Annotated in this window: 43 protein-coding genes and 2 pseudogenes (1 of these 45 running past the window's edge); 22 read left to right on the top strand and 23 right to left on the bottom strand. The window is 68.0% G+C overall.

Annotated features, from left to right (window positions below; translation table 11 throughout):
- The 5 genes from AC6H42_RS03390 to pelA form a co-directional block, all read right to left on the bottom strand.
- A protein-coding gene (locus AC6H42_RS03390; protein WP_497547415.1) for a cupin domain-containing protein crosses the window boundary here: on the bottom strand, positions 1-45 show its beginning. 318 nt of this gene lie to the left of the window's left edge; the window shows 45 of its 363 coding nt (coding positions 1-45); its start codon is at positions 43-45; its stop codon lies off the left edge, out of view.
- A gap of 149 nt (positions 46-194) precedes the next feature.
- The gene (locus AC6H42_RS03385) at positions 195-3,203 is read right to left on the bottom strand and encodes a TonB-dependent receptor (protein ID WP_497547414.1); all 3,009 of its coding nucleotides are present in this window, start codon (positions 3,201-3,203) and stop codon (positions 195-197) included.
- A gap of 25 nt (positions 3,204-3,228) precedes the next feature.
- On the bottom strand, positions 3,229-4,608 hold the full coding sequence (locus AC6H42_RS03380) for an oligogalacturonate lyase family protein (protein ID WP_497547412.1): 1,380 nt from the start codon (positions 4,606-4,608) through the stop codon (positions 3,229-3,231).
- The gene (locus AC6H42_RS03375) at positions 4,605-6,035 is read right to left on the bottom strand and encodes a glycoside hydrolase family 88/105 protein (protein ID WP_497547411.1); all 1,431 of its coding nucleotides are present in this window, start codon (positions 6,033-6,035) and stop codon (positions 4,605-4,607) included. Before AC6H42_RS03375 ends, AC6H42_RS03380 begins: the two co-directional genes overlap by 4 nt.
- Complete coding sequence (pelA, locus tag AC6H42_RS03370) at positions 6,032-8,671, bottom strand: pectate lyase (RefSeq protein WP_497547410.1); 2,640 nt, start codon at positions 8,669-8,671, stop codon at positions 6,032-6,034. The genes AC6H42_RS03375 and pelA overlap by 4 nt, the downstream gene beginning before the upstream one ends.
- A 193-nt stretch (positions 8,672-8,864) precedes the next feature.
- Here pelA and AC6H42_RS03365 point away from each other — a divergent pair, with 193 nt between their 5' ends.
- Positions 8,865-11,213, top strand: a complete 2,349-nt coding sequence (locus AC6H42_RS03365; protein WP_497547409.1) for a hypothetical protein — start codon at positions 8,865-8,867, stop codon at positions 11,211-11,213.
- On the opposite strand, the gene AC6H42_RS03360 is transcribed toward AC6H42_RS03365, so the two are convergent.
- The 5 genes from AC6H42_RS03360 to AC6H42_RS03340 form a co-directional block, all read right to left on the bottom strand.
- Complete coding sequence (locus tag AC6H42_RS03360) at positions 11,205-12,998, bottom strand: glycoside hydrolase family 28 protein (protein ID WP_497547408.1); 1,794 nt, start codon at positions 12,996-12,998, stop codon at positions 11,205-11,207. The two genes, AC6H42_RS03365 and AC6H42_RS03360, sit on opposite strands and share 9 nt — an antisense overlap.
- 6 nt (positions 12,999-13,004) lie before the next feature.
- The gene (locus AC6H42_RS03355) at positions 13,005-16,952 is read right to left on the bottom strand and encodes a TonB-dependent receptor (RefSeq protein ID WP_229418244.1); all 3,948 of its coding nucleotides are present in this window, start codon (positions 16,950-16,952) and stop codon (positions 13,005-13,007) included.
- 123 nt (positions 16,953-17,075) lie between these two features.
- Complete coding sequence (locus AC6H42_RS03350; RefSeq protein WP_057156277.1) at positions 17,076-18,023, bottom strand: FecR family protein; 948 nt, start codon at positions 18,021-18,023, stop codon at positions 17,076-17,078.
- Positions 18,010-18,606 (bottom strand): sigma-70 family RNA polymerase sigma factor, encoded by a 597-nt coding sequence (locus tag AC6H42_RS03345; protein WP_082551913.1) that lies wholly within the window; start codon positions 18,604-18,606, stop codon positions 18,010-18,012. Before AC6H42_RS03345 ends, AC6H42_RS03350 begins: the two co-directional genes overlap by 14 nt.
- 188 nt (positions 18,607-18,794) lie before the next feature.
- On the bottom strand, positions 18,795-20,399 hold the full coding sequence (locus AC6H42_RS03340) for an FAD-dependent oxidoreductase (protein WP_057156278.1): 1,605 nt from the start codon (positions 20,397-20,399) through the stop codon (positions 18,795-18,797).
- A gap of 275 nt (positions 20,400-20,674) precedes the next feature.
- On the opposite strand from AC6H42_RS03340, the gene AC6H42_RS03335 reads away from it, so the two are divergent.
- From AC6H42_RS03335 to AC6H42_RS03270, 14 genes are all read left to right on the top strand, one after another.
- Positions 20,675-22,498 carry a DUF1302 domain-containing protein gene (locus tag AC6H42_RS03335; protein WP_057156279.1) on the top strand — a complete coding sequence of 608 codons (1,824 nt, stop codon included), beginning with the start codon at positions 20,675-20,677 and terminating at the stop codon, positions 22,496-22,498.
- A 20-nt stretch (positions 22,499-22,518) separates the two neighbouring features.
- The gene (locus AC6H42_RS03330) at positions 22,519-23,883 is read left to right on the top strand and encodes a DUF1329 domain-containing protein (protein WP_057156280.1); all 1,365 of its coding nucleotides are present in this window, start codon (positions 22,519-22,521) and stop codon (positions 23,881-23,883) included.
- A gap of 76 nt (positions 23,884-23,959) precedes the next feature.
- Positions 23,960-24,940 carry a WD40/YVTN/BNR-like repeat-containing protein gene (locus AC6H42_RS03325; protein ID WP_057156281.1) on the top strand — a complete coding sequence of 327 codons (981 nt, stop codon included), beginning with the start codon at positions 23,960-23,962 and terminating at the stop codon, positions 24,938-24,940.
- 57 nt (positions 24,941-24,997) lie between these two features.
- Complete coding sequence (locus AC6H42_RS03320; protein ID WP_497547402.1) at positions 24,998-27,385, top strand: efflux RND transporter permease subunit; 2,388 nt, start codon at positions 24,998-25,000, stop codon at positions 27,383-27,385.
- Positions 27,385-27,603, top strand: coding sequence for a recombinase family protein (locus AC6H42_RS03315; RefSeq protein ID WP_057156282.1), 219 nt, complete (start codon positions 27,385-27,387; stop codon positions 27,601-27,603). The genes AC6H42_RS03320 and AC6H42_RS03315 overlap by 1 nt, the downstream gene beginning before the upstream one ends.
- A 21-nt stretch (positions 27,604-27,624) precedes the next feature.
- A complete protein-coding gene (locus AC6H42_RS03310; RefSeq protein WP_497547401.1) occupies positions 27,625-29,259 on the top strand; it encodes a 3-(methylthio)propionyl-CoA ligase in 1,635 nt (544 codons plus the stop codon).
- A 10-nt stretch (positions 29,260-29,269) separates the two neighbouring features.
- Positions 29,270-29,836 carry an RBBP9/YdeN family alpha/beta hydrolase gene (locus AC6H42_RS03305; RefSeq protein WP_497547400.1) on the top strand — a complete coding sequence of 189 codons (567 nt, stop codon included), beginning with the start codon at positions 29,270-29,272 and terminating at the stop codon, positions 29,834-29,836.
- 103 nt (positions 29,837-29,939) lie between these two features.
- Positions 29,940-30,920, top strand: a complete 981-nt coding sequence (locus AC6H42_RS03300) for a quinone oxidoreductase family protein (protein ID WP_497547399.1) — start codon at positions 29,940-29,942, stop codon at positions 30,918-30,920.
- A gap of 9 nt (positions 30,921-30,929) precedes the next feature.
- Complete coding sequence (locus AC6H42_RS03295; RefSeq protein WP_497547398.1) at positions 30,930-31,778, top strand: TauD/TfdA dioxygenase family protein; 849 nt, start codon at positions 30,930-30,932, stop codon at positions 31,776-31,778.
- A 27-nt stretch (positions 31,779-31,805) separates the two neighbouring features.
- Positions 31,806-32,858, top strand: coding sequence for a beta-keto acid cleavage family enzyme (locus AC6H42_RS03290; RefSeq protein WP_057156286.1), 1,053 nt, complete (start codon positions 31,806-31,808; stop codon positions 32,856-32,858).
- Positions 32,859-32,869: 11 nt separating this feature from the next.
- Positions 32,870-34,144 (top strand): MFS transporter, encoded by a 1,275-nt coding sequence (locus AC6H42_RS03285; protein WP_497547397.1) that lies wholly within the window; start codon positions 32,870-32,872, stop codon positions 34,142-34,144.
- Complete coding sequence (locus AC6H42_RS03280; RefSeq protein WP_497547396.1) at positions 34,141-34,800, top strand: DsbA family protein; 660 nt, start codon at positions 34,141-34,143, stop codon at positions 34,798-34,800. Before AC6H42_RS03285 ends, AC6H42_RS03280 begins: the two co-directional genes overlap by 4 nt.
- Positions 34,797-35,120: a Rieske (2Fe-2S) protein gene (locus AC6H42_RS03275; protein ID WP_057156289.1), complete on the top strand. Its 324-nt coding sequence runs from the start codon at positions 34,797-34,799 to the stop codon at positions 35,118-35,120. The genes AC6H42_RS03280 and AC6H42_RS03275 overlap by 4 nt, the downstream gene beginning before the upstream one ends.
- Positions 35,121-35,159: 39 nt before the next feature.
- Positions 35,160-36,191, top strand: a complete 1,032-nt coding sequence (locus tag AC6H42_RS03270; RefSeq protein ID WP_497547395.1) for a YeiH family protein — start codon at positions 35,160-35,162, stop codon at positions 36,189-36,191.
- A gap of 27 nt (positions 36,192-36,218) precedes the next feature.
- Here AC6H42_RS03270 and AC6H42_RS03265 read toward each other — a convergent pair whose 3' ends face one another.
- Together AC6H42_RS03265 and AC6H42_RS03260 are read right to left on the bottom strand one after the other, a co-directional pair.
- Complete coding sequence (locus tag AC6H42_RS03265) at positions 36,219-36,461, bottom strand: helix-turn-helix transcriptional regulator (RefSeq protein ID WP_497547435.1); 243 nt, start codon at positions 36,459-36,461, stop codon at positions 36,219-36,221.
- Positions 36,462-36,635: 174 nt separating this feature from the next.
- A pseudogene (locus AC6H42_RS03260) lies at positions 36,636-37,232 on the bottom strand (AraC family transcriptional regulator); the annotation flags it as partial.
- A 176-nt stretch (positions 37,233-37,408) separates the two neighbouring features.
- On the opposite strand from AC6H42_RS03260, the gene AC6H42_RS03255 reads away from it, so the two are divergent.
- The 5 genes from AC6H42_RS03255 (at position 37,409) to lnt (ending at position 44,913) form a co-directional block, all read left to right on the top strand.
- Entirely contained in the window at positions 37,409-38,179 is a 771-nt protein-coding gene (locus AC6H42_RS03255; RefSeq protein ID WP_057156291.1) for a ThuA domain-containing protein, read from the top strand.
- Between the two features lie 257 nt (positions 38,180-38,436).
- On the top strand, positions 38,437-40,530 hold the full coding sequence (locus tag AC6H42_RS03250; protein ID WP_497547394.1) for a putative bifunctional diguanylate cyclase/phosphodiesterase: 2,094 nt from the start codon (positions 38,437-38,439) through the stop codon (positions 40,528-40,530).
- A gap of 209 nt (positions 40,531-40,739) precedes the next feature.
- A complete protein-coding gene (locus AC6H42_RS03245) occupies positions 40,740-41,816 on the top strand; it encodes a hypothetical protein (protein ID WP_057156293.1) in 1,077 nt (358 codons plus the stop codon).
- Between the two features lie 8 nt (positions 41,817-41,824).
- On the top strand, positions 41,825-42,445 hold the full coding sequence (locus AC6H42_RS03240; protein ID WP_057156294.1) for a hypothetical protein: 621 nt from the start codon (positions 41,825-41,827) through the stop codon (positions 42,443-42,445).
- A 5-nt stretch (positions 42,446-42,450) separates the two neighbouring features.
- A complete protein-coding gene (gene lnt / locus AC6H42_RS03235; protein ID WP_497547393.1) occupies positions 42,451-44,913 on the top strand; it encodes an apolipoprotein N-acyltransferase in 2,463 nt (820 codons plus the stop codon).
- On the opposite strand, the gene AC6H42_RS03230 is transcribed toward lnt, so the two are convergent.
- From AC6H42_RS03230 to AC6H42_RS03210, 5 genes are all read right to left on the bottom strand, one after another.
- The gene (locus AC6H42_RS03230; RefSeq protein ID WP_057156296.1) at positions 44,901-45,521 is read right to left on the bottom strand and encodes an NF038129 family PEP-CTERM protein; all 621 of its coding nucleotides are present in this window, start codon (positions 45,519-45,521) and stop codon (positions 44,901-44,903) included. The two genes, lnt and AC6H42_RS03230, sit on opposite strands and share 13 nt — an antisense overlap.
- Before the next feature lie 10 nt (positions 45,522-45,531).
- Positions 45,532-48,612 (bottom strand): putative Ig domain-containing protein, encoded by a 3,081-nt coding sequence (locus AC6H42_RS03225; RefSeq protein ID WP_497547392.1) that lies wholly within the window; start codon positions 48,610-48,612, stop codon positions 45,532-45,534.
- Between the two features lie 232 nt (positions 48,613-48,844).
- Positions 48,845-49,318 (bottom strand): response regulator, encoded by a 474-nt coding sequence (locus tag AC6H42_RS03220; protein ID WP_057156298.1) that lies wholly within the window; start codon positions 49,316-49,318, stop codon positions 48,845-48,847.
- Between the two features lie 3 nt (positions 49,319-49,321).
- Positions 49,322-51,214, bottom strand: coding sequence for a hybrid sensor histidine kinase/response regulator (locus tag AC6H42_RS03215; protein WP_497547434.1), 1,893 nt, complete (start codon positions 51,212-51,214; stop codon positions 49,322-49,324).
- Positions 51,214-51,999, bottom strand: coding sequence for a helix-turn-helix transcriptional regulator (locus tag AC6H42_RS03210; protein ID WP_497547391.1), 786 nt, complete (start codon positions 51,997-51,999; stop codon positions 51,214-51,216). The genes AC6H42_RS03215 and AC6H42_RS03210 overlap by 1 nt, the downstream gene beginning before the upstream one ends.
- Positions 52,000-52,129: 130 nt before the next feature.
- On the opposite strand from AC6H42_RS03210, the gene AC6H42_RS03205 reads away from it, so the two are divergent.
- Positions 52,130-52,585, top strand: coding sequence for an SgcJ/EcaC family oxidoreductase (locus AC6H42_RS03205; protein ID WP_057156300.1), 456 nt, complete (start codon positions 52,130-52,132; stop codon positions 52,583-52,585).
- Here AC6H42_RS03205 and AC6H42_RS03200 read toward each other — a convergent pair.
- Entirely contained in the window at positions 52,582-52,728 is a 147-nt protein-coding gene (locus AC6H42_RS03200) for a hypothetical protein (RefSeq protein WP_497547390.1), read from the bottom strand. The two genes, AC6H42_RS03205 and AC6H42_RS03200, sit on opposite strands and share 4 nt — an antisense overlap.
- Positions 52,725-53,303: pseudogene (locus AC6H42_RS03195) on the bottom strand (hypothetical protein); the annotation flags it as partial. The pseudogene AC6H42_RS03195 and the gene AC6H42_RS03200, both read right to left, overlap by 4 nt.
- A gap of 182 nt (positions 53,304-53,485) precedes the next feature.
- On the opposite strand from AC6H42_RS03195, the gene AC6H42_RS03190 reads away from it, so the two are divergent.
- Positions 53,486-53,923: a universal stress protein gene (locus AC6H42_RS03190; RefSeq protein WP_057156302.1), complete on the top strand. Its 438-nt coding sequence runs from the start codon at positions 53,486-53,488 to the stop codon at positions 53,921-53,923.
- 16 nt (positions 53,924-53,939) lie between these two features.
- Here the strand turns inward: AC6H42_RS03190 and AC6H42_RS03185 are convergent, their stop codons facing one another.
- From AC6H42_RS03185 to AC6H42_RS03170, 4 genes are all read right to left on the bottom strand, one after another.
- Positions 53,940-55,541 (bottom strand): L,D-transpeptidase family protein, encoded by a 1,602-nt coding sequence (locus AC6H42_RS03185; RefSeq protein WP_497547389.1) that lies wholly within the window; start codon positions 55,539-55,541, stop codon positions 53,940-53,942.
- Between the two features lie 71 nt (positions 55,542-55,612).
- A complete protein-coding gene (locus AC6H42_RS03180; protein WP_157200998.1) occupies positions 55,613-56,026 on the bottom strand; it encodes a universal stress protein in 414 nt (137 codons plus the stop codon).
- Positions 56,027-56,193: 167 nt separating this feature from the next.
- A complete protein-coding gene (locus AC6H42_RS03175) occupies positions 56,194-56,976 on the bottom strand; it encodes a Crp/Fnr family transcriptional regulator (RefSeq protein ID WP_497547388.1) in 783 nt (260 codons plus the stop codon).
- An 80-nt stretch (positions 56,977-57,056) separates the two neighbouring features.
- The coding region (locus tag AC6H42_RS03170; protein ID WP_497547387.1) for a Crp/Fnr family transcriptional regulator at positions 57,057-57,671 on the bottom strand (615 nt) is incomplete at its 5' end.

Here is a 57,671-nt window from a genome sequence, read left to right as displayed (position 1 = left end):
TTCGGGCAGCGGCGCCTGGGCCCTGAAATCGGTAATGGCTGGCATGTCGGACAGGCGGGAAAGTAAGGACCCCGCGATTGTACATGCGCCGCCAATCGATCGACATAAAAAAGGACGCGGCAACAGGCCCGCGTCCAAGAACGCCGGGGCACGCCCGGCGCGGAGGGAAGGGTGCAGCCGGCGGGCGGCGCGCGTCAGAACTTGTAGTTCGCCCCCAGCACGTAGGAGCGGCCGGATTTGCCGTAAAGCAGGGTGTCGTCGCGCTCGGTGTCCTTGCCGTAGCGCAGCGGCTCGTCGGTCAGGTTCTGCGCTTCGAACGACACGCGCAGCTGCGGCGTGACGTTGTACGACATCGACAGCCCGACCTTGGTGGACGGGTCGGCGAACGAATGGTCGCTGCCGTTGGCGTTGCGCAGCACGTCGCGGATGAAGCTGGAGCGGTGCGTGGCCGACACGCGGGCGCTGAACTTCTTGTCCTCGTAGTACACCGTCAGGTTGTAGGCGTTGGGCGACAGGCCGATGAAGTTCGCTTCCTCGGTCAGCTGCTCGTTGGCCGGCGTGCGCGGATTGTCCACCCGGGTGATGTAGGTGATCTTCGACTTGACCTTGGTGTAGTTGGCCAGCGCGCCGAAATTGCTCCAGGCCCCGGGCAGGAAAGTGAACGGCAGCTGCCAGTTCACTTCCAGGCCGTCCAGCGGACCGCCCTTGGTGTTGACCATCTGGCTCACGCTGACCTGGGTATTGGGCTGGATCTGGCAGGCGGGCGTGCCGCCTGTGATGGAGCAACCGGTGGCGGTCAGGTAGGAGTTCGACAGGCCCGTCTCGGCATACGTCATCAGCTCATTGGTACGCTGGATGAAGGTCTTGATGTTCTTGTGGAACACGCCCACCGAGAACATCGCGTTCTTCGCGTAGTACCACTCGGCCTGCAGGTCGAAGGTGTTGGCGCGGATCGGGTCGAGCGTTGGATTGCCGATCGAGACCGACTGGCCGGTCAGGTTGATGGAAGCCGACGGCGCCAGGTCCACGTATTCAGCGCGCGACAGGGTCTTGCCGGCCGAGAAGCGCACCAGCAGGTCTTTCGGCAGCGTGGCCGTCACGTTGAAGGCCGGCAGCCAGTCGCGGTAGGTGTGTTCCACCACGCGCGGCACCAGCTGGCCGGCAGGATCCTTGATCAGCTGCATGGCGGTGGTGGTGGTCTCGGCGCCGCGCACGCCCAGGTTGCCGCGCAGCGGCAGGCCCCATGCGTTGACCTTGAAGTCGCCCGACAGGAACAGTGCGTCGATTTTCTCGTCCACCTGGCGCTTGACCTGGTTGGCCAGCACGTATTCCGACAGCGGCACCGCGCTGCAATGGCATTCGGTGTTGTATACGGACTGGAACTTGTCCATGTCCACCGCCGCCCAGGAGGACGGCACGCCGGCACCCAGGCCGCTGCCAAAGCCGGACAGCTGGCGCGTGAGGCTGGCCAGCGAAACCCCGGCCGGCAGGCCCTGGATCGGAATGCCGCCGGACGCGACCTCGTAGTTGAACCAGCTGTTCCTGCGCGCGGACAGGCCGCTGCGCAGGGTGAGATTGTCGGTCAGCTCGTAGCTGGCGTTCACGGAGTTGGTTTTCAGGCGGTTCGAGGTGCGCAGGTAGCGTCCGACGAAGTTGCCGTGCACGGTGCCGTTGGCTTCCTGCGGACCGAACGAGAAGTTGTTCGGGTTGGCCACATCCATGCCGAAGTCCAGCGCCGGCACGCCGCCTTTCGAGAAGTCCCAGGTGAAGCCGTTGACGTTGGGTGCGTCGATCTGCACGGTGGCGCGGTGCGGATTGTTCAGGCGCGAGTCGGACACGCCCAGCATCAGGTCGACCACCAGGCGGTCGGTGATGTCGCGCTTGGCCGACAGCACGCCCTGCTTGAACAGGGTGGTGTATTCGTCCACCAGGCCTTCGCTGCGGATGTCGACCCCGTTGAATTTGCCATAGGTCCAGCTGCCCTTGTCGTCGAACTTGGCGTCCACGATCGAGGTTTGTCCCTTGCCGTTTTCAACCATGTCGCGGCCGAAGGAGATGGCCTGGATGTAGTTGTCGTAGCGCTTGTTGCTGTAGCGCCCGCCCATCAGGTCCAGATTCAGCTCGGTGGCGCGGTCGGGGCGCCATTGCAGGGTGCCGGTCAGGCCGGTGCGGTCGTATTCGGTCTGCGAGCGGCGGTAGCGCGGAATGCGCGGGTGGAAGGCGCCCGAGCTGCCCGGCGGCGCTGCCACGGTGCCGCCGAAGTCGTCCTTGCGGCCCATGATCTCGTTGTACAGCGCCAGATTGCCGGAGCGCGGCACGCCGAAGCCGCAGTTCTGCGCGTCGATGCCCTTGGCTGCATTGTTGAGCGGGTACTGCGTGGCGGCGCCGATCGGCGAGCAGAAGCCGCCGTTGACGGAGCCGGCTACGATGTCAACCGCCTCGTATCCTTCCTCGATGGCGCTGCGCTTGGAATAGGCCAGCGCCACCAGGGCGCCGACCTTGCCGACCGGCGTGTCCCAGCGGTTCGAATACAGGGCGGTGAGGCGGGGCTGGGTTTTCTTCGAGACCGTGTTATACAGGCCTTGCGCGCCGATGCTGGCGGTTTCGCCCTTGAAATCGAAGGGGCGCGCGGTGCGCAGGTCGACCGTGGCGCCCAGCGAGCCTTCTTCAACCCCTGCCTCGGAAGTCTTGCGCACGGCCAGGCTGTTAAACAGCTCCGCCGCGAACACGCTGAAGTCGAACGCGCGGCCGCGGTTGGTGCTGCCATTGATGTCGGATGCGCCGGTGGCCGTGGTGCCCTCGATGCCGTTGATGCGCACGCGCGTAAAGCCCGCGTTCAGGCCGCGCACGGTGATCTGCTTGCCTTCGCCGCCGTCGCCCTGCGCCACCGATACGCCCGGCACGCGCTGCATGGATTCGGCCAGGTTTGCGTCCGGAAACTTTGAAATGTCCTCGGCCTTGATGATGTCGATGATGCCGTCCGAATTCTTCTTGATGTTCAGCGCGTTGTTCAGGCTTTCGCGGAAGCCGGTCACCACCACGGTGTTTTCCGCAGCCGCTTGCGTGGCGGCTCGGGGGCCCTGAGCCTGCGCTTGTGCCTGCGCGTGCGCCTGCGTTGCTCCCACCAGGGCGATGACGCCCATCGCTATTTGCCGCAGCCGCGCGTGTGGAATGCCCGCCCGGTACTGAATTGCTCTTGTCATGCTGTCTCCTCTTTGTTTTAGTAAATCAGATGCCGGTTTCCACCGCGTAGACGTGGTTGGCGCCATGCATATTCGAGACGAACACCAGCCATTTGCCGTCCGGCGTGAAGCGCAGGTTGGGTTCCAGGCGGTAGTCGTGGGCCGACATGTCCACCAGCCGCGCCGACTTGAACTTCTCGATGGTGGTGAGCTTGTCGTCGTAGGACTCCAGGTCGGCGTCCACGATGGGTTCCGCTTGCAGCAGCGAGATCCACTTGCCGTCCGGAGCGTGGGCCACCATGTCGAAGTCGCCGCCGTCGCTGGCGAAGGTCTTGTTGTCCGGCGCGATATTGAAGTGCACGCCCCAGTCGTTCTGCTCCACGCGCTTCCACACCCGCTTGCCGGTAGCCAGTTCCAGTCCTGCCACCCAGAACACCTGGCCGCGCGGAGTCTGCAGGTCGTACCACAGCCATTTGCCGTCATGGCTGAAGAACTCGTGGCCCCATATCTCCATGTTCATGGTGCGGGTGTGCGCGCTGCGCAAGCCGCTGCCATCCGCGTTGATCAGCTTGATGCGGTCCACCCGGTGCCAAGGGCCTTCCATGCAGAAGCGGATCAGCTTTGGATCGGTGGGCGAGAACTGGGCGTGGCCGATCCAGTCCTCTGTCTTGTACAGCACCTTGCGCGCACCGGTTCTCAGGTCGATGGTGAACAGTTCGGCCGGCACCCGCGCGGTGAAGCGTTCCATCATGCGCACGCCCTTGGCCTTGGCGAAGTTGAGCGGCTTGCCGTCCGGCCCCAGGGCCGCGTATTCGGCCTGGCCGAACTGCTGTACGCTGGCCGCGTCCTTCGGCTGCAGCGGCTTGGCGCCGTAGGACACGGCGCCAAGCAGCAGGGTGTCGTCGGCGTTTGCACCGTTGATACTGCCCGCCTCGATGCGCGCCAGCTTGCGCACCTTCCGGCTATCGACGTGGATGGCGTAGATGGTCTTGGGTCGCTGTGCGGCTTCGCCTTCGCCCGCATCGGTAACGGCGTACACCGCCTCGCGGGTGGTGCGCAGCATGAACAGCAGCTCGTTCTCCTTGCCCTTGATCAGCAGGGAGGTCTTCCAGTCCTTGAGCCTCACCGCCACGATGCCGGACGGCGACTTGATCACCATGACGTCGCCTTCGGGCGTGTAGGCGTGGCGGTAGAAATAGAGCACGCCGGACGCGTCCTGGTCGGAAATACGGATGATGCGGCGGCCGGTCTTCGCGTCCTTCCAGTCCCTGGGAATGGGCGCCCCGTGCGGCGCGGCAGGGGCCGGGGGCGGAACGGGCTGCGCTTGCGTCTGCGCCCGGCTATGCGCGGATGGCGCCAATAGCGGCAGCAGGGTGGAGGCGGCCACGAGGTTCTTCAATACGGTACGGCGGCTTGCTTGCGTCATTGCTGCGTCCTTGCTGGGTCGTAGGAGAGGGCGCGGGTGGCCCGCATTTCCTGATCGCGGCGGGCTTTTTCCGCTTCGCCGATCACGGTTTTGGGGGCGATGGGCTGCGGTGTGGTGGCCAGGATGGTGGCCTCGTCGTCGCGCGCCAGGGCCGGTTCCGGCAGTGCTTGCGCCGGGCCGTGCAGGCCGATGACTTCCAGGCCCGCCAACAGGTAGGCGCCGGTGGCATAGGGACCGACATCGTCCGCGCTGGTTGGCACGGGCCGGTCGCCGGTCTTCTGCGCCGCGCCAACCAGGCCATTCGGCAGCACGTGCCGGTTGAGCGCCGCCCAGCCCCTCGTGACGGCCGGCTGGTAGGTCCTGCGGTCCAGCAGGCCGTGGTTGATGCCCCAGGCCAGCGCGTACACGAAGAAGGCCGAACCGGAGGTTTCCGCTTCGGGGAAGTTCTTCGGGTCGTTCAGGTCGCTGCGCCACAAGCCGTCGGCCTGCTGCAGCTCGGCGACGCGGCTGGCCATCTTCTTGAAGATGCCGGTATAGAAATCGCGTCCCTCGAAATCGGCCGGCATGGCTTCCAGCGTGCGCGCCAGGCCGCCCATCACCCAGCCATTGCCGCGCGCCCAGTAGATGGACTTGCCGCCGGTGCCCAGGTGGTCCTTGTCCTTGAAGCGTTCGTCGCGCAGGAACAGGCGGTCCTGCTCCATCCACAGCCGGGCGGCGGTGCGCCGCCACTCCCTGTCCATGGCGCGGAGGTATTGCGGGTCGCCGGTCAAGGCCGAGTGGCGCGCCAGCACCGGCGGGGCCATGAACAGCGCGTCGCACCACCACCAGATCAGGGCTCCGGTCTCCTGCGCGCGGTTCAGATGCGGCAGCATGAAGTCGAGCCGCTGGCGCAGCGGCATGATGACGCCCTGCTGGCCACGGCGGGCATACAGTTCCTGGTACAGGTCGCCGATCGCCAGTTCGTCGGCGTTGAGCAGCAGGCGGTCGGCACGGGCGCCGCGCAAGGCGTAGTTGTAGTGCTCGGCGGTGGCGGTGAGGAAGCGCAGCGTGTCCTTGTTGCCGGACACGCGCGCCAGCCGCGCCGCGCCGACGTAGAAGGTGGCGGCCACCCAATTGGAGGATATCTCGGCCAGGTTGGAGCCGGTCGAGAGCTGGATCGGGTGCCGGCTCATGTCGGCGATTTGCGCGGCCGACACGTAGTCCAGCGCCGCCAGCACGGCCGCGCGCGTTGGCAGCTTGTCAGGCGCAAAGGCCATGTCGGGCCGGGCCGGCGGGGTGAGCCAGCTGGCTTCGATACCGGCCACCGGGGCCGGGCTGTTCCTGGCTGTGTCGGCAGCGAACGACGGCAGTGACGGCAGCGCGGACGCGAGCAGGCCGAGCATGGCGAAGGACAGGGTGTTTTTTCGTACGGCATCGGCTCGTTTCATGGTGCCGCCGCAATCTGGATGTTCTCCGCGTTTTCCAGCGCGATGGGCTGGCCATTGCTGCCGGCGATGCGGCTGCGCCTGATCTGCACGTTGCGGGCGTGGCGGATGGAGCCGGCTGCTTCCGCTTCCAGGTCGACATCCTCCATGTGGATATTCTGCAGCGGCGCATCGGCGTAGGCTTCCAGCTCCACCGCCGTCTTCAGGCCTTTGGCAGTAACGCGGCTGATGCGGATGTCGCGCACCTGCGGCAGGCCCTTGTCGCGCGGGACTTGCTCAGTCAGAGTCTTCCAGTAGGCCGGGGCGTGCTTCACCTGGTCCGGAATCTTGGCGTAGCTGTAGGCCGGGAACCAGTTGAGGTTGATGCGGATGCCGGTTTCGGCCTGCTCCACGTCGATGTCGTGGATATCGATGTCCGACGCACCGCCGCCGCGCGTGGCGGCCGACTTGAACAGGATGCCGTAGCGCACCGGCCCCACGACTTTCAGGTTGTGGACCCGCACCTTGCGGATGCCGCCGGAGGTTTCGGAACCGAAGGTGACGCCGGCATATGCCGAGCGCACGGTGGAGTTGCGGATGACGACGTTCTCGGTGGGCCGGTTCACGCGCAGGCCGTCGGCGTCGCGCCCGGCCTTCAGGCACAGCGCGTCGTCATTGGCGTCGATGTCGGCGTTCTCCACCAGCACCGTGTGCGAGGAGTCGATGTCCACGCCGTCGGTGGACGGGCCCTTGCCGTCAATATTGTTGCGCACGGTGATGCCGGAGACTTTCACGTCGTGCGAGTACACTACCTGCACGGTCCAGAAGCCCGAACGCATCAGCTGCAGGGGCGCGCCCTGGGGGCCGTTGCCCAGTTCAACGCGGCTGGAATTGTAGATCTGGATCAGGCGCGGACGCTGCGCATCGTAATCGGCGGCCCAGCGCAGGCCGCGCGCCTCGTAGTCGTAGCGGATCGACTGGAAGCGGTCCCAGAACACCTTGCCGTTGCCGTCGATCGCGCCTTCGCCATAGATCTTCACGTCGGTTTGCTGGTAGACGTTGAGCAGCGCCGATGGCCATGCCAGCTCGATGCCGGCGATGCGGGTCGGCATCACCGGATAGGCCTTGATGCCCTGCGCGCCGGCCAGCTTGACGCCCTTGTCCAGCCGCAGCGCCATGCCGGATTTCAGGAACAGCGAGCCGGTCAGGTAGGTGCCCGGCTTGAGCACCAGCGTGGCCTTGCGCGCCGCCGCGGCGTCGATGGCCTTTTGCAGGGCCGCCGTGTCGTTGCTCACGCCGTCGCCCCTGGCGCCAAAGGTTTCGGCGCGTACGATCGCGCCGGACAGGCCGCGCGGCGCGGCGATGGCGATATCGGAGGCCGCCTTCGCGTGGACGTCGATGGCCTTCTGCGGCGCCGAGTTGTACCAGGAATAGCCGTTGCGCCGGCCCTTGGAGATATTGTTTACGTCATCCTGGATCGATTTGTCCCAGTCGCCGAAGATCGGCTTGCCGGTCCGGATGTCGTAGTTGCGCGACCAGATCGGGCCCGCGCCCGGCTTGTCCACCAGTTTGCGGCCTTCCTCGTCGCTCACCTTGGTAAAGGCCTTGCCGTAGATGGCGTGCGCCTTCAGCCAGGCGATGCCGGCATCGACCGCAGCCTTGATCTCCGGGGTCTGCTGCGGCTGGCGCATCAGGAACAGCAGCACTTCGCTGCTTTCCGCGCTGGCCAGCGAGCGCATTTCGTAATTGCGGGCCGAAATCGGCCGCAACGTAATGGCGTCCACCTGCTGTGGCCAGACGGTCTTCTTGCCGTCGACTACAACTTGCGCGTCGAGTATGGGCCTGATTGCGCGGGCGCTGGCGGCGCCGGCCTGTTCGCGCAGATCCTTGGCCACGAAGGCAAAATCGGCATGGCCCTCGGCGATATCCTCCAGGATCATGGCCGCTTCGGCCACCGCGTTGTCGTTGAAGGTGATGCCGTCGTGGAAGCCGCCTTCCAGCGGGAAGTTCTGCGGCCAGCCGCCGTTGGGATACTGCGCCATCAGCAGGTAGTTGATGGCCTTGGCGATGCTGGCGCGGTAGGCGTCGCCGTCCTTGCCGGGCAACTGCGCCTGGACCCGGCCCAGGAAGCGCATCTCGGTGGTGGTGGCGCCGTTGTCCAGCGTACCCACGAAGGTCCAGAAGCGGTCGCGCGGTGCGTCGAAACTGCCGGTGTCGAGCTGCATGGTTTCCGCGTCGTTGGCGAAACGCTGGCCGCGCAGGCGCGGCGGGTTGGTGCGGTCCTGGTTCTTGCTCCAGCCGCCGGAAGGCGTCTGGAAGCTGACGATGGTGTCGGCAATGGCGCGGGCTTCGGTGGACCCGTACCAGGCGGCTTCCTTGGTCAGCGGCATCTTGCCGCTGCCTGCCACCGGCGGCGGCGGCGGGGTCTGGCCCGGCTGGAGTTCGGCGGCCAGGCTGTCGCGGTCGAACCGTTCCTGCTTTTGCGAGCGGGCGATGTAGTCGGCCCATACGGCGCGCTGCGCGGCGGGCAGCTCGGCTAGCCGCGCCAGGCCCACTTCGGGGGCCGGGGTGTTGGCGCCGACCACCGCGCTGAACGCCGGTGCGGCGAGCGCAAGGCACATGGCGCCAATGACGCCTGCCCTGTTGTCAAATCTCATCATGTCTCCTTCTTGTTTTGCCGGGCGCATGCTGCCCCGTTACTACTTAAGACTAGCGAACGCGAAGCTTCCTCAAGCAAAACCGCAAACACGCAAAAACATGATTAATTGCGCCGGGCGGGCCTATACAACTTCACTTTCGGTGGTGCCGTATGGTTGAATGACCAGCCCCGAATCGATCATCAAGGCTAGCCACATGCGTCCGATTTCCCTCTCCCGCCGCCGTCTCATGCTCACCGCCGCAGCGGCAGGCGCAGCGCTGGCCCTGCCGGCCGGCGCCGGCGCTGCGGGCCGCCGCGATGATCGGGGGGAGGGCACCGGGCGCATGGGGCGAGTCGATCCCATTGATCGCCAAGCGCTGGTCGGCAGGCACAACCCGGTTCTGACCGGCGTTGACCCGTCCGCGCCGCTCATGCTGGGCAACGGCAGTATCGGTTTCACGGCGGACATCACCGGCCTGCAGACCTTCACCGAGCCATACAGCAAGATCGCGCCGCTGCTGACGCAGGCGCAGTGGGCCTGGCACAGCTTCCCCAACCCGGAGGGCTACACCGTCCGCGACACGCAGGTCGAGATCGAGGTGCGCGGCCGTACGCGCCGCTATGGCTACATCAAGGACTGGGCCGACGCCGCCAAGAACCCGGCGGTGGCATGGATCAGGGAGAATCCGCACCGTTTCTCGCTGGGCCGCGTGGCGCTGGACCTGCGCGCGAAGGACGGTTCGCCGGCGCGCTTCGCCGATATCCGCGATGCGCGCCAGGAGCTGGACATGTGGCGGGGAACGCTGACCAGCCGCTTCGTCTACGACGGTGAAGCGGTCACCGTCGTCACCCGCGTGCTGCCCGGGCAGGACACCGTGATGGCCGATGTGCGTTCCGCGCTGATAGGGCAGGGCCGCCTGGGCGTCGCCGTGCGCTTTCCGGGCGTGTCCAGGAATCTCAATCCGGATCCTTCGGACTGGGCGAATCCGGCCTCCCACACCACAACCGAGCTGCCGCGCGTGGCCGGCGAGGTGCGCCTGCGGCGCCGCATCGACGGCACCGCCTACCACGTCGCCATCGCCGCACCGGGTTCCGGCATCGAAAAGACGGACATCCATGCTTACCGGGTCGGCGCGAAAGGGAACACGCTGGCGGTCATGGTGCAGTTCTCGCCGGAGGCCGGCGCCGCCATGCCCAGCCCAAGGGCGGCGGCGGGGTGGACCACGCGCCACTGGATCAACTACTGGGTTCAAGGCGGCATGGTCGATTTCTCCGGCTCGGCCGATCCGCGCGCGGTGGAGCTGGAGCGCCGCGTAATCCTGTCGCAATACCTGATGAAGGTGAACGCCGCCGGCAGTTTCGCGCCGCAGGAAGAGGGCTTGTTCTCCAACAGCTGGAACGGCAAGTCGCACCTGGAGATGCATCCCTGGCATGCGGCGCACTTTGCACTGTGGGGCAGGCCGCAGCTGCTGGAGAAGAGCCTGGGCTGGTACGTCGGTTTCCTGCCGAAGGCGAAGGCGCGCGCCACGGAACAAGGCCTGCAGGGCGCCTGGTGGCCCAAGATGATAGGCCCGGATGGCGTGGACAGCCCATCGAAGGTATCGCCCTTCATCATGTGGCAGCAGCCGCACCCCATCTACATGAGCGAGTTGCTGTACCGGGCAGGCGGCGCCGGAGAAGGCGGCAAGCGGGTGCTGCAAGCCTATGCCGCGCTGGTGGAGGAAAGCGCTGCGCTGCTGGCGTCCTACGCGCATCTGGACGAGCAAAGCGGCAAGATGCGCCTCGGTCCGCCCGTCATCCCGGTGCAGGAGAACTTCCCGCCGCTGGCAACGTTTGATCCGACGTTCGAACTGGCCTACTACCGTTGGGGCATCGAAACTGCCCAGGCCTGGCGCGAGCGTGCCGGCAAGGCCCGCCGGGACGACTGGGATGCGGTGCTGGCCAAGTGGCCGGAGCTGCCGCAAACGGACGGCCTTTACCTGCCTGTGCGCTCCGAGCCCGGCTTCTGGGAAAAGGCAGCCGGCGCCTGCAAGTCGAATGCGCTGGAAGAGGCATGCCAGAACCGCGACCACATGTCCTTCCTGATGCCGCTGGGCTGGCTGCCCGGCCGCGATGTGGACAAGGCCACCATGCGCCGCACCTTTGACCGCATGAAGCGCGACTGGGATCTGCGCCAGACCTGGGGCTGGGACTACCCGATGATGGCAATGACCGCCGCGCGCCTCGGCGCGCCGGAAGAAGCCATCAATTGGCTATTCTTCGAGGCGAAGAACAACAAGTTCGGCAAGAGCGGCATGACGCCGCGGGTACACCTGGACGCGCATGCCGCCGCCTTCGTGCCGACCGCCACCGGCGCCGGCGCCGAAGCCGATCCGCAGGCCGGGGCCGGACCGGATGGCCCGGGCTACCAGCGCGCCGCGGAGGCCTACTTCCCTTCCAACGGCGGACTGCTGCTGGCGGTTGCGCTGATGGCCGGCGGCTGGGACGGGCAGGCCGGCCCCGCCCCCGGCTTCCCCCAAAACGGCTGGAAGGTCAGGGCCGAAGGCATACTGCCGTCACTTTGACAGGGTTTCGTTGACGGTCTTGCCGTTGATCGTCACGTTCGTCAGGACCACGTTCTGCGCATGGTGCAAAAATACCGGCTGGCCGGCGTGGCGCACCGTTCCAAAGTCGCAGTTGGTGAAGGAAATGTTCGTCACCGGCAGGATCGCGCTCCCCGCCTGTCCGTTGAAACTGGATGCGACCGGGCCGAGTATCACGACTGCCTGGTAGCACGAATAGTCGCCATCGGCCATCTTCACCGTTCCGGCACGCAGGTTCGAAATGTGCACCTCCGACACGCTGGGCGGCCGGATGCGCACGGCATCGTCGCCGGCCGCGTAGTTGCAGTCGATGGTGACGATGGCGCCGCCGCCCGTCGCCAGCCCCTTGAGCGGGTTGGCCGGGTCCTGTTTGCCGCGCCGGTCGCGCGCGTCCACGCCGTTCGGCAGCTGCACATCCCGCACATACAAATGGCGCAGGAAGCCGCCCCGGTTCATATTGGTCTTGAGCCGTATCGCCGTGCCCAGCGGATCGCTGGCCCAGTGCGCGTTGCGGAACTCGATGTTCTGCGCGTACACGTATTCGATCCCGGCAGCCATCTCGCTGCCCAGTGTCACGCCGCCGTGGCCGCTGTTCATGATGCAGTTCTGGATCACCACGTTGCGCGTGGGGCCGAACTGCGTATCCCGGTTCTTGCCGGACTTGATGGCGATGCAGTCGTCGCCCGTGTTGAAAGTGCAGCCGTCCACCAGCACGGTGTCGCACGACTCGGGGTCGAAACCATCGTTGTTCGGTCCCTTGCTCTGCATGTTCACCCTGCTGATGCGGAGGTAGCGGCAGTTCACCGGATGGTGCAGCCAGAACGGCGAAGCGACCGCCTGATAGCCTTCCATCACCACGTCGCTGCAGCCGATGAACTCCACCAGGCAGGGCCGCAAGTGGTGGCCGATACCGAACGTTCGCCGCGCCAGCGGCACCCCGGCCTCGGACAGCGCCGGCAGGTAGCGGGTGTCGCCGTTCCAGCGCGGGTGCTCGCCCTGGATCAGCCTGCGCTGCTCGGCGCTCAGTCCCGGCGCCACTGCCTCCAGCGGTAAATTGAGCGGGTTGACGGTGGCGGCGGACACCTCTTCGCCCTTGCGGTCGACCCAGCCCCACCACGAGCCGCCGCCGGACTCGAACGGTACGCCGGCCTGGCCGTTGAGCACACTGGTCCAGTCGGCGCCGGTCAGTGCAATGTTGTGCTGGTTGTAGGCGTACACCAGCGGCGAATAGTTCAGCACGTCGTTGCCCTGCCAGCGCGAGATCACCAGTTTGCCGCGCTCGCCGCAGTCGATGTCGCCGTACTTGGCGTAGTCGAGCGGATTGGCGCTGAAGTACACCTGCGCGCCGGAAGCGAGGTGCACGTGCACGTTCGAACGCAGCACGATGGGTCCCTTGCAGTACCAGTTCCCGGCCGGGATCAGCACGCGGCCGCCGCCCTTCCGGTGGCAGGCCGCGATGGCGGCCGCGATGGCCGGGTAGCAGTCGGGCGATCCCGGCGCTGGGGTCTGCACGTCCCACTGTTCCTTGCGCCAGGTGGACTTGGCCGCCACCAGCTGGCTGGACCTGGCGCCGTAGGCTGTGATGGGAAAGTCCTGCTTGCGGAAGTCCAGGGGCCTGGCGCAGCGCGCGGCGATATCGGCCGCGCGCTGCCATGGATCGGTGCCGGCGCGCGCCCGCGAGAAAGGGGCGGCGGCGCCGGCGCTGGCCGCCAGGGCGCTGGCTTTGCGCAGGAACAGGCGGCGGTGCGGATGGGTGGCTTGGCTCATGGCGGCTCACATGGTGCGGAAAGTGGCGCCAACCATGATGCGGCGCCCGGAGTAGTTCAGGTCCAGCAGGTTGGGCGTGCCGTCCGCGAACGGGGCGTACTGGCCCTGGCTGTTGGAGGTGGTGTTATTGGTCAGGTTGCGGCCTTCGATGAAGAATTCCACGTTCGGCCGCCAACGGTAGGACAGCTTGGCGTCGATGTAGCGGGTGGCGTCCTTGAAGTTCGGCGAGCCAGGGTTGTAAGGGAAGCCCACCCGCACCGGCGCCGCGTTCGGGTAGTTGTTTACGCCCGCCGCGTTGCACGAGGCGATGCAGGTGAAGGAAGCCGCCACCGCTTGCACGGCCACGCGGGCTGCCAGCTTGCCGTCGTCGTACCAGAGCGCCCAGTTGTAGGTGTACCTGGACTCGCGCGCCGGCGGCAACGGCGTGCCGGTCAGCAGGTCGACGATGTTCTCATTGCTGGCCTTGGAACGCTGCTTGCTGTAGTTGGCGTCCATGCCGGTATAGCGCAGCAGTGAAGGCAGGAAGGTAAAGGCGGTCTTGGTGGTCAGTTCCAGGCCGGTGCGGCTGGTGGCCGCGCCGTTCATCCAGGTGGAATAGTCGAACAGCACGTCGGCCAGCGGTATGCCGGTGGCCGGGTCGACCATGTCGGTGCCGGCGAACAGCGGCACCTGCGATACGCCTTGCGGAATTGCCGGGCCCACCTTGCCGCGCTGCCTGAACACGGATGCGCTGAACATGGTGTCGCGGTTCGGATAGTACTCCAGCGCGAAGTCCTGGTTCAGGTTTTGCTGCGCCTTCAGCAGCGGGTTGCCGATGGTGCCGGAGCAGCGCTGGAACACTTCGTTCTCGTCCTCGCGGCGTTCGTCGAAGGTGCAGGTACCCGACGGCAGCAGGCGCGATACCGGCGGGCGCGCCACGGTCTTGGCGACGTTGTAGCGCGCCACCAGCTTGTCCGGCACCATCCACAGGGCCAGGTTCAGGCTGGGCAGCACGTCGTTGGAGGTGGCGTCGGTGCGCGTGGCTTGCGAAACCCGGGTGGTGACGGTGCCGCCGGGTGCGTCGCGGTTGAACGGGTCGTAGGTGGGCGTCTTGGTGATGGCGACAAAGGTCATCATGCCGGTGCCTTCGACCTGGGTGCGCACGTAGCGTACGCCGGCGTTGCCTTCCAGTTCCCAGCCGAAGGGCAGGGCGCGGTTGGTGAAAGGCACGCGGTCCACGCTGAAGTCGCCCATCAGGTAGAACGCGGAAGTACGCTCCTTGAGCTGCGCGTAGGGCTGGTCGTAGACCTGGCCGTCGCTGGCCTTGCAGCGCTTGACGCAGTCGAAGTTGGCGTTCGGGATGCCGGTCAGCGCGAACACCTTTTCCACGTCGATCTGGGTCCAGTTGTCCATCAGGCCTTCCGGGCGGTCCTTGGCACCGTGGAAGAACTGGGTGGGCGTTGCCTGCAGCACCATGGTTTGCTTGAGCAGGTCGAGGAACTGCGGCATGGTCATGACGGCCGAGCTGTCGAAGGCCTGGCGCGTGTTGTCCTTCATGATCAGGCCGTACTGGCACTTGTTGCCGCCCGGAGCGAGGGAGCCGGGCGTGTCCTGGCAGCCGTACAGCGTGCTGCGCAGGGTGGGCGAGGGCAGCACCAGCGGCGCCTTGTAGCCGGGCTGGCCGAAGGTGCCCACCGGATCACGCAGGATGTAGCCGCCGTTGTTGATGGTCCAGCTGTCGCTGCCGGTGTCGCGCAGGTTGAAGCCGGACTTCACGCGCTTGAGGAAGGGCACCGACTCCGGTATCGCGTAGCTGACATCGAGCTTGGCCGTGCGCTCGCCGCTTTCGCGGATCTGCGGCTCCCACGTGACGTTGGGCGACGAGGTCACGGCCTGCTGCTGCGCCGCCGTGTAGGCCGGGATCGGCTTCGAATTGTAGGGGCCGGGGTTGACCGCCGAGCTGGCGCCGTTCGGATACAGCTGGGCGAAGCGGTCGAAGCTCTGCTCCTTGACCGGGTCCACGCCGGGGAAGGTGTAGCCCCACAAGCCGTTCGACAGCAGCTTGGCGGTGGCCGGGCCGTAGTAGTCGATGAAGGACAGGCGCTTGGCGCCGCGCCGGAAGTCCGAACCCGCATCGCCCACGAAGAACTCTGCGGTCAGCCCGCCGCGCTTGAACGTGCCGCCCAGCTGCAGGTATTTGGCGGTGGTCAGGCCGATGTCGTGCAGCTGGTCGGTGCGGGCCGCGCCGGCCAGGAAGGTGTACTGCGTCACGTGGTGGGCTGCATCGACCGTGACCGAGCCGGGCACCGTGTTCGGCTGGCCGTTGGCCATGGCCAGGTTGCCCAGGCTGTAGGCCAGCTGGTTGATGTCGTTGTGGCGCTTGTTGTAGCTGCCTTTCGCGTACACGGTGAGCTCGTCGTTCACCTTGAAGTCGGCCCGCAGGTCGAGGTTCTTGCGGCGGTCGATCTCGCGCTTGACCAGGTAACGCGGGCCCGACGGCGTGTAGTCGTTCCACTGGTTCAGGCAGGTAGTCAGCTCGTTGTTGCGCTGGTTCTGCGCGGCGGTGCGGGCGGCCGACGCAATGGTGTTCAGCTGGGCGGCGCTCAGTGCCGGGAACGCCGCGGCGCAGTCGGCCTTGGTGCGGGCCGCGGCGGAACGGGTGACGATGTCGATCGGGCTGCCCGAGTTGAAGAAGCCGCCGCCGACCAGCGGCGATTGCAGCAGCGGATTGGTGGCCACGGTGTCGGCCGTGTTGACCGTGCCGGGCTGGAAGGTGAAGGTCTTCTCCGGCGAGTTGTCGAAGTCGTGCAGGCGGAAGTAGCCCTGGTTGCCGTTGCCCGCCGCCTGCGCCGAGTGCCCTTCGTTGAGCAGCGTGGTGGTGGACGCGTTGAGCAGCAGGCCGAGGCGGCCATCCAGGAACTTGTCGGCCAGGATCAGGTTCGCGTCCGGCTCCCACTTCTTGTTCAGCGAATGCTGGGTGGCGCCCAGGCGCAGCGAGGCGTAGGGCTTCTTGAAATCCAGGCCGGTGCGGGTCTTGATGATGATGCTGCCGCCCAACGCGCCTTCCGTCATATCGGCGGTGGAGCCCTTCACCACGTCCACGCTCTTGATCAGGTCGGCCGACAGCTGGCGGAATTCGACCGCGCGGCCGTCGCCGCCGCCGTTCATGTCGGAGCCGCCGGCCGACTGCACGCCCTGGCCGTCCAGCTCCACCCGCGTCAGTTCCGGGCCGTTGCCGCGCACCGCCACGCTCACCCCTTCGCCGAACTCGCCGCGGTCGAGCGCGATGCCGGCCATGCGCGAGATGGCCTCGCCGATGTTGCGGTCCGGGAGCGAGCCCACGTCTTCGGCCACGATGGAGTCGGTGGCGGTGGCGGCGTTCTTCTTGCGCTCGATGCTTGACTGCTGCGATGCCCGCGTGCCCACCACCAGCACCTGCTTGACCTCGTCCTTGGCCGCGCCGGCGGCGGCCGGCGGAAGCTTTGCGGGGTCTGCTGCGGCCTGGGCCTGCGCGTCCGTCAGCGGTGCGCCCATCATCAGCACGGCGGCCGATACGGCGACGCAGGTGGCCTTGCGCTGGCTGGGGGGAGTGTTTTTCGTCATGGTCTGGTCCGATATTTTCGAGTCGCTGGTTAGGTTTCCAGGTGACGCAGGCGAGCGCCTGAGTATCACCACGGTGCCGCTGGAGCCAACCCTGCCTACCAGATCGGTGCACATCAACAGCCTGTCCACCGCCTCGGAAATACCAAACGCGCCCGCCAGTGCGTTGGTGCTCACGCCTTCCAGGATATCGGCCGACGTCAAGATGTTGATGCCGGCCTGCCGCGCGAATTCCGGAATGGAGTCCGTCGCAACGCCGGCCGGAATATTGAACGGCCGGGCCGATTCCTGCGCAGCGGAACTGCCCGCATGAGCTGCCAGACTGACGGCCAGCATGACGCCGGCCGCATTAGCGCAATGGTGCATAGAGAACATGCACATCTCCTCTTTCTGATTGGCGGAACTATGCTGCTCCGTTAATACTAAAGACTGCCGGCGCAGGCGGCTTCCTCAAGCTGCCTGGATGGAAAACCTAAACACTCAGAAATATGATCGGACCTAGCGCGAGCCGGCGTTGTCGGCCTGCCCGATGAGTATCGTGTCCGCAGTGATGGTGATGGGCACGGCCAGCACGGTGCTGACGTCCTTGGCGAACAGCTCCGGCGCGTCCAGCTTGTACTGGCCGAACAGGCGCTTGCCGGCCAGCGCCGCGTCGACGATGACGATGGTCTTCGGGCTGTAGCGGTTGAAGTCGGCGACGGCGTCGCCCAGGGTCTGGTTCTTCAGTATCAAATTGCCCTCTCGCCAGGCCAGTTTCCGGTTCACTTCGGAAGGCTGGCGGGTTATGGAAATGGCGCTGGCCTGCGGCTCGAGAAAAGCGCGTTCCCCAGCCGCCAGCAGGCGCCGTTGCGCGGTGCGGTCCTTGCTCCATACTTCCACCGTGCCTTCCGTCACCAGCACTTCGGTGCCGCGCGCAAAGCGCCGCACGGCGAAAGCGGTGCCGACGGCGCGCACGCGCGCGTCCCCGGCTTCGACGATGAAAGGCTTGGTCTTGTCCTTGGCCACTTCAAACCACGCTTCGCCCTGTTGCAGGTTGATCTTGCGCCGGGTCCGCGTGAACTCCACCTCGATGCGGCTGCTGCCGTTGATGGTGGCAATCGACTTGTCCTGCAGCGGCACTTTGCGGAATTCGCCTTTCGCCGTGGTCAATACGGTGTCTTGCCGGACAGCCGAAAAGCTCAGCGTGCCGACCGCCGCGACCAGGCAGGCCGCAAGCGCAACGCGCTGGAGCAGGCCGCGCCGGGTGCTGGCCGGTTCGGCGGCAAGCGGTTGCGGCGCCGTTGCGAGATTGATCGCGTTGCAGATCGCCATGGCCCGTACATACGCGCCCTGATGCCGCGTATCGGCCGCGTACCACGCGTCGAACTGTGCGCTCTCGGCGTCGCTCAGGCCGCGCGCCATTTTGCGCGCTACCCACTCGAAGGCTTGGTTATCAATCGTTGACATTGCTTTTGACGTTGTTTTCCCTGGCTGCCCGCTTTCTTGCGACGAATCTGGCGTCTCCGGTTTCCTGATGCACGCCATGCCTGGCAATCATTTCCGACATCAAGCGCATACCCTTCATCATTTCGTGTTCCACCACGCCGTCGGTCAGTCCCAGCGTTTCCGCCGTCTCCTGCTGCGACAGGCCGTGTATCCTGCGCGCCCGGAACACGTTCTTGCAGCGGTCCGGCATGTTGGCCACCAGGCCGATTACCCATTTCAGCTCCGAACGCGCGAACACCACGCGCTCGGGGGAGGGCGCGGTGTCGGCAATATCCAGGTCTTCCAGGTTGGCGATGGTCTCTATCTGCACCACCGAGTCGCGCTTGATGCGGTCGAGGACGATGTTCTTGGCGGCCCGGAACACGAACGGCTTGGGGTCGCGCACATGGTCCAGGCTGGCCATCGACAGTATCCGGTAGCAGGTTTCCTGCACCACGTCGTCGATCTCGGCGGGTCCCGTGCACACGCGGCGCAGCATCCTGCGCAATTCGGCCTCGTGAGGCAGGAAATGTATTGTCAGCCAGTCAACTACTTCGGTGTGCATAAGCTCGCTCATTCGTGCCCCCCTATTGCTTAAGACGAGCACGCAAGCTTACTCCTCAACAATTCTTGATTGACCCTCCATTCAATCAACCGGATGAGCGTTTCACGATCCGGCTCGGCACGCGCTGGATCGGTCCGCCACACCGGGCCATGGCGCACCCGGCGTGGCGCGCGCAGCGATGGCGGCGCCTATTTGCGCAGGGTGCCGGAAGCGATGCCGCTGGCGGCGCCGGCGGCTGCGCGCACCGCCGCATCGTCAATCGCCGGCAGCTGCGCGGCCTTTAGCGGCGTGTTGGCCGGACCATGCAGCACCGCGCCGTCGGTGGCGAAGCGCGAGGCGTGGCAGGGGCAATCCCAGGAGCGCTCCACCGAATTCCAGTGCACCTGGCAGCCGAGATGGGTGCACCTCGCCGACACCGCATGCAGGCCGCCTTCGTCATCGCGGTAAACCGCCAGCTTGGCCGCGCCGTCGCGCACGATGGCGCCTTGTCCGGGCGGAATCTCGGCGGCCGATTCGACCTCGCCCCCTTTCATCCAGTCGGCGTACTGGGACACGGTGTTGGCCTGTTCCCTGGCGAATTCGCCCAGTCCGTGCGTGGCCTTGCGGGCCGGATCGTACAGCGCGATCCAGGGATTCGCGCGCCGCATCACCATGTCGCGGATGATCATGGCACCGATAGCCGTGTGCGTCATGCCGTTGCCCGAATCGCCGGTGATGATGTAGACGCTGTCGCTGTCGAGCGGGTTGCGGCCGAGGAAGGCCAGGCCGTCCGCCGGCTCCATCACTTCGCCGGACCAGCGGTATTCCACCGACAGCGCCATCGGGAAGCGGGAGCGCGTCCATTGTTCGAGCTCGGCGAAGCAGTGTTCGGGATGCCAGTCCTGGCCGACCTTGTGGTCCGCACCGCCGACCAGCAGCAGCTCGTGGCTGGGCCGGTGCCACAGGCTGTGCAGGCGGATGTAGTGGTAGGGGCTTCCGGTGTCCCACAGCAAGATGCGCGGCACGCTGCCCGCCGGCACCAGGGCGCCGATCACGTAGCTGCGGTAGCCGGCTTGCTTGGTGTGCATCACCACCCGGTTGTTGAACGGCGTGTTGGTCGCCACCACCACCACGCCGGCCAGGATGCGGCCATGCGGCGTGCTGATGCGCTGGCCGTGGTCGGTCTGTTCGACCTGCAAGGCGGGCGTACGGGCATAAATGCCGGCCCCGTTGCGGGCCAGGCAGCCCGCCAAGCCCACCAGGTATTGCACCGGGTGGAACTGCGCCTGGGCATGATAGCGGACGCAAGGCCCGGTATCGAACGGCAGGCCCGGCACGCGGTCGCCCAGGCCGGCCTGCACGCCGGCGCGCACGGCCGCCTGGACTTCCGCCGCGAGGTCTTTTTCCTTGCCGCCCGGCAGGTTGAACAAATAGCCGTCCAGGCGTTCGAAGCCGCACTCGATGGCTTCGCGGGCAACAATTTCCTCGACCAGCCGGATCGCCCGCCCGTAGCTGTCGGCAACCAGCCTGGACTGCCTGGCGCCGAACTTCTCCTCAATGCCGGCATACCATTCATCGGGCGGGAAAAAGTGGGCGGTGGTCCTGCCGCTTTCGCCCGCGCCCACGCCCAGCGCGTCGATCACGGTAACCCGCTTGCCTTCCTTCATCAGCAGATAGGCCGTGGTCAGGCCGGCAATGCCGGCGCCGATCACGCACACGTCGGTGTCGAGGTCGCCGGGCAGCGGTGGATAGTTGAGCTCGGATGCATCGTCCATCCAGACCGATGACGAGCGCCCATTGGTGGTGAAAGTCATGATGGCTCCTTTCGTTAGTTGACCGGGCCAGCCATCAGTGTGCGCGCACTGCGGAAATCGCGCAGCAAGCCAGCTCCGAATCGAATCATGCTGCGCTGCGGGCCGCAACAAAACACGCCCTGGCACTTCGGCTTGTCGCAAATTGCGAAGTCGCCGTCGTGAATTGGCAATGCCGTTTCTTTCCCCGAGCCCTACTATTCCCTCACGTTGACCGGCCCGCCATGCATGGTCCGGCAGCGCCCACCACATACCAATAACGAGGGGGAGACACAAGCATGACCAAGGCACAACATCCCGTTGCGAAGACCGCGCTGGCTGCGGCCCTGTGCGCCATCGGCGCCATCGGCGGCGTCCGGGCCGGCGAACTGGAGACCGGCAATCCGGATCTGGCGATGCGCTGGGATAACACCGTCAAGTACAACTACGGACACCGTCTGAACAGCCAGGAGGGGGCCATCCTCAAGTCGGCCAACTACGACGACGGCGACCGCAACTTCAACAAGGGCACGGTGTCCAGCCGGGTCGACCTGCTGAGCGAGTTCGACGTGGTCTACCAGCGGCGCATGGGCTTGCGCGTGTCGGCCGCAGGCTGGTACGACCGCGCCTACCGCCGGCTGGACAACACCAACCCCGCCTCGTCCAACCACCTGGAGAACGGCAAACCGGCCGTCGGCCTGTCCCGGTACGCCAGGCGCTACCACGGCGGCGCCTCCGGCGAGGTGCTGGACGCCTTCGTCTTCGCCGGCTTCGACGCAGGCGACATGCCGGTCAACCTGAAGCTGGGCCGCCACACGCTGTTCTGGGGCGAGAGCCTCAGCTCGCCGGTGCACGGCATCAGCTTCGGCCAGTCGCCGGTGGACTTCATCAAGGCCTATTCGGTGCCCGGTTCGGACGCCAAGGAACTGTTCCTGCCGCGCGCGGCCGCCTCAGTACAGATGTCGCCCAGCACGCAACTGAGCCTGGCGGCGCAATACTTCCTGGACTGGAAGCCGGCCCGCATGCCGGAATCGGGCTCCTTCCTGGGCTTCTTCGACTACGCCTTCCAGGGCGCGGAGAGCTTCAATCTCGGCCCGCTCGGTCCGGCCGCGCAGCGCCAGGGCGACAGCGAACCGAAGAAGTCGGGCGACTGGGGCGTGTCGGCGCGCTGGAGCCCGGCCTGGCTGGACGGCACCGTGGGCGTCTACGCGCGCCGCACCTCGGACATGCTGCCACAGGCTAACCTGCGCCTGGCCGGCCTGCCGGCCGCGCTGTTCGGTCCCAGCGGCGCGGCCTTGTGCACCGCCGCCATCCCGGGTGCGGCCGTGGCTGGCGGCAACTGCTTGTTCTACCCGGCGGCGCTGGGCGCCACCAGCCGCTACCAGCTGGAGTATGCGAACGGCATCGGCGTGTACGGCCTGTCGCTGTCCAAGAGCGTGGCCGGCGTGTCGCTGGGCGCCGACCTGTCCTACCGCACCGGCATGCCGCTGTACAGCACCCCGGCGCTGCTGATGCCGGTGGGGACCAGTCCGGCCATCCTGGCCGCGCTGAACGCCAAGGTGGGCGGCGCCGTGGTGGTGGCGGCGGGCGCGCTGCCGCAGCGCGGCGAGGCGAGCGGCGCGCGCGGCAACACCTGGCACGGCGCGCTGAACCTGATCGGCACCATGGCGCAGACGCCGCTGTCGGACGCGCTGACCTGGAACGCCGAAATGGTGTGGAGCCGGCTGGGCAGCATCAGCCAGGGCGCCGCCTTCTACCGCGGCCGCGCCAGCTACACCGGGATCGACAAGCCGGGCAAGGACTACGTGGGCCTGACGGTAAACGTGTCGCCGACCTGGTTCCAGGTGCTGCCGGGCCTGGACCTGAGCATGCCGCTCAGCTATGGGCGCGGCCTGTCGGGCAACTCGCAGGTGCAGGCCGGCGGCAACAAGGACGCCGGCAGCCTGAGCGTGGGCCTGGCCTTCGACTTGCGCCAGAAGTACCGCTTCGACATCAAGTACGTGGACTTCTTCGGCCCGGTCGCCACCGATCCGGCGAGCGGCGCCATCACCTCGAATGCGGGCGTGACGGCGCTGCTGCGCGACCGCGGCTTCCTGGCCGCCACCTTCAAGACCACTTTCTAAAAAAGACAACAGGAGACACTATGAACATGCATCGAACCGCATTGGCGGCAGCGCTGGCTGCGCTGCTGGCCGGAAACGCCGCGCTAGCGGCAGTCACGCCCGAGGAAGCCAGGCAGCTGGGCGCGGCGCTGACCGCCGTGGGGGCCGAGAAGGCCGGCAACAAGGACGGCACCATACCCGAGTACACCGGCGGCCTGGGTGCGCCGCCGGCCGGCTACGTCAAGGGCAGCGGCTTCCGTCCCGACCCGTACGCGGCCGACAAGCCGCGCCTGAGCATCACCGGCAAGGACATGCACGGCATGGAAGACAAGCTGACCGCCGGCGCGCGCGAGCTGCTCAAGCGCTTCCCCGGCTTCCGCGTCGACGTCTATCCGACCCGCCGTCCGGTGACCCTGCCCAAGGCGCTGCTGGAGAACACCGCCAGGAACGCCGTCACGGCGCGCTCGGTGGATGGCGGCGTGGGCGTGGAGGGCGCGCTGGCGGGCGTGCCGTTCCCGATCCCGAAAACCGGCAACGAGGTGATGTGGAACCACCTGCTGCGCTACCAGGGCCAGGCCTTCACCACCAAATTTGAATCGTGGAACGTGGACGCGTCCGGCGTGCCCAGCCTGGCCACCATGGGCGAGATTTCGGAAGAGTTCCCGCTGGCCGACCCGAAGATCACCGAGCCGGCCAAGCAGGGCGACGTGTTCTTCCGCACCCGCCTGGCCTACCTGGCGCCGGCCCGCCGCGCCGGCGAGGCGCTGATGGCCTTCGACGCGGTCAATCCGGCGGTGCAGCCGCGCCGCGTGTGGCAATACCTGCCGGGCCAGCGGCGCGTCAAGCTGGCGCCGGACGTGGCCTACGATACCCCGAACCCGGGTTCGGCCGGCGCCTCCACCTACGACGACGCCTGGGTCTTCAACGGCGCGCTGGACCGCTACGACTTCAAGCTGGTGGGCAAGAAGGAAATGATCGTGCCGTACAACCAGTACAAGCTGTTCGGCCACAAGGAAGTGGGCGAGATCGTCAAGCCGGGCCACCTGAACCCGGACTTCGTGCGCTGGGAACTGCACCGCGTATGGGTGGTGGAAGCAGTGCTCAAGCCGGGCAAGCGCCATATCTACAGCAAGCGCGTGTTCTACATCGACGAGGACAGCTGGGTGGCGCTGGCTTCGGACCAGTACGATGCGCGCGGCCAGCTGTACCGCGCTTCGTTCGACCACATGGTGTACGCCTACGACGTGCAGGCGACCTACACCGGCAACCACGTGATCTACGACTTCATCAGCGGGGCCTACAACCTGACCGGCATGTCCGGACCGCACGGCGGCCTGAAATACATCGATCCGCTCAAGCCGTCGCAATGGTCGGCCGAGTCGCTGTCGGGCGCCGGCGTACGCTGAACCCGGCCGCAGTCCACCGAGACCAGCGCCGTCCCGCGCCAGCGGGGCGGCAGCGCCACTTTTTCGAGATCACACCATGAAACAGATTGCCCGGAACGTCCGCCGCGCGTGCGCCTGCGCCTGCGCCGCCATCCTGCTGCAAGGCGCGCACGCCGCACCGGCCTTTATCGATCCGCTCGACGCGCCGGCCGTGCCCTCGCCGCTGGCGCAGCGCGCTCCCGTCAACGGCCTGGCCGCAGCAGGCCAGCGCCTGGTGGCGGCCGGCCAGCGCGGCCACATCCTGTATTCGGATGACCGCGGCGCCACCTGGCGCCAGGCGCGGGTGCCGGTATCGGCCGACCTGACCGCTATCGCCTTCGTCGGATCGCTGCAGGGCTGGGCCGTGGGCCACGATGGCGTGGTGCTGCACAGCGCCGACGCCGGCGCCAGCTGGACGCGCCAGGCCGACGGCCGCGCGGACCCGCAAGGGCAGGGCCGGCCGCTGCTGGGCGTCTGGTTCGACGATGACCGCAACGGCATGGCGGTGGGCGCCTTCGGCCTGGCGCTGTGCACTGACGACGGCGGCGCGCGGTGGCGCCATTGCGAAGACTTGCTGGACAACCCGAATGGCCTGCACCTGAACGCCGTGCGCCGCGTCGGTGGCGCCGTCTACATCGCCGGCGAACAGGGCCTGCTGCTCAAGCGTGGCGCGGATGGCCGCTTTGCGGCGCTGCCGTCGCCCTACAAAGGCAGTTTCTTCGGCTTGGCGGGCAAGGGCACCACGGTGCTGGCCTTTGGCTTGCGCGGCAATGCCTACGCCAGCGGCGACGGCGGCCAGAACTGGCGCCGCGCGCAGACCGGCGTGCAAACCGGTCTGACGGCGGGCGCCGTGCTAAACGACGGCGCGCTGCTGCTGCTAAGCCAGGCCGGCCACGTGCTGCGCAGCGCCGACGGCGGCGCCACCTTCGCGCCGGTGAGGCAGGATAGGCCGGCGCCGGCGGCCGCGGCGCTGGCGTTGCCGGACGGGCGCGTGCTGGTGGGCGGGCCGCGCGGCCTGCAGGTGCAGGCGGCCCACTAAGAGCCCCGGAAACAACAGCCGGCTGCGCAGCGCGCAAGCCGGCAACTGGAGACAACTATGGATATGGGCAATAGCGGCATCGGCGACATGCCGGTGATCCGCAAGCTGGAAGACTTTAACCCCCGCTCGGGCAGCCTGCTGGAGCGGCTGGTGTTCAACCGGCGCATGGCGATGGTGATACTGTGCGTGCTGGCCACGCTGGTGCTGGGCTGGCTGGCCGCGACGCGGCTCACGCTTAACGCCAGCTTCGAGCGCATGCTGCCGCAAAGCCATCCCTACATCAAGAACTACCTGGACAACAAGCAGGAGCTGCGCGGCCTGGGCAACGCGCTGCGCGTGGTGGTGGAGAATCCGCGCGGCGACATCTTCGACGCGGCCTACCTGGACACGCTGCGCCAGATCAACGACGCGCTCTTCCTCACGCCCGGCGTGGACCGCGCCTGGGTCAAGTCGATGTGGACGCCGTCGGTGCGCTGGAACGAAGTGACCGAGGAGGGCTACGCCGGCGGCTCGGTGATGCCGGATAATTACGACGGCTCGCCGCGCAGCGTCGAACAGTTACGCACCAACATCGCGCGCTCCGGCATCGTCGGCGGCCTGGTGGGCAACAACTACCGGTCCACCATGGTCTTCGTGCCGCTGCTGGACAAGGACCCGGTGAGCGGCAAGGCCATCGACTACGGCCGGCTGACGGCTGCGGTGGATGCGCTGATGCGCAAGTACGAGCAGGGACCGGCTGCGGTGCGCGTCCACGTGATCGGCTTCGCGCGCCTGGTGGGCGAGCTGCTGTCGGGCATGCGCCAGGTGCTGGCCTACTTCGGCATGGCCGCGCTGATTGCCACGGCCGTCATCTACGGCTACACGCGCTGCGTGCGCTCCACCGCGCTGGTGGTGGCCTGCTCGCTGGTGGCCGTGGTGTGGCAGCTGGGACTGGTGGCCGCGCTTGGCTTCGAACTCGATCCCTTCTCCATCCTGGTGCCATTCCTGGTGTTCGCCATCGGCGTGTCGCACGGCGCGCAGAAGATGAACGGCATCATGCAGGACGTGGGGCGCGGCACCCACCTGCAGGTGGCCGCGCGCTACACTTTCCGCCGCCTGTTCCTGGCCGGCCTGACGGCGCTGCTGGCCGACGCCGTCGGTTTCGCCGTGCTGATGGCCATCGACATTCCCGTCATCCGCGACCTGGCGCTGGCCGCATCGATCGGCGTGGCGGTGCTCATCTTCACCAACCTGCTGCTGTTGCCGGTGCTGCTCTCCTGCATCGGCGTGTCGGCCCGCTCGGCCCAGCGCAGCCTGCAGACCGAAGCGGAGGGCGCAGGCGGCCTGTGGGCGGCGCTGGCCAGCTTTACCGGCAAGAAGCGCGCATCCATCGCCGTGGGCGCGGCGGTGGCGCTGGCGGCCGGCGGCCTGGCCGTGTCCAGCCGCCTGCAGGTGGGCGACCTCGATCCGGGCGCGCCGGAGCTGCGCGCCGATTCGCGCTACAACCGCGACAACGCCTACATCACGGCCAATTACTCGCTGTCGTCCGACCAGTTCGCGGTGATGCTGAAAACGCCGAAGGAGAAATGCCTGGACTGGCAGAGTCTGGTCGAGGCCGACCGCCTGGGCTGGACGCTGCAGCAGGTGCCCGGCGTGCAGACCACCGTGTCGCTGGCCGACGCGGTGCGCCAGATCACGGCCGGCGCCTCGGAGGGCAGCCCGAAATGGCTGACGCTGTCGCGCGACCAGAATGTGCTGAACTACGGGGCCCAGCAGGCCTCCACCAGCAATCCCGACCTGTTCAACCGTTCCTGCTCGCTGATGCCGGTGATCGCCTACCTGTCCGACCACAAGGCCGGCACGCTGGAGAAGGTGGTGGCGGCGGCCGACGGCTTCGCCAAGGCGCATTCCACGCCGGAGCGCCAATTCCTGCTGGCGGCCGGCAGCGCCGGCATCGAAGCGGCCACCAACATCGTGGTCAGGGAAGCCAACGCCAAAATGCTGCTGTACGTGTACGCCGCCGTCACCGTGCTGTGCTTCATCACTTTCCGCAGCTGGCGCGCCACCTTGGTGGCGGTGCTGCCGCTGGTGCTGACCTCCATCCTGTGCGAGGCGCTGATGGTGGCGCTGGGCATGGGCGTGAAGGTGGCCACTTTGCCGGTGATCGCGCTGGGCGTGGGCATCGGCATCGATTATGCGCTGTACCTGGTATCGGTGCAGCTGGCGCAGCAGCGGCAGGGCGCCTCCCTGGCCCAGGCCTACCGCCACGCGCTGCAGTTCACCGGCAAGGTGGTGGCGCTGGTGGGCGTGACGCTGGCCGCCGGCGTGGTGTGCTGGGCCTGGTCGCCGATCAAGTTCCAGGCCGACATGGGCATCCTGCTGACGTTCATGTTCGCGCTGAACATGGTGGGTGCCCTGGTGCTGGTCCCGGCGCTGTCGTACTTCCTGCTGAAGCGGGTGAAGTGATGGGCACGCAGCGCGCACGGCCGAGCCGGCTCGCGCAGCTGGAACAGCGCCTGCGCGCCGACATCGATGCCTTGCGTGCGTCCGGCCTGTCCTTCAACGCCATTGCGGCGGTGCTGAACCGGCGCGGTATTCCCGGGCTGCAGGGGGGACGCTGGTACGCCGCCACGGTGCGGCGCGCGCTGAATTCGCCGCCGCAGCCGGCCACGGCTTTCAATTGAGATCAACCGGAGAATATGGATATGCTAGGAAATATGCAACAACAGCCCCTGCTCGTGTCGTCGCTGATCGAGCACGCGGCACGCAACCATCCGCGTGCCGAGCTCGTCTCGCGCAGCAGCGAAGGCCCGCTGCATCGCACCAGTTACGGCGCCGTGGCGCAGCGCGCCAGGCAGGCGGCCAATGCGCTGGTGCGCATGGGGATCAAGCCCGGCGACCGCGTCGCCACGCTGGCCTGGAATGGCTATCGCCACATGGAGCTGTACTACGCGGTGGCCGGCATGGGGGCGGTGCTGCACACCGTGAACCCGCGCCTGTTTGCCGAGCAGCTCGAGTACATCGTCAACCACGCGGACGACGAGGTGGTGTTCTTCGACATCGGGTTCGCGCCGCTGCTCGAGCAGCTGGCCCCCAGGCTGCCAAACGTGAAATGCTACGTGGCCATGACGGACCGCCAGCACATGCCTTCCTGCGCGCTGCCCAAGCTGCTGTGCTACGAAGAGTGGATGGGCGCTGAAAGCGCCGACTACGAGTGGCCGATGCTGCCGGAAGACAGCGCCTGCGCGCTGTGCTACACCTCCGGCACCACCGGCAACCCCAAGGGCGTGCTGTATTCGCACCGTTCGACGGTGCTGCACGCCATGGCCGCCTGCACGGTGGACGGCATGGGCCTGGGCGCGGCCGAGACGGCGCTGGTGGTGGTGCCCATGTTCCACGTCAACGCCTGGGGCATGCCGTACGCGGGGGCCATGTGCGGCGCCAAGCTGGTGTTTCCCGGGCCGGCGCTGGACGGCGCCAGCGTGTATGCGCTGCTGCGCGACGAGGGCGTGACCCTGGCGCTGGGCGTGCCCACCGTGTGGCTGGCCCTGTTCCGCCACGTGGAGCAGGAGAAGCTGCGGCCGCGCGCCGAGCTGCTGCTGGGCCGCGTGCTGATCGGCGGCTCGGCCGCGCCGGGCGCCATGATCGCCACCTTTGCCGAAGTGTTCGGGGCCGAGGTGATCCACGCCTGGGGCATGACGGAGCTGTCGCCCTTGGGCGCGGTGTGCCGCCTGCTGCCGCGCCATGCGGCGCTGGGCCCGGCCGGGCAAATGAGGCTGCGCGAGAAGCAGGGCCGCGCCGTGTTCGGCGTGGCCATGAAGATCGTCGACGACGAGGACCGGGAACTGGCGCGCGACGGCAAGGCTTCCGGCCGCCTGCTGGTGCGCGGACCCTGGGTGGCCGCCGGCTACTACCGCGGCGACGGCGGGGAGGTGCTGGACGCGGACGGCTGGTTCGATACCGGCGACGTGGCCACCATCGACCCGGACGGCTATATGCACATCACCGACCGCGCCAAGGACGTGATCAAGTCCGGCGGCGAGTGGATCTCGTCGATCGACCTGGAGAACGCGGCCATGGGCCACCCGGCGGTGGCCGAGGCGGCCGTGATCGGCGTGGCGCACGAAAAGTGGCAGGAACGGCCGCTGCTGGTGGTGGTGCTGAAAGCCGGCGCCCAGGCCAGCGGCGCCGAACTGCGCGCTCACCTGGAGGGCAAGGTGGCCAGCTGGTGGCTGCCGGACGACGTGCAGTTCGTCGAACAGTTGCCGCATACGGCCACCGGCAAGCTGCAGAAGATGAAGCTGCGCGAGATGTTCCGCGACTACCGCCTGCCGGCCTGAGGAGAGGGCGATGACCAAGGAGAAAGCGGTTTTGCTGATCGTTCCAGGCCTGCGCGACCATGTGCGGGAACACTGGCAGAGCTTGCTGCAGCAGCAGGTGGCGGGAGCGCGCTCGGTGCCGCCGCTGACCGAGAACGCGCTCTGCCTGCAGGCCCGGGTGGAGGCGATTTCTGCCCAGCTGGCGCAAATCGATGGCCCGGTGGTGCTGGTGGCGCACAGCGCCGGCGTGCTGATGGTGGTGCACTGGGCTGCGCGGCACGGCAGCGCGGGCGGCAAGGTGCGCGGCGCGCTGCTCGCCACGCCGCCCGACCTGGGGGCGGACTGGCCGGCCAAATATCCCAGCCCGGCCACGCTGGCGGAACAAGGCTGGTCGCCTTTGCCGATGCAGCCGTTGCCTTTCCCCTGCATCGTGGCCGCCAGCAGCAATGATCCGCTGGCCAGGCTGGATGCGGTGCAAGAGATGGCGGCGGCATGGGGCGGCGAGCTGGTGGCGCTGGGCGAGGCCGGGCACCTGAATCCGGCATCGGGCTATGGCCCGTGGCCGCGCGCCAGGGAGCTGGTGGCGCGCCTGTCGTAAAAAGCGAAGCCGCTGTCGCCGCATGCGACGCGCAAGGCTGACCCCGGCGTTATATTGATATCACGGAACCAGACCAAAGCAGAAAGAACCAGAGGAGAGCAGGATGGCAAAGGCAGTAAGGTTTTATTCCCCGGGCGGACCGGAAGTACTCAAGCTGGAACAGCTCGACGTGGGCGATCCCGGCCCCGGCCAGGTGCGGGTGCGCCACGTGGCGGTGGGCCTGAACTACGCGGACACCTACTTCCGCAACGGCACTTATCCGGTGCCGACGCCGAACGGCATCGGCGTGGAAGCGTCCGGCGTGGTGACGGCGCTGGGCGAGGGCGTTACCGGCCTGGCGCCGGGCGACCGCGTCACCTATACCGGTTTCCTGAATACGCTGGGCGCCTACTGCTCCGAGCGTGTCATCGCCGCCGCGCCGCTGATCAAGCTGCCCGACACCATTGCCTTTGAAACGGCGGCCGCCATGACCATGCGCGGCCTGACCTCGGCCTACCTGATGCGCCGCATCTACGACTTCAAGCCTGGCCAAACCATCCTGCTGCACGCGGCGGCCGGCGGCGTGGGGCTGATCGTGGCGCAATGGGCCAGGCTGCTCGGCCTGAACGTGATCGGCACCGTGGGCAGCGCGGCCAAGGCTGAGATCGCGCGGGCCCACGGCTGCGCCCACACCATCGACTACAGCCGCGAGGACGTGGCCGGCCGTGTGCGCGAGCTGACCAATGGCGAAGGGGTGCACGTGGTGTTCGACTCGGTCGGCAAGGACACCTTCATGGGTTCGGTGGATTCGCTGCGCCGGCGCGGCCTGCTGGTGTGCGTCGGCACCGCTTCCGGCCCGGTGCCGCCGTTCGATCCCATCCTGCTGGCGCAAAAGGGTTCGCTGTTCGTCACGCGCCCGGCGCTGGCCGACTACATCGCCGATCCGCAGGAAAAGGCGGCGCTGGCCGCGGAGGTGTTCGGCTTGGTGGGAGAAGGAAAAATCCGCATCGAGATCAACCAGCGCTATGCTCTGGAAGAGGCGGTGCAGGCGCACCGCGACCTGGAAGCGCGCAAGACCACGGGATCGTCCATCTTCCTCATCTAAGGAGCTGCGATGCAAGTTGAACAACTCACCTGCAGCATCGGCGCCGAACTGACCGGCGTGAGCCTGGTGGACGCGATCCACGACGACGGGCTGTTCGCCGAAATCCGCAGCCAGCTGCTGCGCCACCGCGTGCTGTTCCTGCGCAAGCAGGACTTCACGCGTGCCGAACACGTGGCGTTCGCGCGCCGCTTCGGCGAGCTGGAGGACCACCCGGTGGCCGGCAGCGATCCGGAGCATCCGGGCCTGGTGCGCATCTACAAGTCGCCGCAGCAGCCTGCCGACCGCTATGAAAACGCCTGGCATGCCGACGGCACCTGGCGCAACGCCCCGGCCTTCGGCGCCGTGCTGCGCTGTGTCGAGTGCCCGCCGGTGGGCGGCGACACCAAGTGGGCCAACATGGTGCTGGCCTACGAGAGGCTGCCGCAGGACGTGAAGCTGAAGATCGAAGGCCTGCGCGCCCGCCACAGCATCGAGGCCAGCTTCGGCGCGGTGATGCCGATCGAGAAACGCCATGCACTGAAGGCGCAGTTCCCGGACGCCGAGCATCCGGTGGTGCGGATACACCCCGAGACGGGGGAAAAGATCCTGTTCGTGAATGCCTTCGCCACCCATATCAGCAACTACCATACCCCGGAGCGCGTGCGCTACGGCCAGGACGCCAGCCCGGGCGCCGCGCAGCTGCTCAATTACCTGATCAGCCAGGCCTGCATCCCCGAGTACCAGGTGCGCTGGCGCTGGCAGCCGGGCAGCGTGGCGATCTGGGACAACCGCTCGACCCAGCATTACGCGGTGATGGACTACCCGCCGTGCCACCGCAAGATGGAACGGGCGGGCATCATCGGCGACATCCCCTACTAAATACAGAAGAACAACCAGGAGCACAGCATGCAATTTCTCGACGATTCCCTGCACCCCGAGAACCAGGACAAAGTAGTCATCACCACCGCGCCATACGGCCCGGAATGGGCGCCGGAAGACTTCCCCGAAGACATCCCGGTGACGATGGAAGAACAGGTCCAGAAGGCGGTGGACTGCTATAACGCCGGCGCCACCGTGCTGCACCTGCACGTGCGCGAACTGGACGGCAAGGGCAGCAAGCGCCTGTCCAAGTTCAATGAGCTCATCGCCGGCGTGCGCGCCCGCGTGCCCGATATGATTATCCAGGTGGGCGGTTCGATCTCCTTCGCGCCGGAGGACGACGGCCAGGCCGCCAAGTGGCTGAGCGACGACACCCGCCACATGCTGGCCGAGCTCGACCCGAAGCCGGACCAGGTGACGGTGGCCATCAACACCACCCAGATGAACATCATGGAGCTGCTGTATCCGGAGTACCTGGAAGGCACCTCGCTCGCTTCGCCGATGATGCACGCGGCCTACAGCGAAATGACGGTGCCGGCCGGACCGGCCTGGGTGGCCGAGCACCTGAAGCGCCTGCAGGCATCCGGCATCCAGCCGCATTTCCAGCTGACCGGCATGCACGCGCTGGAAACGCTGGACCGCCTGGTGCGCAAGGGCGTCTACACCGGTCCGCTGAACCTGACCTGGATCGGCATCGGCGGCGGCTTCGACGGCCCCAATCCGTTCAACTTCATGGACTTCCTGCGCCGCGCGCCGGACGGCGCCTGCATCACGGCCGAATCCCTGCTGAAGAACGTACTGCCGTTTAACATGATGGCCATGGCCATGGGCTTCCACCCGCGTTGCGGCACCGAAGACACGCTGATCGGCCAGCACGGCCAGCGCATGACGTCGGTGCAGCAGATCGAGCAGTGCGTGCGCGTGGCGCATGAACTGGGGCGCGAGATCGCCTCCGGCAAGGAAGCGCGCGAGATCTACCGCATCGGCGTGCAGTACAAAGATGCGGAGGAAACCCTGCGCATGAACGGCATGGCCCCCAACCGCGCGCGCGGCCAGAAGAACGTGCCGCTGCGCACCTGACTGGAACAGCCATGGCCTACGCCTCTCCATTGCCCGATCTTCAGGCCGACCAAGCGGCACCGCTGCCGCGCGCTTTCGCCTGGACCGTGTTCGCGCTCACCTTCGGACTGCTGATTTCCGACTACATGTCGCGCCAGGTGCTCAACGCCGTGTTCCCGCTGCTGAAGCTGGAATGGCAGCTGAGCGACGCCCGCCTGGGACTGCTCAGCGGCATCGTCGCGCTGATGGTCGGCCTGCTGACATTCCCGCTGTCGCTGCTGGCCGACCGCTGGGGCAGGGTCAAGAGCCTGGTGCTGATGGCGGCGCTGTGGAGCCTGGCCACGCTGGGCTGCGCGCTGGCGCGGGACTATCAGCAGATGTTCGTGGCGCGCTTCCTGGTCGGCGTGGGCGAGGCGGCATACGGCAGCGTCGGCATCGCCGTGGTGCTGTCGGTGTTCCCGCGCGATATGCGGGCCACGCTGTCGGGCGCCTTCATGGCCGGCGGCATGTTCGGCTCGGTACTGGGGATGGCGCTGGGCGGCGCCATCGCGGCCCAGGTAGGCTGGCGCTGGGCCTTTGCCGCCATGGCGCTGTTCGGCCTGGTGCTGGCGGCCGTGTACCCGCTGGTGGTGCGGCCCGCGCGCATGGGGCGCGCCGGGGCGCGGGCGGCGGCCGCCGCCCGGCCGCCGCTGGCGCACCTGTTCCGGGGCCGCGCGCTGCGCGCCGCCTACGTCGGCAGCGGCCTGCAGCTGTTTGCCGGCGGCGCCTGCATCGTCTGGATGCCCAGTTTCCTGAACCGCTATTATGGGCTGGACGCCGGCCGGGCCGGCGCCGGCGCCGCCGTGCTGGTGCTGGCCGCCGGGGCCGGCATGATCCTGTGCGGCATGCTGAGCGACCGCATGGCGCGTGTGCAGCCGGTGCGCAAGGTGTCGCTGGCGGCCGCCTACGGCCTGGCCTCGGCCGTGCTGCTGGGCAGCGGCTTGCTGCTGCCGCCCGGCGTGCTGCAACTGGCGCTGATCGGTTGCGGCATGTTCTTCGCGGCCGGCGCCTCCGGCCCGGCCGGCGCCATGGTGGCCAACCTGACCCCGGACTCGATGCACGGCACAGCCTTCGCCACCCTGACGCTGGCAAACAACCTGATAGGACTGGCGCCGGGTCCCTTCATCACCGGCGCGCTGGCCGACCGGCTCGGCCTGGGCCACGCCTTTCTTGTGGCCCCGTTGGCCAGCCTGGCGGCGGCCTGTGTGTTCCTGCACGCGCGCCGCTTCTACGAAAGCGAAGCGATAGCGCAGGGAGGTGCGGCATGACGCGGATATTGCGCATCGACGCCTGGTTCGATTTCATCTGCCCGTGGTGCCTGATCGGCAAGCGGCAGCTGGCCAGGGCACTGGAGATGCTGGCCGACGCTGCGCCGGAGGCGCAAGCGCAGGTGCACTGGCACGGCGTGCAGCTGCTGCCGCACATGCCGGCGCAAGGCGTGCCGTTCGCCGCCTTTTACCGGGACCGGCTGGGCAGCGCTGAAGCGGTGCGGGGGCGGCAGGCGCGGGTAATGCAGGCTGCCGGGCTAGCCGGCGTGCGGATCGACTTCGCGCGCATCGCGCTGATGCCCAACACGGCCGACGCGCACCGCCTGTTCCAGCTGGCCTGCCGGGAAGGCTCGGCGGCGCAGGCCGAGATGCTGCTGGAGCGCCTGTATGCCGCGCATTTCGTGCTTGGCGAAAGCCTGTGCGACGGCGCCGGCCTGCTGGCGCATGCGGAAGCGGCAGGCCTGCCGGCGCGCGCCATGCTGCCCGCCATACAGGGCGGCATGCGGCCGTTCCGCAACGAGCCCGGCTTCGGCCCGGCGCCGTCCGGCGTGCCGCACCTGGTGTTCGACCAGTGGCTGCAGGTGGGCGGCGCTCAGCCGGCTGAAGCGCTGCTGGCGGCCATGCAGATGGCGCTGCAGCGCGGCTGCGCGGCATGAGCGGCGTGCGCGTGCTGCTGGAGCCGCCCATGCTGCCGCCTGCGGGCGGGCGCAAGGTGCTCTCGCTGCGGGGCCACAGCATTGCGCTGTTCGAGGCCGGCGGCAGCTACCGCGCCATCGCCGACAGCTGTCCGCACCAGGGCGCGTCCCTGGCCGGCGGCACGGTGCAGGACGGCGCCGTGCAGTGCCCGGCGCACGGCCTGCGCTTCGACCTGGCCACCGGTTGCCTGCGCAATGCGCCGGCGCTGCGGGTGGCCGTTTATCCCATAGAAACAGGCCCGGACGGCGTCCATCTGATCCTGCCGGACCAGGCCTGCTGAACCGCCGCGCCGGTCGCGGCGCGGCTACACGGAGCACCCATGATGAACCAAACTTTGTCCCCCGCGTCCGCCAGCCTGGTCGCGCGCGGCATGGCGCACGCGCGCCATCTCGGCCCCGGCGTGCTGGTCAGCGCCATGGTGGCCGCCGCCGCAGCCTTCCTGTCCGGGCACTACGGCGCGCCGGTGATGCTGTTCGCGCTGCTGCTCGGCATGGCGCTCAATTTCCTCTCGGACGACGGCAAATGCAAGCCCGGCATCGAATTTACCTCGCGCGAAGTGCTGCGCCTGGGCGTGGCCTTGCTTGGCCTGCGCCTGACGGTGGCGCAGATGGCCGCGCTGGGCTGGAAGCCGGTGGCCATGGTGGTGCTCATCGTGGTGGTGACCATCGCGCTGTCGGTGGCGGCGGCGCGGCTGCTGGGATTCAACAAGCTGTTCGGCCTGCTGACCGGCGGCGCCACCGCGATCTGCGGCGCGTCCGCCGCGCTGGCGCTGGCGGCGGCGCTGCCGGCGCATCCGCAGAAGGAGCGCGCCACGCTGTTTACGGTGATCGGGGTGTCGGCGCTGTCGACGCTGGCGATGATCGCCTACCCGATGATCGCGCGCGTGTTCGGCCTCGAGCCGCAGGCAGCGGGCATCTTCCTGGGCGGCACCATCCACGATGTGGCGCAGGTGGTAGGGGCCGGCTACAGCATGTCGCGCGAGACCGGTGACGCGGCCACCGTGGTCAAGCTGATGCGGGTGGCCATGCTGCTGCCGGTGATCTTGTGCGCAGCCATGGTGGCGCGCGCCCAGGGCGCCCAGCCGGGGCAAGCCCGCCCGCCGCTGCTGCCCTGGTTTGCCGTGGGTTTTTTCGCGCTGGCGTGCCTCAATAGCACCGGCGTGGTGCCGCAGGCGGTGCAGCAGGCCGGCAACGATGCTTCGCGTTGGTGCCTGGTGATCGCCATCAGCGCGCTGGGCATGAAGACCCGCCTGAAGGAGCTGGCCGCGGTCGGCATCAAGCCGGTGGCGCTGATGGTGGGCGAAACCGTGTTCCTGGCCGCGCTGGTGCTGTTGCTGCTGCGCTGGATGTAAAGGCCCAGGCTGCCGCAGCCCGGCAGCCTAGCCGCGGTAAGGCTTGCCGTTGGCCTGGCGCCAGGCCGCCGGCGTGGCGCCGAACTGGGCGGTGAACCAGCGCGTGAAGCTGCTGGCCACGGAGTAGCCGAGCAAGTCCGCAATGCGCGCCAGCGAGTATTGCGGACTTTGCATATAGCGCTGCGCCAGGTCGCGCCGCACGTCGTTGACCAGGTCCGAGAAGCTGATGCCTTCGTCTTCCAGGCGGCGCTGCAGCGTGCGCACGTTCATGCCCTGTGCCAGCGCAATCTGCTCGGCGGTGGCGCGTCCCATCGGCAGCAGCAGATAGACCGCCTTGCGCACTTCGAAGGTGAGCGAGGCGTCGCGCTCCTTTTGCAGGGTGTCGAGATAGCGGCGCGCCAGCTGCGCCATGGCAGGATCGGCCTTCGGGTTGGGCGCGGCCAGCGCCGCCGCCGGGCAGGCGATGCCGTTGAACTCGGCCCCGAACACCACGTCGCAGCCGAACAGCCGGCGGTGCAGCTGCAGGTCGGCCGGCGCGTCATGCATGAAGCTTACCGACACCGGGCGCCAGTGCTGCGCCAGCAGGTTCGCGCACAGGCGCGCCATCACGCCGATCGCCAGCTCGGTGGCCTGGCGGCGCGGCGCCGGCGAGCCGGTCACCACTTCTTCGCGGATCACCGCCAGCCCGCCGGTTTCCTCCACATAGATTGCCAGCGCCCGGTTCATCAGGTGGCGGTATTCGAGCAGCACCTGCAGCGCGTCGCGCAGCGTGGGCTGGTGCGTCAGCAGCAGGCTGACCGCACCCAGGTCGGACAGCTGGCGCGATTCGGCCATGCGCAGCCCGAAGGTCTGGCAGGAACTGGCTTCGGCGGCGTTCTCCAGCAGTTGCACGGCAGCGGCGGCGGGGATGGCGTGCTCGGAATCGAGCAGCATGGATTTGCTCAAGCCGACGCGGGCCAGCTCGGCTTGCGGATTGAGACCGAGGTGCTGGGCCACTTCCAGGAAGTTGGTCAGGACGCCGGCGCGTACCAGGATAGCCATGCGTTGCTCCTTCAAGGTCGGGTTGCTCGCTGCGCCGCAGCGCGCCCGCTATTGTAGGGTGCCCGCCGTGGGCTGGCAACCGCCGCGAGGGCCGGCGTGCATTCTGCAAATGGACGGTTGACAAGGCGCGGCCGCTCCGTTAGCGTCGGGAATCCACCACTTCCATTCCACATCCGATGAAGCGACTTCTCACGGCCCTCCTGGCCGGCGGCAGCCTGGCGGCTGCGGCCTGCGCCCATGCCGAGCAGTTCAGTGTACTGGTGTTTTCCAAGACCGCCGCCTGGCACCACGATTCCATCCCCGCCGGCGTGGCCGCTGTCCAGAACCTGGGCAAGCTGCACGACTTCAAGGTGTTCTGGACGGAAGACGCGAACCGCGTCTTTAACGACAAGGAGCTGGCCAAGTACCAGGCCGTCATGTTCCTGCTGACCACAGGCGACGTGCTGGACGACAAGCAGCAGGCCGCGTTCGAGCGCTATATCCAGGCCGGCGGCGGCTACGTGGGTGTACACAGCGCTGCGGATACGGAGCACGGCTGGCCGTGGTACACCAGGCTGGTGGGCCGCATGTTCCAGATGCATCCAGCGGTGCAGACCGCGGTGCTGAAAGTGGAGGACCGCAATTTCCCCGGCATGGAGCGCTTTGCCGCGCGTTCGCTCGCCACCGAAGAATGGTATGAATTCGGGCCGCCGCGCACCGAACAGCTCAGGTACCTGCTGACGGTCGATGAAGGCACGTACAAGCCGGAGGCCTCGTGGGGCGACCGGCACAGCAAGGGCATGGGCGGCTTCCACCCGGTCAGCTGGTACCAGAACTACGACCAGGGTCGCTCGTTCTACACCGCGCTCGGCCATCTGCCGGCCACCTATGGCGATCCGGTATTCCTGCACCACCTGTACGGCGGAATCTACTGGGCAGCCACCGGCCGCAGCTTCAAGGCAGAGTAGCCGCGCGGCTTGGCACGGATTCTGCATCCCGGGAGTACGCAAGAGGCAAAACGCACTGTTTACCGGCCCCGGCGCCTCAGCCTGGTGCGGGAAATCCTCGCTTCGGTGCAGGTGATCGGAGGTGCGGCCTTGCCGCCACTCCTTTCAGGGACATTATGGTTAACAATGTTTTACCTCTACGCCCCGCTGTGCCGGCGGATCCGATCGATGAGATAGCCGGACTGGGCCGCTGGTCCATGGTGCGGGCCGGTGCGCACATGAGCCTGTCCACGGTGGCCCTGCGCCTGCTGGGCGCCGACGGTGCGGCGGGCGGGCGCTGGGCCGGCGCGGTGGTGGCGGAAGACATGGCCGGGCTGGCCGCAGTGCTGGCCGACATCGGCGAACACGGCACGGCTGCCGACTGCGAGTTCCGTGTGATTGAGCCGGAGCAGGGCATACGCTGGCTGCGCTTGCAGGCGCTGGCGGCCGAGGGCCGGCCGGTGGCGTGCGGACTGCTGACCGACATCACGGCGGTCAAGCGCGCCGCCATGCGCGAACGGTTCAATTTCGCGCTGACGCGCTACCTGATCGGCACCGACACTTTCGACGAGGCGGTCTACAAGATCATCCACCTGGTGTGCGAGGAACTGGGCTGGGACTGGGGCGCGTTCTGGGCCCGCGAGCGCGGCGGAGGCGTTGAAGCGCTGCGCTGCCGGCATGTCTGGCACACGGCGGACCGCGACTATTCCGCGTTTCGCAGCGCGGCGGCGGCGCTGGCGATCAGGCCGGGCGAAGGTCCGGTGGGCCAGACCTGGCTGACCGGCCAGGCGCAGTGGGTGGACACCGGTGCCGCGCAAGCCGGCATGGCGCGGGTGCACGCGGCGCAGCGCTGCGGCCTGCAATCGGGCTTCTTCTTTCCCGTGACCTATGCCGCCGCAGACGGCAGCGTGCACTGCGCCGGCGTGCTGGAGTTTTTCAGCGCCGCGCCGCGCCAGCGCGAGGCGCAATTGCCTGGCCTGGCCGAATCGATCAGCGCGCTCATCGCCCAGACCGCCCAGCGCATGGTGCAGCAGGAGCGGGTGAGGGTGCTGGCGCAGACCGATGAGCTTACCGGCCTGTTCAACCGCGCCCACTTTCATGTGCTGCTGGATGCCGCCTGCGAGGCCGGCGGCGAGTTCGGCCTGCTGTACATAGACCTGGACCAGTTCAAGCCCATCAACGACGGCTTCGGGCATGCCGCCGGCAACGAGGTGCTGCGCCAGTTCGCTGGCCGCCTGCGCCAGCTCGCGCCGGCCGGCGCCGTCGCGGCGCGCCTGGGAGGCGATGAATTCGCGCTGATGGCTCCTGCCGGACTCGGCGAAGCAGCGCTGGATGCGCTGGCCGGCGCCGTACTGGAAGCGGCGCGCACGCGCTTCAGCTACATGGGACACGAGCTGTCGGTATCGGCCAGCATCGGCATCGGCCTGTTCCCGCGCCATGCCAGCGACACCGCCCAGCTGCTGCACGCGGCCGATGCGGCCATGTATGTGAGCAAGCGCAACGGCCGCAACCTGGTCAGCTATTTCAGTCCCGACGGGGATACGCAGCAATGCGCTGCGGCCGCGCAGCTGCTGATGCTGTCGGCGCTGCAGGACGCGCTGCAGCGCGACGAGTTCTTCCTCGAATACCAGCCCATCTGCGACGCGCAGGATGGCAGCGTGGTGGCGCTGGAGGCGCTGATACGGTGGCGCAAGGCCGACGGCAGCGTGGTGCCGCCGGACCAGTTCATCCCGGTCGCCGAGCAAAGCCGGCTGATCGTACTGATCGGGCGCTGGGTGATCGAGCAGGTGTGCCGCGACCTGCCGCTGTTGCGGGCCAGCCTGCCGGGCGTGCGGGTGCACGTCAACATGGCCGCGCCGGAGTTCCTCGACAGCGACTTGCCGCGCGAGCTGGTGGCCATCACCTCCGCCGCCGGCATCGATCCGGGCCAGCTCTGCCTGGAACTGACCGAAGGGGTGGTCATGCAGCGCATCGAGAAGGCCGTGCCCATCATGACCGAGCTGGTGCGGCTGGGTTTCGAGATCGGGCTGGACGATTTCGGCATGGGCTATTCCTCGCTGTCGCTGCTGAAAGCCTTGCCGGTCAGCTCGCTGAAGATCGACCGCTACTTCCTGCAGGGCGTGCCGCACCAGCGCGACGACTGCGCGGTGGTGCGCTCGATTATCGACCTGGGACGCAACATGAAGCTGCGGGTGATCGCCGAAGGCGTGGAAACGGACGCGCATCTGGGCTTCCTGCGCCAGTTCGGCTGCGCCCTGATCCAGGGCTACCTGCCCGGACGGCCGATGCCGCTGGCCGGCCTGCTGGCCTGGAATCAGTTGCTAAGCCGCTGATTCCAGAGCCTTTTTTTCGTGAAGTCGCGCGCTTGTTGTGAACGCGGCGCGACAGTGTGGCGGGCCCCGCAGGCCATTGTGGTGACCTGCGGAGCCAAGGCGCGGGGAATGCATTTTGGAATTTGTCGTCTGGTTAAGATGAACTGTTTGCCAGCTCCGTCAAGAAGAGCTGCAAAACCATCTTGACGACCACAGACAGGAGACATTCCATGCATGCTCGCTTTTCCCGTTCCTTGCTCGCCGTTGTACTACTCGCCGCCGGGGCGCAGGCCGCCGCCAGCACCCTGAACCAAAACGTATCCTGGACCATCGACCGGGCCGGCACCACCAGCAAATACCGCGTGGTGGCCTACGGCGACTCGATCTACGCCGGCTACAACGGCTCCACCACCAGCGCGGCCAAGTACTCGGCGCCGACGGTGGACGCGGAATACCTGTCCGCGCAGTGGAACGCCGACATCGAAAGCGTGCGCCGCACCAAGTCCGGCGCCATCGCCGAGGACGTATACAACAACAAGATCGTGGCCGAGCGTTCCTATATGCAGGCCAGCAGCACCCGCGTGGTCACCTTCGAGATGTGCGGCAACGACGGCCTGCAGGCGCGCGCCGCCTACAAGAGCCAGACCGGCACCTGCAACGACGCGGTGCTCACCGCGGCCGAGAACAGCTGCAAGACCTACGTGACGGCGGCCATGGACTATATCAACGCCAACGCCTATTCCGGTGTGAAGCTGAAGGTGATCTCCAACCTGCACTACCCGGGCTACGCGGCGGACAACACGCAGAGTTCCTGCAAGGATCCGAATACCGGCGCCACCGTGAAAATGCAGGACAAGTTCCTGCCGTCGCTGGCGCGTATCAACCACATGATGTGCGACGTTGCGCGCCAGAAGGGCTTCATGTGCGCCGATAACTTCGCCCAGTATATGGGCGCGGACCACGACGGCAACGGCGATGGCCAGATCGATTCCGAGGCGCTGCGCTACGTGGCGGGCGAGAGCCAGTCCAGCTACGTCAACCGCATCACCACGGCGCTGCGCGCCACCATCCGCGACGCCAACGCCCACTTCGTGTCCAGCAGTAGCAGCTACGACTATATCCAGTCGGACGACACCCATCCCACCTACACCGGCAGCACCGTGACGGCAGGCCTGTTCGGCGGCAGCACCGGCAGCGGCGCGCCGCGCTACACCTCCTTCACTGGCGGAAAAAACCCGGTCTGGAACCAGTACGGCCATGAGCGCATGGGCTGGGCCGTATCGGTCTTCAACCTGCCTACGCCCTGACGCCAGCCATGCGGCCACGCTCCGGCTACCTGGCCGCCGCGCTGATGCTCGCCGTGGGCGGCATCAGCCTGGCGTTCTTCCTGTGGCTGTGGTCCGGCGACGGGCAAGAGGATGGCGCCGCGGCGCTTGCCGCCGCCGTGGCCCCGGCGCCTTCGCCCGTGCCCGGCGCGCAGCCGGCGCCGGGTGCGCCGCCGGCGCAGGCGCAAAAGCCGGACCCGCGCCTGCCCGAGGGCGACGCGGACCGGTCGCGCGACCTGAAAAGCTACGTCGTGCGCGGAGAGCATCCCAGCATGGGCGAAGTGATCAAACGCCTGCACGAGCGCGGCGTGCATACCGGCCTTGGCGCATTTCCGCCGCCCGGCACCAGTCCGCCGCTGGTGGGACTGGCGGTGCCCGAGAACTTCGCGCTGCCGCCAGGCTACGTGCGCCACCACCAGGCTACCGACGACGGCCAGCGCATCGAGGCCATCCTGATGTTCGCGCCCGATTTCCAGCTGTACGACGCCGCCGGGCAGCCGGTCACGATGCCGAAAGACCGCGTGGTGCCGCCGGAACTGGCCCCGCCCGGGCTGCCGCTGCGGCGCGTCGCCATTCCACCTCCATCCAACCCGGCCGTAATGGGCCGTTGAACGCCATGAAGCAATCTCCCTCTACTAGTTTCACGCTGCGCGCGGCGGCATGCATACTGTCCAGCGCGGCCTTGTCCGCCCTGTATGTCCGTGGCGGCGCCGGCTGGCTGCTCGGGTTTGTATTCCTGGCGCCGTGGCTGCGCGCGCTGGACAGCAGCCGCGCGCTGGCGGGCACGCTGCTGAACGCCTACGCCATGACGGTCGCTTACACGGCCGCCGGCTTCGCCTGGTTCGGCACGTCGCTTGGCCAGTACGCGGGCGTGGGCGGGGCTGCCGGCCTGGCCTTGCTGCTGCTCGCCGCGCCGCTGTTCCAGCCGCAGTTTTTCGCCTTCGCCCTGGTGCGCCGTGCGGCGGCACGCCGCCACGGCGCGGCGCTGACCGCGCTGGCCGCGGCGGCGGCGTGGGTGGCGGCGGAACGGCTGCTTCCGCGCCTGCTTGGCGATACGCTGGGCTACGGGCTGTATCCTTCGCTGCTGCTGCGCCAGGCGGCCGACCTGGGCGGGGCGGCGGGCCTGACGGTGCTGCTGTTGCTGGCCAACGAAGGCGTGGCGGCAGCGCATGCGCGCCGCGCGGACGGCTGGCGCGCTGCGGCCCGCCCGCTGGCGCTGGCGGCGCTGGCGCCACTGCTGCTGGCGGGCTACGGACTGGCTGCGCTGTCCGGCAGCGCGGAACCGGCCGGCAAGCCGCTGCGCATGGGACTGATCCAGGCCAACCTTATCGACTACGAGGGCCAGCGCGAACGGAAGGGTGCGTACGCGGTGGTGCGCGAGGTGCTCGACACGCACTTCGCCATGAGTTACGACGCGGCGGTGCGGCAGCGCGCGGACGCCGTATTGTGGTCGGAGACAGCCTATCCCACCACCTTCGGCCAGCCCAAGAGCGAGGCCGGGGCGGCGTTCGACCGCGAAATCCTCGCCAACGTCAATGCGGCCGGAGTGCCTTTCGTGTTCGGCACCTATGAGCGCGATGGCGCCGGCGAGTACAACGCGGCCGCCTTCGTGCAGCCGGGCACGGGCCTGCTGGGCTACTACCGCAAGACGCGGCTGTTCCCCTTCACCGAATACGTGCCGGCCTGGCTGGACGGACCGGCGCTGCGGCGCCAGCTGCCATGGACCGGCTCCTGGCGGCCCGGAAGCGGCGCGCGCGTGTTCCCGTTGCGCCTGGCCGACGGCCGCGAGGTTCCCGTGTTGCCGCTGATCTGCCTGGACGATACCGACGCCGGGCTCGCCGTCGATGGCGCGCGGCTGGGCGCCCAGGCGATCCTGACCATGTCGAACGACTCCTGGTTCAGCGCCAGCCCGCAAGGCGCGCAGCTGCACCAGGCGGTGGCGGCGTTCCGCAGCATCGAGACCCGGCTGCCGCAGTTCCGCGTCACCAGCAACGGTTACAGCGCGGCGATCGCCGCCGACGGCGGCATCCTCACCGGGACGCGCATGGGCGAGCCGGCGCTGCTGATCGCGGACGTACCGGTGCGCAAGCCGCCCACCACGCTGATGGTTCTGTGGGGCGACTGGGTGGGGGCGGCGGCTTGTGTGTTTCTGCTGCTGATGGGAGCACGGCTGGCCTTGCGTCCCCGGTTCCGGCAGGCCGCGCACGCTTCTGGCACGGTACGGCCCATGGTTTTCCCCACAACGGTTGCGCTGTTGCCGCCCGCAGCGCGCATCGCGGCCGGCACGCTACGCGCCATTGCACGGCTTGGCCTGCTTGGCATGTGTATTGCGCTGCTGTTCGACGAACCGTTGCGGACCAACACGCTGGCGCAAATCCGTATGTTCGCGGCGCTATTTCTGATCCCTGAAACCGTGGCCCGGTGCTTGCTGCGCGCCTTTGCCGCGCAAGTCACGCTGGAGCAGGGCAGGCTGGTGCTGGCGCGCGGCGCGCAGCGCCTCGAATTGTCGCTTCGCGAGATCGGCGCAGTCGAGTTGTGGCGCCTCCCTGTGCCCGGTCCGGGCGCTACGGTGCGGCTGGCCTCCGGCCAGCGCTGGCGCTACGGGCTGGCGCTGGCGTACCCTGTTGCATTGTCTGCCGCCATGGCGGCGGCCGGCGGCCCGCCAGTCGCGGAGCGCCCGCAAGCGGGGCTGGGGGGGTATGCGCAAGCCCGGCTGGCGCTGCGGCGCTGGAAGCTCGACCATCCGCTATGCAAATTCCTGCTGCTGCCGCTGGCGTTGGCCATTCCGGCCTTCCACCTGCATCAGCATATTGCCTTCGGCAGCGCCCTGGGCGAGTACTACACCTTCGGACCGAAGGCTTATCTGAGCGCGTTCGCGCTGTGGTGGGCGGCGTGGGCGATCGGCGTGGTGCTTTGCGCAGCGCTGCTGCGCGCGGGAATTGAAGCGGCCACCTTGCTGGCTGCGCTACTGCGCCCCAGCCAGACCGTACCTGTCCGGCTCCGGCTGGAGCGGGCGGGCCACGCGGCGCTGTATGTCGGCCTGCCCGCGTGGCTACTGCTCAACCTTTATGGCAAGTGAGGGCCGGCCGCCTCGCGGGGCCTGCGCCTGCCGCCAAGCACGGCTAGCGGCATCAGCGCCAGCAGCACCAGCCACAGGGTGGCCGGCTCGGGTATCACCTGGACGCTGCTTAGCGCGCTGTTGCCGGACAGCGCATAGACGCCGCCCGGCGCCGCGCCCGGCTGGATCGACACCGTGCCCAGGTCGCCGTCCGCGCCCAGGTAGCTGACGTCGTTGAACAGCGCCCAGCCGAAGGTGCTGCCGACGTCGCCGCTGCCCATCAGGAAGGTCAGGTCGAACGAGAACACGCCGCCCAGGGTAATGGCTTGCACCAGCTCGCTGCCGCCGTTGGCGTTGCTGAACACCAGCGGGCCGGGCAGGGCGCCGTCCACGGTGCCGCTCACCGCCGGCGTGCCGGCCAGCGCGCCGGACAACTGGCTCACGGTGGCGCTGGCGGGCGTGGCGTCGGCCAATCCCATGAAGTACAGGCCGAGATACGCGGCGCCCCCTCCCAGGCTGGAGGTGTCGATGCGGACGCTGTACATCGGGCCGGCCGCCGCCGCCCCGGCGCTGCACGCCAGGAATACGGCCAGCAGCAGCCTGGCCAGGATGTTGTTCAAAGTGTTCATGGTGGTCCCCTTAATATTTGACGCTGATGAGTTTGCGGACATAGCTGATCGGCGCCTTGGCCGGATTGCTGAAGACCGTGGTGACGGTGGCGGTTTGGCCGGGCGCCAGTCCGGTCGTCGGCAGCGTGATGTAGGGCACGCCGTTCTTCACGCCGCTGGCGTTGTCCAGCGTGACGCCGGCGCTCAGTCCTTGCAGGTGCAGGTGCAGCGGCCCGGTGAGCGTGGTCTGCGTGGTGTTGGTGAAGGCCACCGTGCCGGTGTACTTCTGCGTGAAGCGGTTCACCGCCAGGCCCGATTGCACCATCCGGACGCTGGCACTCACGTCCTCAGGCGCCAGCAGGTCGTAGCGGTTGCCGTGGAAGCGGAACTCGCTGTACGACGAAATGCCGGGGTAGGCCGGATCGGTTGGCGGACCGGGATGGTCCACCCGCACCATGAAGTAGCGGTAGCGTTCATCTTCCAGGCCTTCCACAACGGGAATCACTTCCATCTCGAAGTTGCGGTTGCTGGTGTCGGTGGTTTCGCGGCTGGTCAGCAGCGTCCAGCTCGAATTGTCGCTCGAACCGTACACATTGATACCCTGCGAGCGGTTACCGAACATGAAGCGCGCCTGGATGCCGAAGGCGCCCACCGACACGCGGTAGTTCTCGCCGAAGTCGATGGTGACCACGTTGCGCAGGTCGCCCGAGGTGCTGTTATAGTCGCCATCCACCAGCAGGGCCGCGCGGGAGGCGTCCAGCACCGTGGTGGTGACCATGCTCTTGCTCCAGTCCAGGCTGCCGTCCGAGGCCACGCGCGGGTTCAGCAGCTGCAGCTTGGCCGCCACCGCCTTGACGGCGTTCAGCAGCGCGCCGAACTCGGCGTCCGGCACCGTCAGCATGGACGCCTGCAGCGGCGCCAGTTCGGCCTGGAACGCAGCCAGCGAAGTGGTGGTGTAAATGCTGGCCGGATCGTAGGCCCCCATCGCCGAGGCGAAGGCGGCGGCGCGGTCGGGCTGTACGCTCAGCCTGGTGGTCATGGTGCTGATCGACACGCCGTCGGTGGCGCTGATGATCACGTCGTGCAGGCCCGCCTGCGCCGCCGTCGGGGTCCAGTTGAGCGTGCCGTTGGTGCTGTCCAGCGTGGCCCCAGGGGGCAGGCTGATGGCCTGGTACACCACGCTGTCGCCCGCTTGCGCGTCGGTGGCGGTGTAGGCGGCCTGGTAGGGCACGCCCTGCACGATCAGCTCGGTGGCGGGGAAGGCAGGCATGGCGAAGCGCGGCGGCGTGAGCTGGGTGGGCGCGGCCATGTTGACGAAGTCCACATCCACCGTGGCGCCTTCGGCGCCGGTGAACTTGAAGTAGATGATGTTGTCGCCGAAGCCGCGCCCGGCGCTGGCGGTCCACGACGAATCGGGTACGATGTAGCGCCACTGGCCGCCGGTGTCCGGCACGGTCATCTCGCTCCAGGGCAGGCCGGTGGCGGAGCCGCTGGCGGCCAGCCTGGTCACCGCGTTGGTGCGCACCATCAGGCCCACCGGCGCGTACTTGGCGCGGTCCGCGTAGCGCACGTCGTGGAATACCACGGTGGCGCCGGCCGGCGTGACCCTGGCGTGGCCAAAGGTGCGTTCGGCTTCGGTCTCGGTGCTCCATTCGCCGTCCAGGAAGACCGCCTTGCGCTCGGTCTCCAGCATGCCGGTGTTGGGCGGCAGCGGCACGCCGGTCAGCGGCGGCGGCAGGGTGAGGAAGGCTTCCGCACCCATGTCCTTGTTGGCGGGCGCGGCCGGGCCCCAGGCAGTGACCGGGCCGTCCGCATGGGCGGCGGCGGTGGCCAGGAAGGGCGCCAGCGCGTCCACGTCCACGCCCTGTTCATGCTTGTAGACGTTGTACAGCTCGGGTATGCCGCCCACTTCGTACAGGCGGCCGCGGTAGGCGCCGGAGATGTAGGAGGTGCCGCCGCTCAGGTCCGCCCAGGGCGCGTTGTAGCCCAGCATGTACTGGGCGAAGGCGTTCGCGCCCATCAGCACGCGGTTGCCGCCGAAGTGGTAGACGCTGACCGCGTCGCCGGAAGTCGATGGCACGCCCGTGTGGGGGTCGACCTTGGTGCCTTGGGCGGTGACCATGCGCAGCAGGCCGGTCAGGTTGTCCACGTTGTCGCCGCCGTGGGCCTGGTCGCGTTGCATTTCCTGGATCTGGTAGAAAGGATAGCCGGCCTTGTTGTAGGGATTGTCGCTGTCGACCAGCGGGATCAGCGGCAGGATGGCGCCGTTGATGTCCTGGCGGGTGGAACTGGCGTTGACCGTCATCCATTCCACGGTCTCGTCGTAGCGGGCGCGGTTGTCGGTGAAGATGGCGCCGGCCATGCGGCCGATCAGCGAGTACAGGTGCTGGTTCATGAAGCGCTCCTTGCTGGCGAAGAAGGTGCGCTCCATCGGGTCGATCAGGTTGTCCTTCAGCTTCTGGGTGTCGGTGTCGGTCCAGGCCAGCGGGTAGGCGGTGTAGGCCGGATCGCCCGGCGTATAGCGCATGATCTCGGCGGCGGCCAGCATGCGGAACAGCGGCACGCCGGTGTGGATGTGCGCGTCCGGATAGTAGGCGTAGCCGGCCGGGTTCATATTGCTCCAGGTGCGCAGGATGCGCATGGCGTTGCGGCGGTACTCGTTCTGGCCGGTCATGTAGTACAGGATGGCCTGGGTCAGCGCGCCTTGCGAATCGTTGATGATGCGGGTCTGCGCGGTGTTGCCGTTGAAGTTGGGCGTATTGGGCGTGTCCACCTTGGTGGCGTCGCGGTTGGTGGGCTGCAGGTTGATGTTGGCGTAGTTGCAGCACACCGTGGCCATGATGCTGTAGTAGGTCTTGTACGGTTCGACATCGGCGCGCGTTTGCGCGCGCGCATAATCAAGCTGCTGCAGCGTGAAACCCAGGGCAGGGTGCTTGATGCCGGCCGCGCTGACCACTGGCTGGGCCACCGGGGTGGCAACGAAGTTGAGCGCCTGCGCGGGACTGCCTGCAAGAACCAGTAGCGCCGATGTCACTGATAGCGCTATCATCCCGAGTTTGCCGCAACTGGCGCTTGCGGCGCGCTGCTGCTCCGGTTTGGATTGTTTGTGCATAATTTTTCCTTATAGTTGTGAAATCACGCTCCATTGGTGTATCGGGCATTTGTGTCTCCTTGATGCCTTGTTATCGATACCAGTGTAAATATAGCATGACATTCCAACTGCGGAGCGCACGATTGTTATCGATATCTCAGGTTGTTGTATCCGAAACACCATGCGCACCCAGGCTGGCCGACCGGAGCGGCCTGCCACATGACCGCATCGCGTATGCGACGGCGACGCGGGTTCAGCGCCCGCGCGCTGCGGGCGGCCAGGGGGCGATCGGCGGTGCGCTGGGCGACAGCGCTTGCAGGCGCTTGTAGAGTGCCCGCGTCTCAAGCAGGTTCCATACGCGCAGCATGGCTTCTATGGTGTCGAAGGGTTTGGTCAGGAAATCCTTGGCGCCCAGCGACAGCGCGCGGCGCTTGGCTTCGCCGGTGGCGTCGGCGGTGACCACCAGCACCGGGCGAAAGTCGTAAGGGTCGCCGCGCCGCTTCAACTGTTCCAGTACCGCGTAGCCGTCCAGTTCCGGCATCATCAGGTCCAGCACGATCAGGTCCGGGTCGAACGCGGCGTACAGCTCTAGCGCTTTTTGCGCGTCGGTGGTGCCCACCACGTGGGTCAGGCCTTCGCGCGTCAGCAGGTCTTCCAGCAGCCGCAGGTTGGCGGGCTGGTCGTCGATGATCAGCACGCGCGAGGCCAGTAAATCGTCTTCGTTCATGGCTTATCCTTTTATCCTGTCCAGCAGCGCGAAAAATTCCGGCAGATCGAGCGGCTTTTTCAGCTGGCCGTCGGTGCCAGGCGCCGCAGCCATGCCGAGCGCCACCACCGGCACCGCAGCCAGGGCCGGGCCGCCGCGCCAGCGAGCCAGCATGGCGCCCGCCCCGGCCAGCGACATGTCCAGCAGCAGCACCGCCGGCTTGCGCTGCAAGGCCAGCGTCCAACCCACGTCGGCGCTGCGCGCGGTGGACAGGTCCCAGCCTGGCCGTCTCGCCATCAGCGTCTCCATCAGTGCCAGCGTGGAAGCGTCGCCGTCCACGCACAGCACGGCGGGTCTTTGTGCCTGCTGCACCGATATGGCCGGCGGCGGCGGGGCCACGGCCGGCTCGGCCTGCGGCCCCGCAGGCGCTGCGCGCGGCAGGCGGAGGGTGAACACGCTGCCCTTGGCGGGCAGGTTGGCGGCGGCGATGCTGCCGCCCATCGCGTCGGCCAGCGAGCGCGATACCGCCAGGCCCAGTCCTATCCCGTCGGTCTTGCCGCCTTCAGCGCCCAGCCGGTCGAACGGCGTGAACAGGCGCTCCTGCCTATCGGCCGGGATGCCGGCGCCGTCGTCCTCGATGGCGATGGCCACCGAGGCGGGGGCGCCGCCGTTCTGCGCAGCCGGCTGCGCGCTGACCGCGACGCGCACCTGGCCGCCCGCTGCGTTGTACTTGATGGCGTTGGACAGCAGGTTCAGCATTACCTGCATGAGGCGTTGCCGGTCGGCCAGCACGGCAAGCCCGCCGCAGTAGTCCGGCGCCGGCAACTGCACCTGGTACTGCGCTGCCAGCGGCTTGAGCAGGGTCAGCGCCTCCTGCAGCACCGGCGCCAGCGGCACCGGGGCCGATGCCATCGGCAGCTGGCCGGCCTCGATGCGGCCTACGTCCAGCACGTCGTCGATCAGCGACAGCAGGTGCTGCCCCGCGCCGATGATGTGCGCGGCGTGCTGTTTGTTCTGGTGGTTTGCCGCGCCGCTCTCCAAGAGCTGGGCGAATCCCAGTATGGCGTTGAGCGGGGTGCGCAATTCATGGCTGGTGCGGGACAGGAACTCTGTCTTGGCAAGGCTGGCGGCCCGCGCCGCAGTGGCGCGGTTGGCCAGCAACAAGCTGGCCCTGTGCAGGCGCTCGGCCAGGCGGCCAAGCTCATCGTTCGCGGCGCCGGCGGCGATCAGCGGCTGGTCGTTCACCAGGCGTTCCGCGTTTTCGGCCGCCAGCCGCACCCGCCGCACTACGCGGATGGTGAACAGCAGCATGGCAAGCGCGCCGGCCAGTCCCACCCCGACGGTGGCGGCGTTCATCAGGAAGTGGCGCCGCAAGGCTTCCTGCACGGCGGCGGTGCGGGCTTCCACCAGCACGGCTTCGCGCGCGTTCATCACGCCGATACCGTCGCGCAGCTGGTTCAGTATCTGCCTGCCGGCCACCAGGCTGGCGCGCAGGTCGCCGGCCTCGGTGCCGTACTGCTTGCGCAGCGTGTTCAGGCCCGCCAGTTTGTGCCGCACCAGCGGCAGCAGGCGCTGCAGCCGCGCCAGCTGCTCGGGGTCGCGCACGTTTTCCTGCAAGCTGGCCATGGCGGCCGGCAGGCGCGCTTCGGCGATCCGGTACGGCGCCAGGAAGTCATCCACTCCGGTCAGCAGGTAGCCGCGCACGCCGGTGGCGGCTTCGGCGATCAGGGCATGCAGCAGCTGGATATCGCGCTGCACCTTCAGTGTGCGCAGCATTTCGGCGGTGGCGTCGGCGCTCTGGCGCTCCAGCTTGTGGCTGGTGGCCACGGAACCGAGCAGCATGGCCAGCGAGGCGGCGATGACCACGCCGCCCTTGACCGCCAGCGGCCAGTGCTTCCAGTGCAGGCCGGGGCGCATCACCGGCCGTATCCGCAGTCCACCGCGCAGACCGCGGCCTGGGTGCGGTCGCGCAGGTCGAGTTTGTGCAGGATGCGTTCGATATGCACTTTGACGGTGCCGGCCGCTATGCCCAGTTCCGCGGCCATGGCGGCATTGGTCAGTCCGCGCGGCATCAGGGCGAACACTTGCAGCTCGCGGGTGGTCAGCTGCTTGAGCTTGGCGGCCGTCTCCATGCCGGCGCTGCGCGCGGCCGGCTTGCTGGCCGACAGGTAGGCGGCGGCCAGCATGGTGGCCAGTACCTGCAGCACGTCCAGGTCGTCGGCACTGGGCGGTGGCGCCTGGCGCGTCGTGATCAGCGCCAGGATGCCGGTACTCCTGCCGTGCAAGCGCATCGGCACCAGCACTTCCACGCCGCCGGCCCTGCTGCGGCCGATCAGCAGGCGGCTCTGCACATTCTGCTGGACCTGTGGCAGAGCGTCCTCCAGCAATGCCGCATGCAGCGTGCCGGTGACGGGCAGGGACGCGCCTACCGGGTAGGCCGCGCCTTGGGCTGCGTGCACTTGCAAGCCGTCCCCATGCCGGAACAGCAGCACGCCGTCTTCCATCGACAGGAAAGCCAGCGCGCGGGCCAGGATCGCGCTCATGGCGGCGGAACTGCCGCCGGCGCCGGCCAGCGCAAGGCCGGCGTCGCTCAACAGGCGCAGGCGCGAGGCGCTGCCTTCGGTGTGGCGGTAGCGGTGGCGGGCGACGCGGGCGGTTCCGGGCGCGGCGGTGGAGGCGAGGGTGGCTGGGTTATTCATCATGCTATTTTGTCGTGTACACAATTATATGCCAACCGGCATATGCAAGATCCGCCGGCCGGCCGATTCCGTGCGGCCCTCGGCTGCCCATACTTTGGATGTCGCTTTTGACGACTACCATACAAAGGAACCCATGCGCTACCTGACCCTGATCCCATTCGCCTGCGCCTTGCTGGCGTCGAACGTCCATGCCGCCACATCCGAGCCTTGCCACGCCGCTTCGGAGAAGGAGATTGCGGGCTTGTTCGACCGCTGGAATGCTTCGCTGCAGACCGGCAACCCTGCCAAGGTGGTGGCCAACTATGCCAGCAAGTCCGTGCTGCTGCCCACGCTGTCGAACAAGCCGCGGCTGACGGCGGACGAAAAGGCCGATTATTTCGTGCATTTCCTGGAAGGCAAACCGGTTGGCAGCATCGACAGCCGCAGCATCGAGGTCGATTGCAACAGCGCGGTCGATGCTGGCCTGTACACCTTCAAGTTCGCCGACGGCAAGCAGGTGAAGGCGCGCTACACCTTTACCTACAAGTGGAGCAAGGGCCAGTGGCTGATCACCAGCCACCATTCGTCGGCCATGCCCGAGAAGGGCTAAGCGGACTGCGATGCGCGGGCCAGCGCGATGCAGCGCCTGGGCACGACCAGGGTGGGGGCGACCAGGTCCACGGCGATGCCGCCTACGTCGAAGCCGGGCTGCCGGGCCAGCAGTATGTGCAGCTCAGTGCAGCCCGGTATCAATACCCTCGCGCCGCGCGCGGCCGGGTGGGTGATGGCACCAGCAATCCAAATGGCCTTGTCGGGCGCGCAGGCCGGCGCGCCGTGAGTGCAGCCTGCAAATCCGATATGGCCGAAGTGCTCATAGGCTTCGCTGCGGCTAGCAGCGCGGTGTGGTCGCTGCGCCTGCAGATCATCGTAGTGCGTGCCCTGAGGCCGGCCGGCGCCACCGAGGTGGTGTCGGAGGCAGTGGAATCCTGACTGCAGCTGGCATCGTTCTCGCTGTTCGCGGTCGGCTTGCCAATGGCGCGCGCCAGGCGGCGCACCAGCCAGTGCTCGAGGCACCGGGCCGCTGCCAGGCAGGCCAGCATGATCAGCGGCGCGGTCCGAACGGTGTTCCTGGACAAGGCCAGCAACGCCGACAGCGCCATCATGGCGCCGATCAGCGCGCCGTTCCAGGGCTGGCCGGTGGCGAAGTTGACCGCCGCCAGCGCCAGCAGCGGCGACAGCGGGCTGGCCAGCAAGCTCAGGAAGTGGGCTGGCGCGCCGCGCCGGCGGTGCGGCGCCACGGTATTGGGCCCGCAGCTGCGCAGTCGGGCCTGCGCCTCGCGGCGCGGTTGCGCCTGTGCGGTGCGCGGTCTTGGTGCTCATGCGGCGATAGTAAGGTGGCGCGGCGAAAAAAAATCGATGCAGCTCACCTCGGCCGGATTTGATCCAGATCATGGCTGCGCCGCGCTCGACCGGGGCATAGTGGCGGCATTGCAACCAATGAAAGTTTTCCATGTTTAAGCACATCCTGCTTCCCACCGACGGTTCGCCGCTGTCGGCTTCCGCCATTCCGCGGGCCCTGGCCCTGGCCCGCAGCTGCGGCGCGCGCGTGACCGTGGTGCACGTGGTGAGCGACTACCACGTGTTCAGCTGCGGCGCCGAGATCCTGGCCGAGACCCGCGAACAGTACCTGCAGCAGACGGCCACCCATGCGCGCATGCTGCTGGCCGGGATCGGCGAGCAGGCCAAGGAGATGGGTGTGCGCTGCGATACGGTGGCGCTCAGCGCCGAGGAGGCCTACGAGGCCATGCTGCAGACCGCGCGCGAGCAGGGCTGCGACCTGGTCTGCATGGCCGCGCACGGCCGGCACGGCAACAAGGGCCTGCCCCTGGGAAGCGAAACCCTGAAGGTGCTGGCGCACAGCCACATTCCCGTGCTGGTGTTCCGCTGACGCGGGCGGCGCCCTGTCAATGCGGCGCCGCGCCGGTGCGGCGGCGCGCCGCCTGCGCGGCTTGCAGCGCGGCTTCCAGCTCGGCGTCCAGCCCGTAGATGTCGTTGGCGAACAGGGTGCGGCCGTCCTGGCTCGCCAGCGCGGTGGCGTAGAAGATGACCACCGGCAGTGATGCGCGCAGCGGCACGTTGCGGGTCTGGCCCTGCGCCAGCGCCTGCTCCACCGCGTCCGGATTCCAGCCTGCCTGGCCCTCCAGCACAAATGCGGCCAGCGCGGCCGGCTGCTCCACGCGTATGCAGCCGTGGCTGAAGTCGCGCCGCGTGGCCTGGAACAGCTGGCGCGCCGGGGTGGCGTGCAGGTAGATGTCCATGGCGTTGGGCAGGCCGAACTTGAGCGGACCGAGCGCGTTCTGCGCGCCGGGGCGCTGGCGCACGCGCAGGGCGCCTGAGCGCAGCGCGGCCAGCGCGCCGGAGCCGTCGCCGGCGGGGCGCCCCTGGCGGTCCACCAGTTCCATGTCGTACCGGGGAAGGTAGTCCGGGTCCCTGGTTAGGGCCGGCAGGATTTCGTTGCGGGTGATGCTGGTGGGGACGTTCCAGTACGGGTGGAATTCCACGTAGCGCAGTTGGCCGATGAACAGCGGCGTGGGATGCAGGCCGGCGCGGCCGACGATCACGCGCATCGCCAGCGCCGGCTGCGCCGCCGCGTCCGTGGAGCGGAAGGCCCACAGGCGGTAGGAGGGCAGGTTGATGGCGATGAGGGGACCCTGCAGTTCGGGCAGCCAGCGCAGGCGCTCGAGCGCCAGTTCGATTTGCCGCACGCGCCTGGACAGCGGCACCTGCAGGGCGGCCATGGTCTGGGCGCCCAGCTTGCCGTCGGCGGCCAGGCCGTGCCTGTCCTGGAAGCGCGCCACGGCCTCCGCCAATTCGGGCGCATAGTCCTCGCCGGCGCCGCCGCGGACTCCCGCTTCGAGGTCGCCAAACGCCCGCAGCAGGACGCGCAAGGCTGCGGCGCCACGGTAGCTGTCGCCGGGTCCCAGGGCTTTGCTGGAAGGGAGTGGCGGCAAGGCCTCGAATTGTTGCGCAGCCAGTTCCCGGTAGCGTGCCAGGCTGGCGGTCAGGCGGCTGTAAAGCGGCAGCTGGGGCGCGGCAGCGGCGGACAGTTCGTCCAGTCTGCCAGCGGCCAGCGCCTGGCGCAGCAGGGGGGCTGGATCGAAGGGAGCGGCCGGCGCGCCGGCGCCGGCGCCTGCGCTGAGCTTGCGGCTGGTGCGGCCTGCGCGCAGGTCGTGCAGGTAGCGCAGCATGGACAGTGTGAGGGCGGCGTCGGCTTGCGCCGGGGGGGCCGCTTGCGGGGCGATGGCGTAGTCGTCGGGCGATAGCCCGTGTTCACCGGCCCTGGCTAGCAGCGTCTGTGCCCTGGCGGCCAGAGGCGAGCCGGCGCCGCTCCAGGCGGGGGCATAGGCGCGGGGCGCGTAGAAGCTCGCCAGCCAGGCGCTTTCTTCGCGGTGGCTGCCGGTGTCGGCGCGCGCTGGGCTGTGCGGGCCGGCGACCAGCAGGGCTGGCAGCGCCGCGATCATCAAGGCGCGCAGCACGGCGCGCAGCGACGTAAAGCGCAAGGCCATGCGCGGGGCATGAACCGGGGCTGAAAGCTGGGCACGGTGCAGGGCATGCGGCAGCCCTGGCGCGGGCCGGCTCAAACCGGGGCAGCCAGCGGGATGCCGCACTGGCGCAGGGCGGACAGGCAGGCCGCGTCCGGCGCGTGCTCCATCGCGTCGAGGAAAATCATGTCGCAGTTCTGTTCGCGCGCCGCCGCAATCATCGCAGCGCCGGGCGCGGCGGCGCAGCGCGTGAGCACGATGCAGGGCACGCCGGCGGCCGCGGCAGCCGCTTCAACCTCGCGCAGCGCGTTGCTGGAGTGGACGATGCTGGCCGGGCGCTCGCTTTCGGGCAGGTAGCTGTCGTCCTCCGGCGTGGCCAGATCGTCGCACGGCAGCAAATACATGGCGACGACCGAGGCCGCGTTCGCGCGCGCCAGCCGCATGCAGCGTTCGATGGGCTGCGTGGCGCGCGGGTTGCCGTCGATCGGCAGCAGGATGGAATGGGGCATGCTGGTCTCCTTGGCGGAAATGGCGGAAATGGCGGAAATGGCGGTATTGACGGTATTGGCGGCCAGGAGGCCGCAACACCATTGTCGGCTGCTGCGGGCGGGGGCGGCTTTGATCTGGATCAATTCCAGCGGGATTCACAGGGCCGGACAAACGCGGCGGCGCCGCGTCAGCGCTGTGCAGTGTGGGCCGCCTCGGGCGCGCCGCTTTCGCCGTCAGCCATGCGTTGCAGGCCGGGCTGGTCGGTCAGCACGATATGGCGCCGCTCCACGCGCAGCACGCCTTCGCGCTGCAGGCGCAGCAGTTGGCGCGTGATGGTGGCGTCGGTCAGTCCCAGGTAGTCGCCGATATCCTGCCGCGTCAGCGGCAGCTCGATGCACACGCGGCCGGCTTCGAGGTGGCGGCTCGACCAAGCCAGCTGCAGCAGGTAGCAGGCGATCTTTTGCTCGGCCCTCGGATAGCTCAGCATCACGGCCAGGCCGTGCTGGCGGGCCAGTTCCTGGCTAAGCATTTGCTCCAGGCGCCGTTCCAGCGCCGGAAAGCGGCGCGCCGCCTCCAGCAGGCGCGGATGCGACAGTTCGCACAAGACGCTGTCGGCGGTGGCGCTGGCGGCGCTGGCATGCCTTTCGCAGCCCAGCACGTCCAGTCCCAGCAGCGTCCCGCGTCCGGGCAGGCCGGTGATGCGCTGGTCGCCGTCCGGCGTCAGGCGGTAGCACTTGAAATGGCCGCTGCGCACCGCGTACACGCGCCCGCGCACCGCTTCGTTCATCTGGTACAGCCCTTCGCCGCGCAGCAGGCGGTAGCGCTGCAGCACCAGGCTGTCGATGCGGGCGCATGTCTCGTCGTCCATGCCGGCCGGCAGGCAGGCGGCGCGCGCTTCGCAGCCGAGGCAGGACATGGCGCGGGTGTCCATGCGCAAGGGAATGACGTTGCGGGGAGAACGGGCGCTCATGGCGGACTCCTTTTGCCCGTGGAACAGCGGGCGCAGGAACGATGATAGCGGGCAGCGGCTGCGCGCGGGATTGATCCAGATCAAACCCGCGCCAGTTTGATCACGCGGTCCGGCGATGGGCTGGCCGGCGCCGCCAGCGCCTCCAGGCCGGGCCGGTCCAGCAGCGCCACCTCGTGGCGGCCCGCCGCGACCAGGCCGAGCTGGCTGAAACGCCGCAGCAGCCGGCTCAGGCATTCCGGGCTCAGGTTGAGGAAGGCGGCCAGATCCTGGCGCGCCATCGGCAGCGCGAAGCGCACTTCGGAACAGCCGCGCGCGCCGTGCCACGCCGCCTGGCGCAACAGGAAGGCGGCCAGGCGCTGCTCGGCGGTGGTGCGGCGCTGTTGCAGCAGCACGTCCTGCATATCGCGGATGCTGTGGCTGATGATCCCCTGGAAGAACTGCGGCTGCTCGCGCATGCTGGCGTAGCTCATGTCGCATACCTCGCTATCCTCCAGCGCCACGGCGCTACAGTCGTGGCGCGCCAGGCCGATCGCTTCGAGCGCCAGGAAGTCGCCGCTGCCGGGAAAACCCAGGATCAGGCGGCCGCCGGCGCGGTCGCTGCGGGTGAGCTTGAAGCTGCCGTAGCGCACCGCGTAGACCTGTTCGCCGACCGGTGCGCCGGCGCAGTACAGGGCGGCGCCGCGCGCCACGCGGAT

The sequence above is a fragment of the Massilia sp. NBRC 108631 genome, assembly GCF_059704565.1.
The sequence above is the reverse complement of the archived record's forward strand: the minus strand, read 5'-3'. Positions and strand labels throughout refer to the sequence as shown.

Coding starts and splice junctions, on each gene's coding strand:
- AC6H42_RS03385 (WP_497547414.1), bottom strand. CDS start 3,203: ATGACAAGAGCAATTCAGTACCGGGCGGGCATTCCACACGCGCGGCTG.
- AC6H42_RS03380 (WP_497547412.1), bottom strand. CDS start 4,608: ATGACGCAAGCAAGCCGCCGTACCGTATTGAAGAACCTCGTGGCCGCC.
- AC6H42_RS03375 (WP_497547411.1), bottom strand. CDS start 6,035: ATGAAACGAGCCGATGCCGTACGAAAAAACACCCTGTCCTTCGCCATG.
- pelA (WP_497547410.1), bottom strand. CDS start 8,671: ATGATGAGATTTGACAACAGGGCAGGCGTCATTGGCGCCATGTGCCTT.
- AC6H42_RS03365 (WP_497547409.1), top strand. CDS start 8,865: ATGCGTCCGATTTCCCTCTCCCGCCGCCGTCTCATGCTCACCGCCGCA.
- AC6H42_RS03360 (WP_497547408.1), bottom strand. CDS start 12,998: ATGAGCCAAGCCACCCATCCGCACCGCCGCCTGTTCCTGCGCAAAGCC.
- AC6H42_RS03355 (WP_229418244.1), bottom strand. CDS start 16,952: ATGTTCTCTATGCACCATTGCGCTAATGCGGCCGGCGTCATGCTGGCC.
- AC6H42_RS03350 (WP_057156277.1), bottom strand. CDS start 18,023: ATGTCAACGATTGATAACCAAGCCTTCGAGTGGGTAGCGCGCAAAATG.
- AC6H42_RS03345 (WP_082551913.1), bottom strand. CDS start 18,606: ATGCACACCGAAGTAGTTGACTGGCTGACAATACATTTCCTGCCTCAC.
- AC6H42_RS03340 (WP_057156278.1), bottom strand. CDS start 20,399: ATGACTTTCACCACCAATGGGCGCTCGTCATCGGTCTGGATGGACGAT.
- AC6H42_RS03335 (WP_057156279.1), top strand. CDS start 20,675: ATGACCAAGGCACAACATCCCGTTGCGAAGACCGCGCTGGCTGCGGCC.
- AC6H42_RS03330 (WP_057156280.1), top strand. CDS start 22,519: ATGAACATGCATCGAACCGCATTGGCGGCAGCGCTGGCTGCGCTGCTG.
- AC6H42_RS03325 (WP_057156281.1), top strand. CDS start 23,960: ATGAAACAGATTGCCCGGAACGTCCGCCGCGCGTGCGCCTGCGCCTGC.
- AC6H42_RS03320 (WP_497547402.1), top strand. CDS start 24,998: ATGGATATGGGCAATAGCGGCATCGGCGACATGCCGGTGATCCGCAAG.
- AC6H42_RS03315 (WP_057156282.1), top strand. CDS start 27,385: ATGGGCACGCAGCGCGCACGGCCGAGCCGGCTCGCGCAGCTGGAACAG.
- AC6H42_RS03310 (WP_497547401.1), top strand. CDS start 27,625: ATGCTAGGAAATATGCAACAACAGCCCCTGCTCGTGTCGTCGCTGATC.
- AC6H42_RS03305 (WP_497547400.1), top strand. CDS start 29,270: ATGACCAAGGAGAAAGCGGTTTTGCTGATCGTTCCAGGCCTGCGCGAC.
- AC6H42_RS03300 (WP_497547399.1), top strand. CDS start 29,940: ATGGCAAAGGCAGTAAGGTTTTATTCCCCGGGCGGACCGGAAGTACTC.
- AC6H42_RS03295 (WP_497547398.1), top strand. CDS start 30,930: ATGCAAGTTGAACAACTCACCTGCAGCATCGGCGCCGAACTGACCGGC.
- AC6H42_RS03290 (WP_057156286.1), top strand. CDS start 31,806: ATGCAATTTCTCGACGATTCCCTGCACCCCGAGAACCAGGACAAAGTA.
- AC6H42_RS03285 (WP_497547397.1), top strand. CDS start 32,870: ATGGCCTACGCCTCTCCATTGCCCGATCTTCAGGCCGACCAAGCGGCA.
- AC6H42_RS03280 (WP_497547396.1), top strand. CDS start 34,141: ATGACGCGGATATTGCGCATCGACGCCTGGTTCGATTTCATCTGCCCG.
- AC6H42_RS03275 (WP_057156289.1), top strand. CDS start 34,797: ATGAGCGGCGTGCGCGTGCTGCTGGAGCCGCCCATGCTGCCGCCTGCG.
- AC6H42_RS03270 (WP_497547395.1), top strand. CDS start 35,160: ATGATGAACCAAACTTTGTCCCCCGCGTCCGCCAGCCTGGTCGCGCGC.
- AC6H42_RS03265 (WP_497547435.1), bottom strand. CDS start 36,461: ATGAACGTGCGCACGCTGCAGCGCCGCCTGGAAGACGAAGGCATCAGC.
- AC6H42_RS03255 (WP_057156291.1), top strand. CDS start 37,409: ATGAAGCGACTTCTCACGGCCCTCCTGGCCGGCGGCAGCCTGGCGGCT.
- AC6H42_RS03250 (WP_497547394.1), top strand. CDS start 38,437: ATGAGCCTGTCCACGGTGGCCCTGCGCCTGCTGGGCGCCGACGGTGCG.
- AC6H42_RS03245 (WP_057156293.1), top strand. CDS start 40,740: ATGCATGCTCGCTTTTCCCGTTCCTTGCTCGCCGTTGTACTACTCGCC.
- AC6H42_RS03240 (WP_057156294.1), top strand. CDS start 41,825: ATGCGGCCACGCTCCGGCTACCTGGCCGCCGCGCTGATGCTCGCCGTG.
- lnt (WP_497547393.1), top strand. CDS start 42,451: ATGAAGCAATCTCCCTCTACTAGTTTCACGCTGCGCGCGGCGGCATGC.
- AC6H42_RS03230 (WP_057156296.1), bottom strand. CDS start 45,521: ATGAACACTTTGAACAACATCCTGGCCAGGCTGCTGCTGGCCGTATTC.
- AC6H42_RS03225 (WP_497547392.1), bottom strand. CDS start 48,612: ATGCACAAACAATCCAAACCGGAGCAGCAGCGCGCCGCAAGCGCCAGT.
- AC6H42_RS03220 (WP_057156298.1), bottom strand. CDS start 49,318: ATGAACGAAGACGATTTACTGGCCTCGCGCGTGCTGATCATCGACGAC.
- AC6H42_RS03215 (WP_497547434.1), bottom strand. CDS start 51,214: ATGCGCCCCGGCCTGCACTGGAAGCACTGGCCGCTGGCGGTCAAGGGC.
- AC6H42_RS03210 (WP_497547391.1), bottom strand. CDS start 51,999: ATGATGAATAACCCAGCCACCCTCGCCTCCACCGCCGCGCCCGGAACC.
- AC6H42_RS03205 (WP_057156300.1), top strand. CDS start 52,130: ATGCGCTACCTGACCCTGATCCCATTCGCCTGCGCCTTGCTGGCGTCG.
- AC6H42_RS03190 (WP_057156302.1), top strand. CDS start 53,486: ATGTTTAAGCACATCCTGCTTCCCACCGACGGTTCGCCGCTGTCGGCT.
- AC6H42_RS03185 (WP_497547389.1), bottom strand. CDS start 55,541: ATGGCCTTGCGCTTTACGTCGCTGCGCGCCGTGCTGCGCGCCTTGATG.
- AC6H42_RS03180 (WP_157200998.1), bottom strand. CDS start 56,026: ATGCCCCATTCCATCCTGCTGCCGATCGACGGCAACCCGCGCGCCACG.
- AC6H42_RS03175 (WP_497547388.1), bottom strand. CDS start 56,976: ATGAGCGCCCGTTCTCCCCGCAACGTCATTCCCTTGCGCATGGACACC.